The sequence below is a fragment of the Micromonospora sp. NPDC047738 genome (assembly GCF_040642675.1).
GTDB lineage: Bacteria > Actinomycetota > Actinomycetes > Mycobacteriales > Micromonosporaceae > Micromonospora.
The window spans coordinates 11019-68143 of the sequence record NZ_JBEYSO010000008.1 but is presented as its reverse complement, the minus strand read 5'-3'; the positions used below and the strand labels follow the sequence as shown (position 1 = coordinate 68143).

Below are 57125 nucleotides of genomic sequence, written 5' to 3'. Positions count from 1 at the left end.
TGGGCGCGGGGTTGGGCCGGTTGCGGATCGACGAGTCGGTGCCGATCTGGAAGGAGGGCACGTACTCCAGTCGCCCGTCCGCCTTGTGCACCACCGGCACCGAGCCGGCCATGGCGTACGACATGTCGCCGTCCACCAGGAACTCCCGCGCCCCGACCTCGAAGACGAAGAAGTCGTCGTTCTCCACGATCCGACGGTCGTCGAGGCAGTAGGTGCCGAACGGCCAGTCGGGCTCGGTGGCGTGGCGGACGATGTCGCGGGCCTGCTCGTAGGTGACAGCCATGACGGGGGATCCTAACCGGGCGGCCGGACGAACTCGGTGAGCCCGCCGGGCATGGGGATGTCGTCCAGCCGGACGAACGAGGTGCCGTGTCCTTTGGTGAAGTAGTCGGCCACGTCACGCCCGGCGTTCTGGCCGTCGATGAAGCGCACCTTGCCGCCGACGTTCTCCACATTGAACACGTGGCCACCGCCGTTGTTCCAGCGGATGGCGACCACGCCGCGTGAACCGGGACCGAAGTTCTGGAACGCCTGCTCGATGTCGGCCTGGCCGCCGGAGGTGAACCTCCGTCCCCAGGTCTGCTCGATGTCGCCAAGGGGTCGGCCACCCCACGGGTGGAACTTCTGCGGCAGAGCCGTCGCTTCGACGTCGATGCCCCGCCGCCGCAACTCGTACGTCTGCACACAGTGTGTGCAGTTCGCCGAGTAGTCCGGGTGCGGCGGCTTGAACCGCGGGTTGACCCGCTTGAGTGCGTCCGCGATCTGCTTCTCGATCTTGCGGGCGGCCCGCTTCTCGCCCACCTTGCGGACCAGTTTGAGCAGCCGCTTGGCCTGTTCCAGGATGTGCTTGAGCACGGTGCGGACCTGCTGCACGATCATCCGGATCAGCCGTTGGCAGATCATCCGGGTGACTGCCACGAAGCCGGGGACGGCACCGGTGGAGGCACCGAAGGTGGCGACCGCGGCGGCGATCGCCATGGTCACCTGGACCAGCAGGATGATCAGCTGGACGATGAAGGCGATCTTCATGGCCAGCGTCATCGCCGCGAAGATCATCAGCACGGCACCGATGAGCTGTGCCGCGATGGCGTCCTCCAGCAGCCGCAGCTGCGGCCCGTCGGCCCGCGTCCACCATCCCTTGAACGCGTCGACCGTGTCGCCCGAGTTCTGCTGCCAGACCGCCGCCGCCGCGCCGTCAGCCTGCATCGCCGCGGACTGCAACGTCAGCCCAAAGGAGAACCAGTGCTGGCCGGCGGCGAAGAGCAGCTCCTCGTCCGCCTCCGGCCACTCCAGACCGATCCAACTCAGCGGCTCGGTCAGCTCGGCGGGAAGTTCGAGACCCACCCTCAGCCCCCCAGCCGCCCATGCAGGGCCGCGAAGAGCTGGTCCGCCTGCTGGTCCGTGTCGACCACCTGCTGCGCCCAGTCGGCCAGCCCCTCGGCAGCGGTGAGCAGCAGCTGCACGTGCGAGCCGTAGGCCTCCAGGGCCTGCGACAGCACCTCGGTGTACGCGGCGCCGAAGACCGAGCCGGGCTCGTCCGCGCCCCACGGGTTTTCGCTGGTGACCGTGGCCTCCAGCGCGCCGAGGCCGGTCTCCAGTTCCACCGCGACCCCGGCGATCGCCTGTGCCGCGCCGGCCAGCACCTCCGGCTCGGTGTGCATCGGCTGGGTCATCGCGTCGTCCCGTCCATCCTGCCGAGCCGGTCGGCGATCTGTTGGGCGGCGGCGGCCATGTCGTCCAGCCGGCGCTGCGCGGTGAAGCCGAGGTCGTTCAGGAGCGGCCCCAGGCCCTGGGGCAGGGTAGGCGGCTGAGCGGCCAGTCGTTCCTGGAGTTGCGCCTGCACCTGCGTCCGGGCATCGCGGAACGCCTCCCGGATCGCGGCCGACAGATCGACCGCTGGTAGCCGCATGGCGCGGGGGTCGAGGTCGAGGGCGAGCAGGTCGCCGGTCCCGTCGACCTCGACGTGCACCAGACCGCCCGCCGCATGTGCGGCACCCCGGGCGGTGGTGAAGCGACCCATCAGGCCGTCCGGTCGGTCGTGCTGGTCGGTCACGCGCCACTCCGTTCCGGTCGAGTGCGGCAAGGCGCCCGAGGCGCGCCCTCGGCGAAGCCTAGCGGCCGACGGCAAGGCCCAGGGATCGGGCGTCACCGACCACTGTGGAGGTCGAGCTGACTGGCTCGGCGGAGGCTGGCGCGCGGCACCCGGTGAGCCGCCGCACGTGTGGGACCTCACGCAGGTCGATCGCTGATCCGGCACTGCCCGGCGAGCGGCGGGAATTGGTTGGCGTGGCCCGGTGCCGGCCACCTAGCGTCGGAGTGTCATGCGTTTCTCACCGGCCGGCGATCCCGGCACCCCCGACGCCCGGTCCGCCACCCGTTACCTGGTCTGGCTGGCCGGTCGACACCCGCTGATCTTCAGTGCCGGCCTGACGCTCGGCGTCGTCTGGATGGTGGCGCAGGCGCTGATGCCGGCCGCGGTCGGGCAGGCCGTCGACGCCGGCCTCACCCACCGCGACCCGGACGCCCTGCTGCGCTGGGGGCTCGTGCTGCTGGGGCTGGGCCTCCTCCAGGCCACCGCCGGCATCCTCCGGCACCGCTGCGCGGTGCACAACTGGCTCGGCGCCGCGTACCGGACCGTGCAGGTCGCCGTGGACGCCACCAACCGGCTCGGTGCCGCGCTGCCCCGCCGGGTCGCCGCCGGCGAGGTGGTCAGCATCGGTACGGCCGACATCGAGCACATCGGCAGCGCCATCGACATCACCGCCCGGGGCGCCGGGTCGGTGGTGGCGATTGTCACCGTGGCGATGATCCTGCTCACCGCGTCCGTGCCGCTCGGGCTGGTCGTGGTGCTCGGCGTGCCGCTGCTCATGGGGCTGGTGGCGCTGCTGATCCGGCCGCTGCACCGGCAGCAGGCGGCCTACCGGGACTCGACCGGCCGGCTCACCGCCCGCGCCGCCGACATCGTCTCCGGGCTGCGGGTGCTGCGCGGCGTGGGCGGGGAACCGGTGCTCGGCGCCCGCTACCGGGAGCAGTCCCAGGCGCTGCGCGCCGACGGCCTGCGGGTGGCCCGGGTGGAGTCACTGCTCCAGGCGGCGCAGATTCTGCTGCCCGGCGTCTTCCTGGTGCTGGTGACCTGGCTGGGGGCCCGGTTCGCGCTGGCCGGCGAGATCAGCGCCGGTCAGCTCGTCGCGTTCTACGGCTACACCGCCTTCCTGGTCAGCCCGCTGCGCAACCTCACCGAGGCCGCGGACAAGCTGACCCGGGGGCACGTGGCCGCCCGCCGGGTGGTCCGGTTGCTCCGCCTCGCCCCGGAGTTCACCGACCCGGCCCGCCCCCGGCCGCTGCCCGACGGGCCCGGCGAGCTGGTGGACGTCGGGTCGGGGCTGGTGCTGCGACCGGGTCGGCTCACCGCGCTGGTGGCCAGCGTCCCCGAGGACGCGGCCGAGATCGCCGACCGGCTCGGCCGGTACGTCGACGCGGACGTGACGCTGCACGGCGTACCGCTGCGGGACGTGGCGCTGGCCACGGTGCGCGAGCGGATCCTGGTGGTCGACAATGACGCGCAGCTCTTCACCGGCCCGCTGTGGGTGGAGCTGGACCCGCACGACCGGGGCGACCGGGCCGCGGTCGAGGCGGCGCTGGGCGTGGCCGGCGCGACCGACATCGTCGACGCGCTGCCCGGCGGGCTGGACAGCCAGGTGGCCGAACGCGGCCGGGAGTTCTCCGGCGGGCAGCGACAGCGGCTGCGGCTGGCGCGGGCCCTGGTCGCGGACCCGGAGACGCTGATCCTGGTCGAGCCGACCAGCGCGGTGGACGCGCACACCGAGGCGCGGATCGCCGACCGGCTGTGCGCCGCGCGCCCCGGCCGGACCACCCTCGTCTGCACCACCAGTCCCCTGGTGCTGGGCCGTGCCGAGCACGTGGTGTTCGTGGAGGACGGCAAGGTGGTCGCGGAGGGCCGCCACGACGAACTGCTCGCCGCCGAGCCGCGCTACGCGGCCACGGTGAGCCGGGAGGAGGACCGGTGAGCGCCGCCCTGCCCGTCGCCGACGCCGGCCAGGTCCGCCGGTACGCGCGTACCCTGGTCCGCCGCCATCCGCGCGGGCTGGCCGCCGCGCTCGGCCTGCACGCGCTCGCCGCGGCCGCCGGCCTGGTCGCGCCCCGGCTCCTCGGCGACCTGGTGGAGGGGATCTCGCGGGGCGTCGGCAGCGTCACCGTCGACCGGATCGCGCTGGCCATCGCCGGTTTCATCGTCGCCCAGTCGGTGCTGGTCCGCTTCGCCCACCTGGCCTCGGCCCGGCTCGGCGAGCGGGTCCTCGCCGAGCTGCGCGAGGAGTTCGTCGAGCGGGTGCTCGCCCTGCCGCTGGCCACGGTGGAGCGCGCCGGCACCGGCGACCTGCTCACCCGCACCTCCCGGGACGTCGCCGCGCTCTCCCGGACGGTGCGGTTCGCCGTGCCGGAGACGCTGATCTCGGCGGTCACCGTGCTGCTGATCCTCGGCGCGTTGCTGCTGACCGGCCCGCTGCTGGTGCTGCCCGCGCTGCTCGCGGTCCCGGTGCTGGTCGCCGGCACCCGGTGGTACCTGCGCCGCGCGCCGGAGGGCTACCTGCGGGAGAACGCGGCGTACTCGGACATCACCGACGGGATCAACGAGGTGGTGGAGGGCTCCCGGACCACCGAGGCGCTGCGGCAGCAGGCCCGCCGCCGGGCCCGCACCGACGCGGACATCCGCCGGTCGTACGCGGCCGAGAAGTACACCCTCTACCTGCGCACGGTCTTCTGGCCGGTGGCCGAGTTCGGGTACGTCGTACCGGTGGTGGCCACCCTGCTCATCGGCGGCTGGTTCTATCTCAAGGGCTGGGTGAGCCTCGGGCAGGTCACCGCCGCCACCCTCTACGCCCAGCAACTGGTGGATCCGGTCGACCGGCTCCTCGCCTGGCTGGACGAGCTGCAGGTCGGCGGCGCCTCACTGGCCCGGCTGCTCGGGGTGGCGGCCGACCCCACCGCCGAGCCGGCCGACGCGCCAGCGGCGCCCACCGGTCGCGGGCCGGGGCGGGGTGCCGGTCGGGTGGCCGCCCACGACGTCCGGTACGCCTACCGGACGGGACACGACGTGCTGCACGGCGTGACCCTGGTGCCCCGGCCGGGGGAGAAGCTGGCCATGGTGGGCCCGTCCGGCGCGGGGAAGTCCACGTTGGGGCGGCTGCTGGCCGGGGTGCACCCACCCCGCTCCGGCTCGGTCACCGTGGACGGCCGTCCGCTCACCGGCCTGCCCCTGGCCGAGCTGCGCAGCCACGTCGCACTGGTCAGCCAGGAGCACCACGTCTTCATCGGCACCCTGGCCGAGAACGTGGCGATGGTCCGGCCGGACGCGGAGCCCGCCCAGGTACGCGCCGCACTGGCCGCCGTCGACGCGCTGGGCTGGGCGGAGGCGTTGCCGGACGGGCTGGACACCCTGGTCGGGGCGGGCGGGCACCAGCTCTCGCCCGCCCAGGCGCAGCAGCTCGCGCTGGCCCGGCTGGTGCTCGCCGACCCGCACACGCTGGTGCTGGACGAGGCCACCTCGCTGATCGATCCGCGCGCCGCCCGGGCGCTGGAGCGCTCCCTGGCTGCCGTGCTGGCGGGGCGGACGGTCATCGCCATCGCGCACCGGCTCTTCTCCGCGCACGACGCCGACCGGGTGGCGGTGGTGGAGGACGGCCGGATCACCGAGCTGGGCTCGCACGACGAACTGGTCGCCGCCGGCGGCTCGTACGCCGCGCTCTGGCGCTCCTGGCACGGCTGAGGGCTGCCGGAGGGCCCCTCCTGGCACGCGGAAGTTCACCCGCCGGGGTGATCGGATCGGTCAGCCGACGTCGAGGGGGTCGGCGAGGAGGCGGTCGAAGGCCAGTTCGGCGGCCCCGATCAGCGCCGCGTCCGCGCCGAGCTTGGGCGTACGCAGCCGCACGTGCTCCAGGCAGGCGGGCAGCCCGTTGGAGTTGAGCCGGCTGCGGACCTGGGCGGCGGCGGCCAGGTAGAGGTCGCGCATGGTGCCGCCGAAGATGACCATCTCCGGGTTGAAGATGTTGACCAGGTTGGCCACGCCGAAGCCGAGCCAGTCACCGGCCTGCCGGACGGCGGCCTGGGCGCGGGCGTCACCCCGGTCGGCCGCGTCGAAGACGGCCAGCATCGCGTCCCGGCCCCGGGCGTCGGAGCGGCCGGCGGTCCGGAGCAGCCCGTGCTCGCCGATCTCGGTCTCCCAGCAGCCCCGGCGGCCGCACTCGCAGCGGGCCCCGTCGCGGACCACCACCATGTGGCCGACCTCGCCGCTGTAGCCGCCGTGCCCGGTGAGCCGCCGGCCGCCGGCGATGATGCCGGCCCCGACGCCGACGTCCCCGTACAGGTAGATGACGTTGTCGCAGCCGGCCGCGACGCCTCGGGCGTGCTCGGCGAAGGCGGCCACGTCCGCCACGTTGCCGACGGCGATCGGTACGTCGGTGCCCAGTTCGGCGGCGAGTGCCGCGCCGATCGGCTCGTCCACCCAGCCGGTGGTCGGGCTCAGCCGGACCAGCCCGTCCTCCCGGCGGACCATGCCGCAGACGGCGACACCGGCCCCGATGCAGATGGAGCCCGCCGGCACCGACTGGTGCATCTCCTTGACCGCGCCGGCCAGCAGCGGCGCGGCCTCGCCGGCGACCAGGTTGCGGGGCCGGTCCAGCTCCCGGCGGTCGAGCACCACACCGCCGAGACCGATCCGCGCGGCCCGCAGCCGGTCCACCTCCACGCTGTACGCGTACGCGTAGACCCGGGCCGACTCGGGCCGGACGACCAGCGAGGGTCGCCCGGCCCGGCCGGTCTCCTTCGGCGCCCCCTCGCTGACGAGACCGGCGCCGGCCAGGTCGGCGGTCAGCGCGCCGATGGTGCTGCGGTTCAACCCGAGGGCGGTGGTCAGCTCGGCGCGGGTGGTGGCGCCGTGCACGTGTACGTAACGCAGCAGTGCGCCCAGGTTCTGCCGACGGATCTCGTCCTGGCTGGGACCTGTGCGCATTGCTACGACCATTCCGGAGTAGTTCAGCGGGTGCCGGTGGCGGCGGAGCGCCGCCGCGACAGCGCGTCGACGCCGGCGGCGAGCAGCAGCACCAGGCCGGTGAAGATGTACTTCAGGCCGGAGCTCAGGTCCAGCAGTCCCATGCCGTTGATGATGACAGCCACCACCGCGCCGCCCAGCACCGCGTTGATCATCCGGCCCTTGCCACCGAAGAGGCTGGTGCCGCCGATCACCGCCGCGCCGACCGCGTACAGCAGCACGTTGCTGCCGCCGGTGTTCGGGTCGACGGACCGGTCCTTGCTCGCCGCGATGATGCCGCCGATCGCCGCCATGCCGGAGCAGATCACGAAGGCGGAGATCTTGATGCGGTCCACGTTGATGCCGGCCCGGCGGGCGGCTTCCTGATTGCCGCCGACGGCGTAGAGGTGCCGGCCGTACGCGGTGCGGTTGAGCACGAAGGTCCAGAAGACCAGCAGCACCCCGATGATCGGCACGACCACCGGCATGCCCTTGTTCGAGGTGATCAGCGGGTTGATGCTGCGCTCCTGGTTGAGCACGAGGACGGCGAGGCCGATCAGCACGGCGAGCCCGGCGATCCGGGCGAGCACCACCGCGATCGGGTCGGTGACCAGGCCGCGGGCGGCCCGGTTCCGGTGCCGCAGCAGCTGCGCGGCGGCGTACCCGAGGACCGCGACGGCGGCCAGCACCCAGCCGATGGCGGGCGGGATCCGGTCGTTCTCGATGCCGACGATGACCCCGTCGCTGATCGAGATGTTGGTGCCCTCCTTCATGAGCAGCAGCACCACGCCCTGGAAGGCGAGGAAGCCGGCCAGGGTGACCACGAAGGAGGGGATGCCCACCTTGGCCACCAGGAAGCCCAGGGTCAGGCCGATCACCACGCCGGTGGCCAGCGCGGCGAGCACCGCCACGTACCAGGGGTAGCCCAGGACGCTGACCACGTTGGCCAGGATCGCCGCGCAGACGCCGCTGGCGAAGCCGGCGGAGAGGTCGATCTCGCCGAGCAGCAGCACGAAGATCAGGCCCATTGCGATCACGGTGACCGCGGCGCCCTGGGTGAACAGGTTCGCGAAGTTCGCCGCGGAGAAGAAGACCGGGCGGACGATCGCGAAGACCACGCAGAGCACGACGAGGCCGATGACCGCGGGCAGGGAACCGAGGTCGCCGCCGCGTACCCGGGCGAGGTAGCTGCGGACGTGGTCGCCGACGGTGGGCGCCGGCGTGACGGCCGCGGGCCCTTCCTGCTGGACGACGGTGGTGGTCATCGGAGGGCTCCTGGGGTCGCGTCGGCGGGCTCGTGGCCGTTGCCCGACTCGGTGGCGAGGCCGAGGTTGCCGGAGCGGCCGGCGGTGATCAGCTCGACCACCTGCGAGTGGGTGATTTCGGTGGTCTTCACCTGGGCGACCATCTGGCCGAGGTAGAGCGCGGCGATCCGATCGGAGACGGCGAAGACGTCGTTCATGTTGTGCGAGATGAGCACCACGGCCAGGCCCTTGTCCGCCAGCCGGCGGACCAGCTCCAGCACCTGTGCGGTCTGCGCGACGCCGAGCGCGGCGGTCGGCTCGTCGAGGATGACCAGCTTGCTGTTCCAGAGCACCGCCTTGGCGATCGCCACGGTCTGGCGCTGACCGCCGGAGAGGCTGGAGACGTGCTGGCGCAGCGACTTGACGGTGCGGACGCTCAGCCCGGCCAGCGTCTCGGCGGCCAGCTGCTCCATGGTCGGCTCGTCGAGCACGATCCCGCTGCGCTTCTCCCGGCCGAGGAACATGTTCTGCACGATGTCGAGGTTGTCGCAGAGCGCGAGGTCCTGGTAGACGACCTCGATGCCGAGCCCGGCGGCGTCCCGGGGGTTGTTGATGTGCACCGGCTTGCCCTGGAAGAGGAACTCACCCGCATCGGTGGGGTAGATGCCGCTGATGCACTTGACCAGCGTGGACTTGCCGGCGCCGTTGTCGCCGACCAGCGCGGTCACTTCGCCGGGATGGGCGGAGAAGGCGACGTCGCGCAGGACCTGGACGGGACCGAAGCTCTTGTCGATCCCGCGTAGCTCCAGCAGGGGGGTTGCGGACACGGGGGTCTCCTTTGCGCGGAGGGGAGATCTCGGAACCCGTCCGGTGGCGCGCCCGCCCGGCACGGTGGGCACCGTGCCGGGCGGCGTCGCCGGAGCGGGATGGTGCGCGTACGGGTCAGCTGATGCCGGCGTCGGTGCAGAGCTTCGCGTACGCCCCGGTGCAGAGCTCTTCCTTGGTCACGAAGCCGTCGGCCACGACGTCCTTGACGTTGTCCTTGTAGATGGCCTTCGGCTCGAGCAGCACGGCGGCGACGTCCCGACCGCTCTCCGGGTCCTTCACCGACTGGCCGGTGTCCTTCCGCTGGCCCTTGGCGAGCGAGATGGCGAGATCGGCGGCCGCGTCCGCCTCCTTCTTGATCGCCTTGTAGACCGTCATGCACTGGTCACCGGCGAGGATGTTCTGCAGGCCCTGCGGCGTGGCGTCCTGGCCGGTCACCGGGACCTTGCCGTTGAGCTGGTTCTTCTTGAGCACCGAGATGGCCGCGTTGCCGAGACCGTCGTTGGCCGCGAGCACGCCGTCGATCTTGCCCTTGGTCTGGGTGAGCATCTGCTCGAAGATCACGCCGGCCTGCGCGTTGTCCCAGTCCGGAACGGACTGGTCCGGGCCCTTCACGTACTCCTTGGCGTCGAACTTCGGCTTGAGCACCGAGTCGTACCCGTTCTTGAACAGGGTGGCGTTGTTGTCGGTCGGGGAGCCGTTCAGGTAGGCGATGACCGGGCTCTTGGCGCCCTTGTCGGTCAGGCACTTGCTCAGGCCCTCACCCTGGAGCTTGCCGACTGCCTCGTTGTCGAAGCTGACGTAGTACAGGGCGGAGCCGCCCAGGGTCAGCCGGTCGTAGTCGATGGTGGCGACGCCCTGCGACTTCGCCTTCTCGAGCACCGCCTTGCCGGTGCCGGAGTCCAGGTTGACGATCATCAGGGCGGTCACGCCGCTGGTGAGCATGCCGTCCGCGATGGTGGAGAAGGCGGACTTGTCGCCCTGGGCGTTCTGGATCGTGTAGTCGACGCCGGCGGCCTTGAACGCCTCCTCCAGGAACTTGCGGTCCGCGCCTTCCCACCGCGCGGAGGACTTGCTGTCCGGGAGGATGACGCCGATCTTCGGCTTCTTGGCGCTGCCGGCCTGGTCGGAACCGCCGTTGTCACCACAGGCGGCCATGCTGCCGGTGGCCAGCAGGCCGACGGCGGCGAAGGTGAGGAAGCCCTTGCGCATGTGCACGGGTCCTTTCCGGGGGTGGGGGAGTGGTCGGTGGTTTGTTGTGTCCGGCAACGTATTCCCGTGCGTGTGACGAGCGCAAGACTGCCGAGGTCGGTAGTTTGTTGGCGGCGGTAACAATTCAGCAACGCCGCTGTCACCAGGCTGAGAGCGCTCCCCGCGCGAGGTGCGGGAAGGCCCGCGGAGCGACTCCCGGGTGGATCAGGCGGCGGCGATCGGCGCGGTGACGGCGTCGGTCAGCGCGACCAGATCAGCCGGGGCGAGCTGCAGTTGCAGGCCGCGGCGACCCGCCGAGACGTAGACCGTCGGGTGGTCCAGGGCGGACGCGTCGACCACCGTGGGCAGCCGATTGCGCTGGCCCAGCGGGCTGATCCCGCCGCGCACGTAGCCGGTGGCCCGCTCGGCCACGGCCCGGTCCGCCATGGTCGCCCGCTTGCCGCCCACCGCGGCGGCCAGGGCCTTGAGGTCCAGCTCCCCGGTGACCGGCACGACCGCCACGGTCAGCCCGCCGTCGACCTCGGTGACCAGGGACTTGAACACCCGCTCCGGCGGCACCCCGAGGGCCGCCGCGACCAGCGCGCCGTAGTTCGGCGCGTCCGGGGAGACCTGGTACGGGTGGGTGCTGTGGCTGATCTTGCGCTTCGTCAGCAGCGCTGTCGCCGGAGTGCCCTGTCCCGCCATGCCCGACAAGCTAACCCCGCCCGGCTCGGCGGGGCGAGTCGAAATCCGGGCTCAGCCCGGCACCGGCTGGCAGATCAGCACGGTCGGCGCGCCGCCCACCCGGGTGAGCATCAGGCTGGCCGCCGCCTTGCCGGCGAGCTTCAGGTCCCGGCGCAGCTGCTCCGGCTCCAGCGCCGAGCCACGCTTGAGGATCTCGACCCGGCCCACCCGGCGCTCGCGCAGCAGGGCGCGCAGCCGCTTCAGGGAGAACGGCAGCACGTCGGTGACCGTCAGGCAGCGGGCGTACGGGGTGGCCACCGGCGCGTCGGCGTACAGGTAGGCGATGCTCGGGTCGGCGAGGGTCGCGGACAGCTCCGCGGCCAGCTCGGCGACCAGGTGCGCGCGGACCACCGCCGGGTCGGGGTCGTACACGTACCGCCGGACCGCGCCCACCGGCGCCTCGGCGTCGCCGGAGCCGGTGAGCTGATGGCAGGGGGCCGTTCCGCTGCCGGCGCCGTTGTGCGGGGGCCCTTCCTCCAGCACGGTCGCGCGGCGGGGCACCTCGGCCAGCTCGCCGCACCAGAGGGCGGCCTCGACCAGGTCGCCGGCCACGCTGACCCACTCCGCCTCGGCGCCCGCCGGGATCAGCGCGTGGTCCAGCCCCGGGGCAACCTTCACCACGGTCCGCGGCACCCGTTCGGCCAGCCCGGTGACGAAATCCCAGGGCGGCGAGTAGGCGTTCGGGTCGAAGATCCGCCGCCCGGTGCCGGTCGCCCGTCGCGCCGGGTCGCAGAAGACCGCGTCCACCCGGGTCACGTCGAACGCCGTCGCGTCCCCGCATTCCACGGTGAACAGGTCGGCCAGCCCGGCCACCTCGGCGTTCGCGGCGGCCATCGCGGCGGTCACCGGATCGGCCTCCACCCCGTACACCCGGATGCCGGCGCGGGCGGCGGCGAGTGCGTCGGCGCCGAGACCGCACCCCAGGTCGGCGAGGGTGCGCACGCCGGCGGCGCGCAGCCGCGCGGCCCGCCGGTCGGCGACCACCCGGCGGGTGGCCTGCTCCAGCCCGGGGCGGGTGAGGAACATGCCGGCGGCCCCGGGCCCGAACTTGCCGACCGCTCGGCGGCGCAGCTCGGCCTGGGTGAGCGCGGCGGCGGCCAGCCCGGCCGGGAACCCCGCCGAGCGGAGCCGGGCCGCCGCGGCCAGCGGGTCGCCGCCGGCCACCTCGGCGGCCGCCGCGAGGGCGGCCGACCCCTCGGGGGTACGCAGCGCGGCGAGCTGGTCGAGATCCATCCGCCCATTCTCCCGGCCCTGGTCGGCGCCCGGTCGCCGACCTGGCGGGGGCCGGCGGGGCGGGATCCCGCGACGTCGCCGACGTGGCGGGTTTGGTGGGCCGGGACCCCGCCACCTCGCCGAGCCGGCGAGGGCGGCGTGCCGGGCCACCCGGAGGGCGGCGGTGGCGGCGACGAAGGGTTGCCAGCTCGCCGGGGGCGAAGGTGTGGGCGACACGGGGGCCATTGCGTTGGCACTCTCCTTGACGGAGTGCTAGCCGAGGAATAACCTGCGATTAGCACTCTCACCCTGAGGGTGCCAACGCCCGGGCCCTGGTGTCCGGGGGTTGAACGCCAGGCGGACCGGCACCCGCGACGACGGCCCCGCCCGGTGGCATGTGGCAGATTGACGCCGGTCGGCGTGCCGACCGGCAACGAAACCAGTACCCCAGGAGGGTATGCCCGTGACTACCGCGACCAAGGTTGCGATCAAGCCGCTCGAGGACCGGATCGTGGTCCAGGCGAACGAGGCTGAGACCACCACGGCGTCGGGCATCGTGATCCCCGACACCGCCAAGGAGAAGCCGCAGGAGGGCACCGTCCTCGCTGTCGGCCCGGGCCGGATCGACGACAAGGGCAACCGCGTTCCGATCGACGTGAAGGTCGGCGACACCGTCCTGTACTCGAAGTACGGCGGCACCGAGGTCAAGTACGCCGGCGAGGAGTACCTGGTGCTCTCCGCCCGCGACGTCCTCGCGGTCATCGAGAAGTAAGCAACCGATCAGTGTCGTTGCCCCGGTCCGGCTCGCCGGGCCGGGGCAGCGTCGCTTCGAAGGGATACCGATGGCGAAGATCCTCAGCTTCTCGGACGACGCCCGGCACCTGCTCGAGCACGGTGTCAACGCTCTCGCGGACGCGGTCAAGGTCACCCTCGGCCCGCGCGGGCGCAACGTCGTCCTGGACAAGAAGTTCGGTGCACCGACGATCACCAACGACGGCGTGACCATCGCCAAGGAGATCGAGCTCACCAACCCGTACGAGAACCTCGGCGCGCAGCTGGTCAAGGAGGTGGCGACCAAGACCAACGACGTCGCCGGCGACGGGACCACCACCGCGACCGTGCTGGCCCAGGCGATGGTCCGCGAGGGCCTGCGCAACGTCGCGGCCGGCGCCAACCCGGCCGGCCTCAAGCGGGGCATCGACGCGGCGGCGAACAAGGTCTCCGAGGCCCTGCTCGGCCGGGCCGTCGAGGTGGCCGACAAGGAGTCGATCGCGCACGTCGCGACGATCTCCGCACAGGACGCCACCATCGGCGAGCTGATCGCCGAGGCGATGGAGAAGGTCGGCCGCGACGGTGTCATCACCGTCGAGGAGGGCTCCGCGCTCACCACGGAGCTGGAGGTGACCGAGGGCCTCCAGTTCGACAAGGGCTTCATCTCGCCCAACTTCGTCACCGACGTGGAGGGGCAGGAGTCGGTCCTGGAGGACCCGTACATCCTGATCACCACCCAGAAGATCTCGGCGATCGAGGAGCTGCTGCCGCTGCTGGAGAAGGTCCTCCAGCAGAACAAGCCGCTGCTGATCATCGCCGAGGACGTCGAGGGCCAGGCGCTGTCCACCCTGGTGGTCAACGCGATCCGCAAGACCCTCAAGGTCTGCGCGGTGAAGGCTCCCGGCTTCGGCGACCGCCGCAAGGCGATGCTGCAGGACATGGCGATCCTGACCGGTGCCGAGCTGGTCGCCCCGGAGCTGGGCTACAAGCTCGACCAGGTCGGCGTGGAGGTGCTCGGCACCGCCCGCCGCGTGGTGGTCGACAAGGAGACCACCACCGTCGTCGACGGTGGTGGTCGGGCCTCCGAGGTCGCCGACCGGGTCGCCCAGATCCGCAAGGAGATCGAGGCCTCGGACTCCGAGTGGGACCGGGAGAAGCTGGCCGAGCGGCTGGCGAAGCTCTCCGGTGGCGTCGCGGTCATCAAGGCGGGCGCGGCCACCGAGGTCGAGATGAAGGAGCGCAAGCACCGCATCGAGGACGCCATCGCGGCGACCAAGGCCGCGGTGGAGGAGGGTACGGTTCCGGGCGGCGGCGCCGCCCTGGCCCAGATCCTGCCGGCGCTCGACGACGACCTCGGCTTCACCGGTGACGAGAAGGTCGGCGTCTCGATCGTGCGCAAGGCGCTGGTCGAGCCGCTGCGCTGGATCGCCCAGAACGCCGGCCACGACGGCTACGTGGTGGTGCAGAAGGTCGCCGGCAAGGAGTGGGGCCACGGCCTCGACGCCGCCAAGGGCGAGTACGTGGACCTGGTCAAGTCCGGCATCATCGACCCGGTGAAGGTGACCCGCAACGCGGTCACCAACGCCGCCTCGATCGCCGGCCTGCTGCTCACCACCGAGAGCCTGGTGGTGGAGAAGCCGGAGAAGGCCGAGCCGGCCGCCGGCGGTGGCCACGGCCACGGCCACGGTCACGGCCACCAGCACGGCCCGGGCTTCTGATCCCCGTACGGCCTGAGTCAGGGCACACCGCCCACGCGGTGTGCCCTGATCCGTATCTGCTTACGGAACGCTGACGTGGCTGGCGGTCGGCCGCTGGGCGCGCCCACACTGGTCGGCGTGAGCAGCATGTCCCGCCGCCGGGCGGCGCTGGCCGGGGTCACCGCCGCGGCCGTGGCGATCGGCTCCGCCGAGCCGGTGGCCGTCCTCACCGGGCCCCGCTCGGCGCCGCTGATCGCGGTCGGCGGCCTGGTGGTCGACCTGGTGCCCGAGCCGCTCAAGCAGTTCGCCATCGCGCTCTTCGGCCGGTACGACAAGATCGCCCTGCTGGTCGGGACGGCGGTGCTGCTGGCCGCGTTCGCCGCGCTGCTCGGCGTGCTCGCGGCCCGGCGACGCTGGGCCGGCCCGGCCGGCATCGCCGGGTTCGCCGCCCTCGGGGTGGCCGCCGCGCTGACCCGGGCCGGCGCGGACGCCGCCGACGCGCTGCCCTCGCTGGTCGGCGGCGGGCTGGGGGCGCTGACGCTCTGGGCCTTCGTCGCCGGCCCGCTGCGGGTGGATCCGGGGCCGGCGGGCCCGGCCACACCACACCGGGCCACCTCACCCGGGCCCACCCCACCCCCGGCCGTCGCCGCGCTCGCGCGGGAGGAGCCCGTCGCGGGGTGGGAGCCGCTGGAGAGCGGGGATCCGGGGCCGCGGCGGCGGTTCCTGCGCGACGTCGGCCTGCTGGCCGGGACGGCGGCGGTGGCGGGGCTCGGCGGGCACTGGCTGGCCGGCCGGCGGGGCGTCTCGGCGGCCCGGCAGGCGGTGGCCCTGCCCGCCCCGGTGGCGCCCGCCCCGCCGGTGCCGGCCGGCGCGGACCTGTCGGTGAGCCGGCTTGCCCCCTACGTGACCCCGAACCAGGAGTTCTACCGGATCGACACCGCCCTGGTGGTGCCGCAGGTGGACCCGGCGACCTGGCGGCTGCGCATCCACGGCCGGGTACGCAAGCCGATCGAGTTGAGCTTCGCCGACCTGCTCGCCCGGCCGATGGTCGAGCGCTACGTGACGCTGGCCTGCGTCTCGAACGAGGTGGGCGGGGACCTGATCGGCAATGCCCGGTGGCTCGGCGTACCGATCAAGGAGTTGCTGGACGAGGCCGAGCCGGAGGAGGGCGCGGACCAGGTGGTCGGGCGCTCGGTCGACGGCTGGACCTGCGGCACCCCGACGGCGGTGCTGCGGGACGGTCGCGACGCGCTGCTCGCGGTCGGCATGAACGGCGAGCCGCTGCCGGTCGAGCACGGCTTCCCGGTGCGCATGGTGGTGCCCGGGCTCTACGGGTACGTCTCGGCGTGCAAGTGGGTGACCGAGCTGGAGCTGACCCGCTTCGCCGACTTCGACGCGTACTGGGTGCCGCGCGGGTGGTCGGCGCAGGCGCCGATCAAGACCCAGTCGCGGATCGACACGCCGCGCCCGCGCAACCGGCTCACCGCCGGCCCGGTCACGGTCGCCGGGGTGGCCTGGGCTCAGCACCGGGGCATCCGGACCGTCGAGGTACGCGTCGACGGCGGCCCCTGGCAGCAGGCGACGCTCGCCCCGACGGTCTCGGTGGACACCTGGGTGCAGTGGTCGTGGCGCTGGGCCGCCACCCCGGGCGAGCACACCCTCCGGGTACGCGCCACCGACGCCGACGGCGAGACCCAGCCGGGGGAGCGGCGGCCGGTCGCGCCGGACGGGGCCACCGGCTGGCACACGGTGCGGGTGACCGTCGGCTGAACCGGCCGGCGGACGCCGGGTCGATCTCCACGACGGGCACGTGCGCGGCGAGGGTGGCCGCCGCGGGTGGCTGGCGGCGCGGGGCCGGAGAGGCCCTGCTCGCTCGCTGTGGAGCTGATGTCGTGAACGACTCATGCGCGTGCCGAGTCGTTCGTGATGTCAGCTCGAAAGGGAGCGAGAACCTGTCTCCCCGCGCGGAGCCGGCGTCGCCTGGCGGGTCCGGCCCGACGGCGCACACACGACGCCGCGCCCCGGAGTTCGGGACGCGGCGTCGGGATGGCCGGTGTCGGCCGGTCAGGCGACCTTGCGCTGTTCCGGCACGGTGGACCTGTGCGGCTGGCCGAGCCGGGCCTCCAGCCGGGCCACGTCGACCCGGGTGTGCCGGCGGTCGGCGAGGTCCTCCCAGCCGAGGGCGAGCAGCCGGAGCCGCTCCGCCTCGCTGAACCCGCCCCACACGCCGTACGGCTCGCGGACCGACAGGGCGTGGGCGGCGCACTCGGCCCGTACCGGGCAGGCCCGGCAGACGGCCTTGGCGCCGGACTCGCGGCGCAGCCGCGAGGAGCCGCGCTCGCCGTCGGGGTGGAAGAACTGAGCGCTGTCCCTCCCCCGGCAGGCACCGAGCCGCTGCCAGTCCCACAGGTCGACAATGGGTCCAGGCAGTCTGCGTACGTTCGACATCAGCACCCCTCCTCCCGCGCGGCACCGCGGAGAATCCTTCGTGGCCAGCTACCGGTCGGCGGTCCGCGCGGGACACCCGTTTCCGGCCTGACCCCTCGTACCCGGGCTGTCCAGCGCTCACACATCTTTGATCGAAAACCTCGGACGGTTGGTGGCATATGCCCCATCTGTCGGAAAAGTTCTGATGATTGCCCGGAACCTCCTCCTGACCCGGCCCCGCCGTGGTCTGCTCTGAGTCGGAGAGGAGACGACTGTGCGTAGCGTTCTCGTATGCGTTCGGACACCAATCGCGGCCCAGCACCTGGCCTCCGCGGCGGCGCGGCTCGGGCTGTCCGGCGTCGTCCGGACGGCGGTCTCCGATCCCGAGGTGATGTTGCGGCTCGCCGAACGCCCCGTCGACGTGGTGCTCGCCGACACCGCCCTCACCCGGCCGGACAGCGCGGGCTTCGTCCGGCGGGTGCTCGCCCGGGCGCCCCAGGCCGCGGTGCTGCTGCTCGGAACCGAGGAGTCGGAGGCGGCGGCGGCCACCATCAGCGCCGGAGCGCGTGGGCTCATCCAGGGTGCCGACCATGATCTGACCAGCGCGGTGGCGAAGGCCCTGCTGCTGCTCGCCGCTCCCGGACGGGCGGCCAAGCACCGGGTGACCGACCCGGCCCGGGACACCGCGGCGGTCGGCGGGACGGCCCGCTCGGCCGCGCCGGGGCGTACCCCCGCCGGACCGGCGCCGGCCTGGTCGGCGGGCCCGCCGGAGGTGCCGGGCGGCGCGCCCACGGTGGTGCCGGTGCAGCGGGGCGAGGACGCCCCCGATCCGGCCGATGCCGAGCCGGCGCCGGCGGGCGGTCCGCAGCGTGCCACGCCCAACGCCCGCAGCGCCATCGGGCTGACCGAGCGGGAGCTTCAGGTGCTGCTCGGCATGGCCGAGGGGAAGAGCAACGCGGAGATCGGGCGGGAGTTGTTCGTCTCGGAGGACACCGTCAAGACGCACGCCCGCCGGCTGTTCCGCAAGCTGGGCGCCCGGGACCGGGCGCACGCCGTGGCCGCGGGCTTCCGCGCCGGCCTGGTCGCCTGAGCGGCACCGGCCGGGCGGTCAGTCCTCGGCGGACGGGTCGTCCTCGGTGCCCTCGGTCAGGGTGTCGTGCACGCCGTCCGCGTAGCCCCGGGCGTAGTCCCAGCTGACGTAGTGGTCCGGGTCCGGGTCGTAGGCCGGCTCGTGCACCCGCGGGCGCCCGGAGTTGAGCAGGTGGCGCAGGTTGCCCCGGAGCAGGTCCCAGTCGAAGTAGTGCGGCTCGCGGCAGTCCTCGCACTCGATGACCAGGCCACGCACCCCGATCGGCTGGAGCAGGGCCTGGTAGATCTCCAGGTCGGCGAGGTCCTCCAGGACATCCTGCCGCTCGACCTCGGTCAGCGGGTCGAGCGGGTCGTCCGCGCGCGGGTCGTGCAGGCTGGCAGCCGGATCGGCCGGGTCGCCGTTGAACGGGTCGATGGGCTCGTCGTGCACCCCCTCACCGTAGTCCCCGCCACACCGAAAAGTCCGCCCCCGGGACTCCCTGTGGCGCCGCCTACCCTGGCCCGCCGCTGCCGGGACCCGCGCTGGTTGGTGGGTACGATGAAGCGACGCGCCGTCATCTCGGCGTGCGCCGGTCCAGGCGCGCGCCGCCTCGCTGAAGCCCGTCCGAAACAGCTCAGGGGAGCAATCGTGGAGAATTCGCCCAGCACCGACCTTACTGCCGGCGTCGACGGCGGCGAGCTGGGCGGTCACCTGCCCGAACTGCCGGCCGGCTCGGCGCGGGTGGTGCCGCTCGGGCTGACCTTCGACGACGTGCTGCTCCAGCCCGGCGAGTCGGACGTCGTCCCGAGCCGGGTGAACACCCGCACCAAGCTCACCCGCACCGTCGAGCTCAACATCCCGCTGCTGTCCAGCGCGATGGACACCGTCACCGAGGCGCGGATGGCGATCGCCATGGCCCGCCAGGGCGGCATCGGTGTGCTGCACCGCAACCTCTCCGTCGAGGACCAGGCGCTCCAGGTCGACCTGGTGAAGCGCTCCGAGTCCGGCATGATCACCAACCCGGTGACCGCCAGCCCGGACGACACCCTCCGCGAGGTCGACTCGCTCTGTGGCCGCTACCGCATCTCCGGCGTGCCGGTGGTCGACGGGCAGGGCGAGCTCGTCGGCATCGTCACCAACCGCGACATGCGCTTCGTCTCCGACCCGTCCACCCCGGTCCGCGAGATCATGACCCGCACCCCGCTGGTCACCGCCCCGGTCGGGGTGAGCAAGGACGAGGCGCTGGCGCTGCTCCGGCAGCACAAGGTGGAGAAGCTGCCGATCGTCGACGACTCGGGCAAGCTGCGTGGCCTGATCACGGTCAAGGACTTCACCAAGAGCGAGCAGTACCCGAACGCCACCAAGGACTCCGCCGGCCGGCTCCGGGTCGCCGCCGCGATCGGCGTGGGCGAGGACGCGTACAAGCGGGCCCGCACCCTGGTCGACGCGGGCGTCGACGTGCTGATCGTGGACACCGCGCACGGCCACCAGCGCGCCGTGCTGGAGATGGTCGCCCGGCTCAAGAAGGACGTCGCCATCGACATCGTCGGCGGCAACGTGGCCACGTACGCCGGTGCGAAGGCGCTGGTCGACGCGGGCGCGGACGGCGTCAAGGTGGGCGTCGGCCCCGGCGCCATCTGCACCACCCGGATCGTGGCCGGGGTGGGCGTACCGCAGATCACCGCGATCATGGAGGCCGCCCGGGCGGCCCGCCCGGCCGGCGTGCCGGTGATCGGCGACGGCGGCATCCAATACTCGGGCGACATCGCCAAGGCCCTGGTGGCCGGCGCCGACACGGTGATGCTCGGCGGCCTGCTGGCAGGCAGCGAGGAGAGCCCGGGCGAGCTGCTCTTCATCAACGGCAAGCAGTACAAGGCGTACCGGGGGATGGGCTCGCTCGGCGCGATGCAGTCCCGCGGCCAGGCCAAGTCGTACTCCAAGGACCGCTACTTCCAGCAGGACGTGACCAGCGACGAGAAGCTGGTCCCGGAGGGCGTCGAGGGCCAGGTGCCCTACCGGGGCCCGCTCGCCCAGGTCGCCCACCAGCTCGTCGGCGGGCTGCGGCTGGCGATGGGGTACGCCGGTGCCGAGAGCATCCCGGAGTTGCACGAGCGTGGCCAGCTCATCCGGATCACCGCGGCCGGGCTCAAGGAGAGCCACCCGCACGACATCCAGATGACGGTCGAGGCGCCCAACTACCACACCCGCTGACCATCACCCCCAACCACCTGGAGTCCCCATGCGTGACGTGGTCGAGATCGGGCTGGGCAAGACCGCGCAGCGCGGCTACCACCTGGACGAAATCGCCATCGTGCCGAGCCGCCGCACCCGGGACGTCGACGACGTCTCCACGGCCTGGCAGCTCGACGCCTACCAGTTCGGCATCCCCTGCGTCGGGCACCCGTCCGACGCGACCATGAGCCCCTCCTCGGCAGTGCAGCTCGGCCAGCTCGGCGGCCTGGGCGTGCTCAACGTCGAGGGCCTGTGGACCCGGTACGAGAACCCGACCAAGGTGCTGGAGGAGCTGGCCGGCCTGGACGAGGAGGCGCGGGCGACCAAGCGGCTCCAGGAGGTGTACGCCGAGCCGATCCGTCCGGACCTGATCGCCGAGCGGGTCCGCGAGCTGCGGGCCGGGGGCGGCACGGTGGCCGTCCGGGTGTCCCCGCAGCACACCCTCGCGCTCGCCCCGGTGATCCTGGACGCCGGCGTGGACATCCTGGTCATCCAGGGCACGATCGTCTCCGCCGAGCACGTCTCCACCACCGACGAGCCGCTGAACCTCAAGGAGTTCATCGCCGACCTCGACCTGCCGGTCATCGTCGGCGGCTGCACCGACTACAAGACCGCGCTGCACCTGATGCGTACCGGCGCGGCCGGCGTGATCGTCGGCATCGGCGGCGACGACTGGTCGACCACGGAGTCGGTGCTCGGCATCCGGGTGCCGATGGCCACCGCCATCGCCGACGCCGCCGCGGCCCGCCGGGACTACCTGGACGAGACCGGCGGCCGGTACGTGCACCTGATCGCCGACGGCGACATCCAGACCTCCGGCGACATCGCCAAGGCGCTCGGCTGCGGCGCGGACGCGGTGATGCTGGGCGAGCCGCTCTCCCGCTGCGCGGAGGCCCCGGCCGGCGGTGCCTGGTGGCACTCGGCGGCCAGCCACCCGTCGCTGCCGCGCGGTGCGTTCGAGGTGGCCGGCGAGCCGCTGGGCGCGATGGAGAAGCTGCTCTTCGGCCCGGCCGACGAGCCGGACGGCCAGCTCAACCTCTTCGGCGGCCTGCGCCGGGCGATGGCCAAGTGCGGCTACCGCGACCTCAAGGAGTTCCAGAAGGTCGGCCTGGTCCTCGACCGCTGACTCGACCGGCGACGGCGCGGGTGTGGATTCGGTCTCACCCGCGCCGTCGCGCGTCTAGGCTCGGCGGATGACACGGGGGCGGCGCTGGTCGGCGGCGGTGCTGGCGGTCGCGCTGCTGGCGGGCGGGTGCACCGACGAGGACGCAAACGCGCGGTTCAGACCAGGGGCGGCCGACCTCGGCGACCCGTACGTGCCGGGGGCCGGCAACGGCGGCTACGACGTCGCCCACTACGCGCTGCAGGTCCGCTACGACCCGGCCAGCGACCGGCTCACCGGCCAGGCCACCGTCACCGCCACCGCGACCGCCGGGCTGTCCCGGTTCCAGTTCGACCTCGCCGGCCTCACCGTCGACCGGGTACGCGTCGACGGCGCCCCGGCCACCCACCGGCGGGACGGCAACGAGCTGGTGGTCACCCCGGCGCACGGGCTGCCGGCCGGGAAGCGGTTCACCGTCGAGGTGGCGTACGGCGGGGTGCCGCAGCCGCTGCCCAGCGGCGAGCTGGGCGACGGCGGCTTCCACGCCACCGGCGACGGGGCGATCGCGCTCGGCCAGCCGGAGTCGGCGAGCACCTGGTTTCCGGTCAACGACCACCCCTCCGACAAGGCCACCTACGACCTCGAGGTGACCGTCCCGGACGGGCTCGCCGCGCTGAGCAACGGGGTGCCCAAGGGACAGTCCAGCAAGGACGGCTGGACCACCTGGCGCTGGTCCGAGGGGTCGCCGATGGCCAGCTACCTGACCACCCTGGTGATCGGGAACTACCGGGTGTCGACCGGCACGCACGCCGGGAAGCCGCTGGTCACCGCGGTCGCCGCCGGGTTGCCGGCGGACGGGCCGGCTGCCCGGGCGCTGGCCCGGACCGGCGAGGTCGCCGACTTCCTGGCCGGGCGGTTCGGGCCGTACCCGTTCGACGCGTACGGCGGCATCGCGGTTGCCGACGAGCGCATCCGGTACGCGCTGGAGACCCAGACCCGGCCGGTCTACGGGCCGGGCTTCTTCCGGGGCGGCCGGCCGAACACCGAGGTGGTGGCGCACGAGCTGGCCCACCAGTGGTTCGGCGACAGTGTCTCGCTGTCGCGGTGGAGCGACATCTGGCTCAACGAGGGCTTCGCCACGTACGCCGAGTGGCTCTGGAACGAGCACGACGGCGTCCGCACCGTGGCGCAGGCCGTCGCCGACCGGTACGCGGTGACCGACTGGACGAAACCGACGGTGGACCCGGGCCGGGCGGCGATGTTCGGCGACGCGGTCTACCAGCGCGGCGCGCTGGCCGTGCACGCGCTGCGCCGCGCGGTCGGCGACGAGACCTTCTTCCGCATGCTGCGCGGCTGGTTGGCCGAGCGGCGGAACGGCACCGCCACCACCGCCGACTTCATCGGCTACGCGGAGCGCGTCGCCGGCCGGTCGCTGCGCCCGCTCTTCGACGCCTGGCTGGTCGGTGCCACCGCGCCGGCCCTGCCGTGACGCGGGCGTGATCATCGATCGGTAGGCTGCCGCGGGCGGAGCGGCCCGGGCAGGCGAAGACGGGCCGAGGAGGGATCGAGGGCGATGACGCGGGCACGGCGGAGCGGACGACGACGCCTCGGGCTGCTGGCCTGCGGCACGCTGCTGCTCGCCGGCTGTGGCTCGGCCGACCCGGCCGCGACGCCGACCGTCGGGCCGCCCAGCGCGACGGCCGCGCGGACCTCCGGGCCGGGTGCGGCCGGGGCTGGCGACGCCTACTTCCCGAGCTACGGCAACGGCGGCTACGACGTCACCCACTACACCGTGCGGGTGCGCTACGACCCGGCCAAGGACCAGCTCACCGGCACCACCGAGGTGCGGGCCACCGCGACGGCGAACCTATCCGCGTTCAACCTGGACCTGGCCGGGCTGACCGTGCGGTCGGTGACCGTGGACGGGGCGCAGGCCGCCCACGCCCGCACCGACGACGAGCTGGTGGTCACCCCGGCCACCGGCCTGACCTCCGGCAACGGCTTCGTCGTCCAGATCAGGTACGACGGCGAGCCGGCCGCCCTGCCCAACGACGCGCTCGGCGAGGGCGGCTGGCTGCACACCGCCGACGGGGCGATCGCGCTCGGCCAGCCGGAGTCGGCGAGCACCTGGTTCCCGGTCAACGACCACCCCTCCGACAAGGCCACCTACGACTTCGAGATCACCGTGCCGAAGGGGCTCACCGCGGTCAGCAACGGTGTCCCGAAGGGACGGACCACCCGGGGCGACTGGACCACCTGGCGCTGGTCGGAGGGGTCGCCGATGGCCAGCTATCTGGCCACGGTGGCGATCGGGAAGTTCCGGGTGACCACCGGGGAGCACCGGGGACGGCCGGTGTACAGCGCGGTCACCACGAAGGTGGCCGAGGGCGCGCCGGACCGGTCGATCGCCCGGACCACCGAGGTCGCCGACTACCTGGAGAGCGTCTTCGGGCCGTACCCGTTCGACGCGTACGGCGGGGTGGTGGTCGCCGACGACCGGATCCGGTACGCGCTGGAGACGCAGAGCCGCCCGGTCTACTCGGCCAGCTTCTTCCGGCAGGGCGACAACACCGGGGTGGTCGCGCACGAGCTGGCCCACCAGTGGTTCGGCAACAGCGTGGCGCTGCAGAAGTGGCAGGACATCTGGCTCAACGAGGGCCTGGCCACGTACGCCGAATGGCTCTGGGCCGAGCACACCGGCCAGTCCACCGTCCAGCGCACCTTCGACCAGAAGTACGCGGGTGCCTCGGGGCAGGTCTGGCGCACGCCGCCGGGCAAGCCGGGGGTGGCGAACCTGTTCAGCCAGTCGGTGTACGAGCGGGGCGGCATGACCGTGCACGCGCTGCGGGTGGCCGTCGGCGACGCCGCCTTCTTCTCCATCCTGCGGACCTGGGCGGAGGAGAAGAAGAACGGCAACGCCACCACGCAGGACTTCGTGGCCCTGGCCGAGCGGATCTCGCACAAGAAGCTCGGCAAGCTCTTCGACGCCTGGCTCTACGACACCGAGCGGCCGGCCGCACCGAAGCGGCTGTGAGGAAGGGCCGCGGTCAACGCCGGCACCGCGGGCCGTTCCGGCCGACCGTGGTCAGGTCTTGATGCGTAGCGCCGGGTGCGCGGTCAGGAACGCGTCCGCGGTGCCGCCGCGCAGCGCCGCCAGGAACTGCCGGCCCACGGGCTGGAGCTGCTCGCCGCGGTAGGACCCACCCTTGCCCACCGCGTCGCCAGGAAGTCCGACCAGGACGAAACCGTCGGCGGGCAGCCCGCCCAGGGCGTACGCGAACTCCACCAGCCGGCGCCCGCCGCCGGCGTACACCAGGGTGTCGCCGAGGGCGGCGGCCACCTGGTCGACCCGCGCCGGGTCCCGGGCCAGCCCCTGGTCGAGGATCTTCCGGGCCAGCGCCCGGATGAGCTGCTGCTGGTGGCGCTGCCGGGTGTAGTCGCCGCCGGCGGTGTAGCGCTGCCGGGCGTAGTCCAGCGCCTGCCAGCCGGTCAGGTGGCGGTCGCCCTTCTCGTAGACCATCTGCGGGCCGGTGTAGGTGCTGCCGGCCCGGTCCCGGTAGCGCCCGTCGGGCCGGCGGTGGATCGAGGCGACCCGCTGGTCCACATAGAGGTCCACGCCGCCGAGGATGTCGACCAGCTTGTCGAATCCGCCGAAGTTGATCACCGCGCCCGCGTCGATGCGCAGGCCGGTGTACCGGCTGACCGTGGTGCGCAGCAGTTCGTACCCCTGGGCGGTGCTGGGGTGGGCCTTGTCGCCGGGAACCCGGCTGCCGTAGCTCATCGCGTGGGTCAGCTTGGTCCGGCCGCCCGGGTAGCCGGACTTCGGGAAGGCCGGGATGTCCACCACCAGGTCGCGGGGGAGGGAGAAGAGGTACGCCCGGTCCAGCCCGGCCGGCACGTGCAGGACCAGCACGGCGTCGCCGTGCGGTTCCCAGCCGGGCACGGTGACCCGGGTGTCCACCCCGACCAGCAGCAGGTTGAGCGGGCCGGTGAGGTCGGCGCCCGGCGGCGGGGTGGGGCTGGCCGGGGTCGGGCTCGGGGTGCCGGCGGACGCCGTGGGCGTGGCCGCGCCGGCGGCGGGGCCGGGCGAGGCGCCGGGGGACGGGCGGGAGACCAGCCGGGCGGCCACCACCGCCCCGGCGGCGACCAGCAGTACGGCCGTCAGCGCGGCCAACCCCAGTGGCCAGCGTCGTCTCGGTGTCGCGCCCGGCATGGTGGACCCCTTCCCCGATGTCCACTCGACGCGTCAGGGGGCGCCGCTGGTTGCATGGCCCGGCTCCCGGCCCGTCGAGCGCTCTGCATGATCTCCGAAAACTGGCCCTGGCGCGATGGCTACTCGTCGGTAATGATGCGTTCATGCGGTACGACGTGGTGGTCGTCGGGTCCGGATTCGGGGGCAGCGTCACCGCGCTCCGCCTGGCCGAGAAGGGCTATCACGTCGGCGTCCTGGAGGCCGGCCGGCGGTTCGCGGACGAGGAGTTCCCGGAGACCTCCTGGCGGGTCCGGCGCTTCCTGTGGGCGCCGAAGCTCGGCTGCTACGGCCTCCAGCGGATCGACCTGCTGCGCTCGGCCGACCGGCAGGCCGGTGGCGGGGTCCTGGTGCTCTCCGGAGCCGGGGTGGGTGGCGGCTCCCTGGTCTACGCGAACACCCTCTACGAACCCCTCGACGCGTTCTACGCCGACCCGCAGTGGCGGGACATCACCGACTGGCGGGACGAGCTGGCCCGGCATTACGACCAGGCGAAGCGGATGCTCGGCGCCACCACGTACCCGGTCCGCACCGGCGCGGACAAGGCGATGCGGGCGGTGGCCGAGCGGATGGGGGTGGGGCGCTCCTTCCACGCCACCCCGGTGGGCGTGCACCTCGGCCGGCCCGGCGAGCGGGTGCCCGACCCGTACTTCGGTGGGGCCGGGCCGGACCGGACGGGCTGCCGCCACTGCGGCGAATGCATGACCGGCTGCCGGCACGGCGCGAAGAACACGCTGGTCAAGAACTACCTGTGGCTCGCCGAGCGGCTCGGCGTCCAGGTCCATCCGCTGACCACGGTGACCGCGGTCCGGCCGGCCACCGGCGGCGGGTACGACGTCCACGCCGTGCGCACCGGCGCCTGGGTGCGCCGGCGCCGCCAGGTGATCCACGCCGACCAGGTGGTCTTCGCGGCGGGCGCGCTGGGCACCCAGCGGCTCTTGCACGAGATGCGGGCCACTGGTGCGCTCCCCGGGCTCTCACCCCGCCTCGGCGAGCTGACCCGGACCAACTCGGAGGCGATCCTGGGCGCCTCGGTCGCCCCACGGCAGGCCCGGCAGCGCGGGCTCGACTTCACCGAGGGGGTGGCGATCACCAGTTCGTTCCACCCGGACCCACAGACCCACATCGAGCCGGTCCGCTACGGCCGGGGCTCGAACGCGATGGGCCTGCTCCAGTCGCTGCTGGTCGACGGCGGCCCGCACCGGGTCCGGCGCTGGCTGGGCAGCATCGTCCGGCAGCCCCGGCTGGCGGCCCGGCTGCTCTCGGTGCGCGGCTGGTCCGAGCGGACCGTGATCGCCCTGGTCATGCAGTCGGTCGACAACTCGCTCACCACCCGGGTCCGGCGCGGGTGGTTCGGTCGGCGGCTGGTCTCCGGCCCCGGGCACGGGGCACCCAACCCGACCTGGATCCCGGCCGGCAACCAGGCGGTGCGGCTGCTCGCCGAGGAGATCGACGGCACGCCCGGCGGGGCGATCACCGAGCCGTTCAACATTCCGATGACCGCGCACATCCTCGGCGGGGCGGTGATCGGGGCCACCCCGGAGCGTGGGGTGATCGACCCGTACCACCGGGTCTACGGCCACCCTGGGCTGCACGTGGTGGACGGCGCGGCGGTGTCGGCGAACCTGGGGGTCAACCCGTCGCTGACCATCACCGCCCAGGCCGAGCGGGCCATGTCGTGCTGGCCGAACAAGGGCGAGGCGGACCCCCGGCCGCCGCTCGGGTCGGCGTACCGGCGGCTCGACCCGGTCGCCCCGCACCGGCCCGCCGTCCCCGGGCACGCCCCCGCCGCGCTGCGCTGAGGGGGTCGCCCGGAGGGCTGTCATCGACCTCACGGCGGGACGCGGCCGGGCCGCGCCCGGTCCGGCGGTGACTGTCGGTAGGCTTGCTGCACATGAGCACGCCTCGCCCCGTCCTCGTGGTGGACTTCGGAGCCCAGTACGCCCAGCTCATCGCGCGCCGCGTACGCGAGGCGAAGGTCTACTCGGAGATCGTCCCGCACTCCATGCCGGTCGCCGACATGCTGGCGAAGAACCCGGCCGCGATCATCCTGTCCGGCGGCCCGGCCAGCGTCTACGCGCCGGGCGCCCCCCAGGTCGACGCCGACATGTTCCAGTCCGGGGTCCCGGTCTTCGGCATCTGTTACGGCTTCCAGGCGATGGCCCAGGCGCTGGGCGGCACCGTCGCGCGGACCGGCAACCGGGAGTACGGCGGCACCCCGCTGCACGCCCGCCCGGAGGCCGGTGTGCTGCTCCGCGATCTCCCGGACGACCTGCCGGTCTGGATGAGCCACGGTGACTGCGTCACCGAGGCGCCGACCGGTTTCACGGTCACCGCCGAGTCCGCCGGCGCGCCGGTCGCCGCGTTCGAGGACCTGGTCGGCCGGCGGGCCGGCGTGCAGTTCCACCCGGAGGTCGGGCACACCGCCCACGGCCAGGAGATGCTCACCCGCTTCCTCTACGACATCGCCGGGATCGAGCCGACCTGGACGCCCGAGAACATCATCGACGACCAGGTGGCCCGGATCCGGGAGCAGGTTGGCGACAAGGAGGTCCTCTGCGCCCTGAGCGGTGGCGTCGACTCCGCGGTCGCCGCGGCGCTGGTGCACAAGGCCATCGGCGATCAGCTCACCTGCGTCTTCGTCGACCACGGCCTGCTCCGGGCCGGTGAGGCCGAGCAGGTGGAGAAGGACTACGTCGCGGCCACCGGCATCAAGCTCAAGGTGGTCGACGCCCGGGAGCGGTTCCTGGGCGCACTGGCCGGGGTGACCGACCCCGAGCAGAAGCGCAAGATCATCGGCCGCGAGTTCATCCGGGTCTTCGAGGCCGCCGCCCGGGAGATCGCCGCGCACGGCGACGTCGAGTTCCTGGTGCAGGGCACGCTCTACCCGGACGTGGTGGAGTCTGGCGGTGGCACCGGCACCGCCAACATCAAGAGCCACCACAACGTGGGCGGCCTGCCGGAGGATCTGAGGTTCGCGCTGGTCGAGCCGCTGCGCACGCTGTTCAAGGACGAGGTCCGGGCGCTCGGCCTGGAGCTGGGGCTGCCCGAGGCGATGGTGTGGCGGCACCCGTTCCCCGGCCCGGGCCTGGCCATCCGGATCATCGGCGCGGTCGACGAGGAGCGGCTTGCCCTGCTCCGCAAGGCCGACCTGATCGCCCGGCAGGAGCTGTCCGCCGCCGGGCTGGACCGGGGCGTCTGGCAGTTCCCGGTGGTGCTGCTGGCCGACGTGCGCAGCGTCGGTGTGCAGGGTGACGGGCGCACGTACGGGCATCCCGTGGTGCTGCGCCCGGTCTCCAGCGAGGACGCGATGACCGCGGACTGGTCCCGGCTGCCCTACGAGGTGATCGCCCGGATCTCCACCCGGATCACCAACGAGGTCGCCGAGGTGAACCGGGTGGTCCTGGACGTGACCAGCAAGCCGCCGGGCACCATCGAGTGGGAGTGATTCGGGCTCAGGCCGCCGGCGGCTGAGGAGCGGTCCCGGGCGCCGGCTCCGGCGTGGGTCCGGCCGGCGGGGTCGGCCCGGCCTGCGGCGCGGGCGGGGCGGGCGCGGTCTGCGGCGTCGTCCCCGCGTGGGTGGGGGCGGCGGTCGCCTGCGGGACCGGCGGCCAGCCCGGCGCGGTGCCCGCCGGGTGCGGCCAGGCGGGGGCGCTCGCCGGCTCCTCCGGCATCAGGAACCACATGATCGGGTACGCCAGCGCGGCGAGCCCGCCGGTGAGCAGGGTGGCGACGGCGAAGACCACCCGGACCAGGGTGGGATCGACGGCGAAGTAGCGGCCGAGGCCGCTCGCGACGCCGGCGACCATCCGGTCGGTGGTGGGACGACGGAGCTGCTTGTACGGGGCGTGAGGGGTGCTCTGGTAGGTCATGCGTCCACGGTCCCGCGCGGTGTGCCGGACGACCTCGGTGACCGCCCGGACTCCTACCCTGACCGATCCCTGAGGCGCCAGCAAAGAGTCAGGAATCTGACTCTTTTCGATGGACGTAACGGTAGCGGGGGAGAATTTTGTCCCGTGACCACCTCGCTGGAGCCGCTCCGCAGGATCGCGGCATACGCAGTTTGTGCTGATTCAGACGACCGAGTGTTGCTGGTCCGCGCATCGGACCGCTCCGGCACCCCCGGCACCTGGTCCCTGCCCGGCGGGGCGGTCGATCATGGTGAGGACCCCAACCACACGGTCGTCCGGGAGACCGCGGCCGAGACCGGGCTCTCGGTCGCCGTCGCCGGCCTCCGGGACGTGATCGCCGACATGCGGGCGCTGCCCGAGCGGGGCATCACCATCCACACCGACCGGCTGCTCTACACCGTCTCGGTGCGCGGCGGGACGCTGACCGCACGGGAGGGCCGGCCGACCGACCTGGCCCGCTGGTTCACCCTCGACGAGGCCAGGGAGCTGCCGCTGCGGTCGTTCACCGCGCGGGCCCTGGGCCTGCCCTCCGCCACCGGGGACATCGTCCCGGAGGAGGTCCCCGAGTTCCCCTCGTTCTACGCGGTCCCCGGGCCGGACGGGCTGCACCGGGCGCAGCGCTTCGCCGCGTACGCCGTGGTGACCGACCCGGAGGAGCGGGTGCTGCTCACCCGGGTCTCCGACGGGTACCCGGGCGCCGGCTGCTGGCACCTGCCCGGCGGCGGCACCGACTACGGGGAGCAGCCGGGCGCCGCGCTGATCCGCGAGCTCGTCGAGGAGACCGGGCAGACCGGCCGGCTGGTCGAGCTCCTCGGCGTCGCCAGCCACCGGGACGCGGCCTCGCTCGGCCCGGAGGGCTACCCGATCGACTGGCACGGCGTACGCGCCTTCTACCGGGTGGTCGTCGACCAACCGGCCCCGCCCACCGTGGCCGACATCGGCGGCTCCACCTGCGAGGCCCGCTGGTTCCGCCGCGAGGAGTTGGGTGCCCTCCCCACCGACCGCCTCACCGAGGTCACCGCCGAGGCCGTCCAGGCCGCCCAACTCATCTGATCGTCCCCCCCCCGCCGGCCCGTCAGCCCCCGGTGATCATGAGGTTGACGGTGCGGTACGTCCATCGCCAGGCCGCTAACCTCATGATCGACGCAGGTGGCGGCGACGGGAGTGGTGCGGGGTGGAGGAACGGCGGCGGATCGGGGCGTACGGGGTGTTGCGGGACGCCGACGGGCGGGTGCTGCTCGTGCGGGGGTCCGCGGCCTGTCCGTACCCCGGGGTGTGGCAGCTGCCCGGGGGTGGGCTGGAGCACGCCGAGCACCCCGCCGACGCGGTGTTGCGGGAGTTCGCCGAGGAGACCGGCCTGGCCGTCGACGTGACCGGGGTGCGGGCCGCGGTCGCAGACGTCGCCACCTTCCGGGACGCCGGTGTCACCGTGCACACCGACCGGCTGGTCTTCGACGTCGAGGCGCGGAGCGGGACGCTTCGCCCGGAGCCCTCCGGGGGCAGCGACGAGCTGGGCTGGTACACGTCCGCGGGGGCGGCGGCCCTGCCGCTCATGCCGTTCACCGCCGAGCTGCTCGGGCTGCCGGTCACGCCGCTGCCGTCGGAGTTACCCCGGGCCCTGCCGCTCGGGCAGGCCGCCCCGGCACCCGCCGACCGCCGGCAGCGCTTCGCCGCGTACGGGCTGGTCACCGACCCGGCCGGGCGGGTGCTGCTCACGATGATCGCCGACGGGTATCCGGGGGCCGGGAAGTGGCACCTGCCCGGCGGTGGCACCGACCACGGCGAGCAGCCGGCGGCCGGGCTGCTCCGCGAGCTGGTGGAGGAGGCCGGCCAGCTCGGCCGGGTGGTCGACCTGCTGGCGGTGGACAGCCTGCACAACCCCGCCGCGCTCGGCCCGGAGGGACGGCCGATGGACTGGCACAGCGTCCGGGTGATCTACCGGGTACGCGTCGACGCCCCGACCGAGGCGGTCGTCACAGAACTGGCCGGCGGGTCCACCGCGCGCGCCGCCTGGTTCGGTCCGGACCGGGTGGGCGGCCTGCGGATGACGGACGTGGCGGCCCGGGCAACCGGACATCGGCGCAGGTGACACCCGCTCGTCGGCTCGGGGTGGGCGGCCTCCGGTACAGTCGGGGGTACTTGGCGAACGAAAACGGGCGATGACGCCCGAGATGGGAAGATCTGAGCGATCCGCGCGGTTAAGGGAGTTATAAGTACCGCCGGCAGCTATCGCCAAGCCCCACTTGCCTGTGCAATGGTGTACTCCGCAAACGGGCTGCCGGACCAGAATGGGTCCGGCACGAGACAGCCGGACACCCGCCCCCACGGCGGTTCAGCCGATCCGGTGATGGAGGAAACGTGCCGAGAGCCCCATGGCGCCGGCGTCGTACGAGTGACAGTCCGCGCCCCGCAGGGCGTCGCTGGGCGGGCCGGTTGCGCCGCAGCAGCACGTTCGCCCGCCAGGTGCTGCTGGTCCGGGTGGGCCGCCGGGACGGCGCCGCCGCAAGCGCGGCCGACCTGGTCACCCCCGACCACCGCTGGACCGACCGCCAGCGCCGCCGCTACGGCCGGTTCGACCCGGAGGTCGAGGCGGTGCGGCCGGTAAGCCCCGCACTCGCCCCCGCCGCGCCGGTCGACGACTCGCCGGGGATGTCGATCCCGCTCCTGCCGGGTGACCGCACCACCGCCCGCCGTGCCAAGTTCGCCCTGGTCAACGCCTGCACGCTGAGCAGCCTGATGCTCGGCATGCTGGCGATCTTCCTGGCCATGCGGGGCGAGGTCCGGGTGGCGGCGCTCTGCCTGATCGCCTGCGTCGCGTTCGACGGCCTGGACGGCGCGCTGGCCCGCAAGCTCGGCGTGGCCAGCCCGTTCGGCGCCCAGATGGACTCGCTGGCCGACATGTGCTCGTTCGGCCTCGCCGCCCCGGTGGTCGTCTACGCCTCGCTGGCCGGCTCGGTCCCGGCCGCGGCCGCCGCGGTCGCCTGCGCCCTGGTCGCGGGGTGCGCCGCGATCCGGCTCGCCCGGTTCAACGTCTCGCCGAAGGACGGCCGGTTCTTCTGCGGCGTACCGACCACCATGGCGGCGGCCGTGCTGGCCCTGACCGTGGCGATCGGGGTGCCGGTCTCCGGCCTGGTGATGGTCGGCGGGGTGGCCCTGCTCGCCTTCGCCATGGTCTCCAGCTTCCCGTACGCGAAGCTCGCCCGGCTGGTGAAGCTGCCGCCGTGGCTCTGGCTGGCCCCGGTGATCGGCGCGCTGGTCGACATCCGGCTCACCTTCGGCCTCGTGGTGGTGGGCTACCTGGTCAGCGGTCCGGTGCTCTGGCTGCACCAGCGCCGCGCCGCCTGACCCGTACCGACGCGAAAAGGGGCGCCGCGACGAGCGGCGCCCCTTTTCTTCGTATCCGGGATCAGCGCCAGCGGGCGATCACGGTGGCGCCGCCGACCACCTTGTCGCCCGGGCCGACCAGCGGCTCGGCCGCGTCCGCCGGCAGGTAGACGTCGGTCCGCGAGCCGAACCGGATCAGGCCGAAGCGCTCGCCCTTCGCCAGCAGCGCGCCGACCGGTGCCCGCTGCACGATCCGCCGGGCGATCAGGCCGGTACGCTGCGCCACCACCACGGTGCCGTGCTCGGTGTCCAGCACCGTGTACGCGGCCACGTTGTGCTCGGCGTCCGGCTTCATCGCGTTGACGAACCCGCCGTCCGCGACGAAGTAGTCGATCACCTTGCCGGCCACCGGCGACCGGTTGACGTGCACGTCCAGCACGGACAGGAAGACCGCGACGCGCAGCCACTCGCCGTCACCGAATCGCTCGTCGTGCAGCCGCTGCACCGAGAGCACCTGGCCGTCCGCCGCGGCGACCACGGCCGACGGGTCCTCCGGAACGTCCCGCTCCGGGTCCCGGAAGAACGCGGCCACCGGGGCGGCGGCCAGCGCCGGCAGCAGCCAGAGCTTCGACTTCGGCCGGGCCACCCGGGCCAGCGCGGCCAGGCCGAGGCTGATACCGGCCGCCGCCACGCCGTTGGAGTCGATGTGCATGGTCCGGGTCAGCGGCACGCTCGACGGCCGGTACGCCGGCGACAGCTTGGCGGCCAGCGCGGCGGTCGCCGGGGTGAAGCGGAGGTGGTGCACGCGTACCGGCGGGGAGTTGCGCAGCACCAGGTCGACGCGGACCCCGTGCAGCACACCCTGCCGGTCGAGCTCGGCCCCGGCGCCCTCGGTACGGAAGACCGGCGCGGCCACGCTCAGCACCCCGCCCTCGGTCAGGTACTTCGACAGCCCGTCGACGGCCACCCGGGTCTCGTCGGCGCTGCCGGTGAACGGTTCGGCGGCGATGACCACCTCGGCGGCGTCCGCCTCGGCGAGGGTGTCGGCCACCCGTACCCGGTCGGCGACCCAGCGGCCCTGGGCCGTCACGTGCTCGCGGAGCGCGGCGGCGGAGAAGTCATCCGCCGGCACCACGGTGAGCCGGTCGCCGGGGAGCAGCGCCTCGATCGCCGCCGCCAGCACCGCGGACTCCGGGGTCGCGCCGACCAGCAGGCCGGCCTTCGGGTCGTTGCGCCGGGCGAGTTCGCTGACGAGGGTACGGGCGGCACGCTCGCCGATGCCGACCGCACCGAACGGACCGGGGGTGCGCACGGCGGGGGACTGGGTCATGTCGGACGGGCTCCTGACGAGGTAGCGACGGACGGCGGCGGGACCACCACGGTGACCTGGCCGGTCGGGACGGGCCCCGACGACCGGAGGCACCGGCCGCGGCCGGGACGGTCACGCGGTGGGCCGGCCGGCGGAGGCGAGATCTCCACCAGCCAGCATAGGCGGCAGCGTCGCCGCCCTGCACCGTCGTGGTCAGCTCGGCGGCCGCTCCGACCGGTCGGCCGTAGCCCCGTCGGCGCCCGGACCGGCCGAGGCACCGCGCCCGCCTGGCTGCTCCGGACCGTCCACCGCGGGCAGTTCGCGGGTCACCGGCGCGCTCTCGCCGGGACCTCCCCCGGCCGCCGGCTCGACGGCGGGCAGCTCGCGGGTGGCGAGGTCGCCGGGGTCGCCCGGGGGGGTGGTGGGCGACCAGTGCGGCTCGCCGCCGCCGGGCCGGTCCTCCCGCGCCTGGACCGGCCAGTCGGCCACCGCGTCGGTGGCCCACTCGTCGGCCTCGGGGGCGGTGGGCGCTCCGCCGGTCGGGGCGGTCTCCAGATAGGACGAGGCGGCCGTCGCTTCGGGTCGCTGGTGGACCGGTCCGCTGTCGGCGTGCCGCCCGGAGCGCAGCGCGCCGACCAGGCCGAGCAGCCCGATCAGGATGAGCCCGCCTGCCAGGAACCAGCCCACCGGGGGCAGGGTCAGCCCGAGGATCCGGGCGAGCAGCCACCAGACGGAAAGGCCGAGGAAGACCAGCCCGAAGGCGAACGACACGACGTCGGTGCGGTGGGCCTTCACCGGGTCACCTCCAGGTCTCCGGCGTTCACGTGGACGAGCAGGCGCAGGGTGCCCCCGCCGCGGCCGTCCGGCCCGAGGTCGGTGGTCTCCCACTGGCGGCCGTTGACCCCGCCGGTCTGCCGACCGAAGACGGTGGCGTTACCGGCGTTCACGTCGGCCACCGTGGTGACGTCCACGTTCGGCGGTACGACCACCGTCGCCTTGCCGAAGTTGACCTCCACGGTGACCTGGGTGTCCTTCTTGTCGAAGTCCACCGCCCGCAGGTCGAGCACCGCGTCGCCGAAGTTGTTCTCGTAGCGGTCCGCCAGGTCGCGGTAGCTGGGCGGGGCCCAGGTGACGTTGCCGTCGATGCCGCGGATCCGGTCGTAGGAGTCGGCGACGGTGGCGATGCCGAGCGCCGCCGCGGTCACCAGGCCGAGCGCGATCAGCCAGCGGGCCCGCCCGAACCAGGTGCCCACCAGCAGCCCGATCCCGATGGTGGCCAGCGCCGCGGCGAAGTAGCCGGCCGCACCGACGGTGAAGACGTCGAGCAGGTCGAGCACGGTCACCACGCCCAGCGCCAGGAAGATCAGTGAGAAGGTGACCGCGCCGAGCGCGGAGCGCTCCTTCGGCCGCTTCGGTGGCCGCGCCGGCTGTGCGGGGGCCGGCGGCGCCGGCGGGTACGCCTGGGCGTACGGGCCGTGCGGCGCGAACGGCGGCCGGTAGCCGCCCGGCGGCAGCGGCGCGCCCACCGGCGCCGGCACGGAGACCGGCTGCCCGAGCGGGGCACCCGTCGTCGGCGCGCCCGGCCAGGCCGGCTGCGCGGCGGTGCGCTCGGGGTCGGACCAGGCCGGGGCCTCCGGGGCGGACCCGGCGTCGGGAGCCGGCGGGGTGCCGCCGACCGGCTCGTCACCGGTCCGGGTGGGTGCGGCCGCCGGCCAGGCCGGCGACGCCGTGGTGGCCGCCCAGCCACCCGGGTTCGCCGGGGCGCTCGCCGGCCAGCCGGGCGCGCCGGTCGTCGGCGCCGCGGCCGGGCCGGCGGTGGCGGAGCCGGACCAGGCCGGGGCGGGCGTACCGGCCGGCGGGGTGGCGCCGGGCGCGGGCCAGGCCGGCGGGCCCGGTGGCGTGCCGGGCGCGGCGGTGGCCGGCTGCCGGCCCAGCGGGTTGCGCTGGTCCCGGTTGAGCAGCAGCGCACCGCCGATGAGGATCACCGCGCCGAGGAGGATCGCCCGGAACGCGTTGGTGACGACGTAGCCGAAGCCGACCGCGACCGCGATGCTGAGCACGATCACGGTGATCGGGGACATGCTCGACCGGCCCCGGCCGAGCATCGACTCGACCGGCGAGGCGGTGTCTCCCTCGCCGGGGATGATCAGCCACGCGGTGACGTAGACCAGGATGCCGATGCCGCCGAAGAAGCCCAGCACGGCGAGCAGCACCCGCCACAGCACCGGGTCGGTGTTGGTGGCCCGGCCGATGGCGGCGCAGACGCCGGCCAGGTAGCGGCCGTCCCGCGGGCGGACCAGCCCGTACCGGGAGGTGAAGCCGGCGGTGCCGGGCGGTGGGGCGTACCCCGGGGGTGGCGCGTCAGCGAACGGCGCGGAACCCGCGCCCGGCGGCGGGCCGGCGGATCCGGCCGGCGGCGGTGTCGGGGCATCGGCAGGGGTGGCCGCCGGCCCCGGCGGCGGGGGTGGCGGTGGCCCGTCCGATGGTGCCGCCCCGGGCCGGGGCGGACGGGCAGGGTCGTCGGTCATGCCTTCGATCCTGCTGCCCTGGTCGCCCGAGCGTCCTCCGGACCCGACCCTGACCCCACCCTGAGATCCTCGGCCCCCGAATGTCGGGGGCGTCCCCGTGGTCGGGGGCCGGCCAGCCGTGTGACGATCGGACCGGCACCGCCTCCGTCCCCGACCTGGGAGCCTCCGATCAGCACCACCACGACCCCGCCCCCACCGCGGCTCTACCGGGCCACCGAGCACCGGTTGGCCGCGGGGGTGGCCGCCGGCATCGCCGAGCACCTCGGCGTCTCCGTGCTCCGCGTCCGGATCGCCTTCATGGTGCTGCTCGGGCTGAACGGCCTCGGACTGCTCCTCTACGCCGCCTTCTGGGCGGTGGTGCCACCGCGCCCCGGCGACACCGCCGTCCCGCCCCGCCGCGACCTCGCCCAGCTCCTGCCGTTCGTGGCGATCGGGCTCGGCGTGCTGATGGTCCAGATGATGGCCTTCCACTCCGTCGGCGCGGCCGGCACCGCCGGCTGGCTGGTCGCGATCATCGCGGTGGGCGCCGGCGTGATCTGGCACCAGTCCGCCCCGGAGCGCCGCCGGCAGGGGGGCGGGTCGATGCCCGTGCCCTGGCTGGGCGCGGTGGTGGAGGAGAGCGACCGGCGGGCGTTCGTGCTCCGCTTCGTCGGCGGCGGGGTGCTCGTCGCGGTCGGCATCATCGGCGTGGCGGCGGTCTACTCGCCGGTGCAGAACTTCGACGCCGTGCTCAACGGCGTGATCTTCGCGCTGGTCGGGCTGGCCGGCGTGGGCGTGGTGGCCGGCCCGGTGCTCTGGCGTACCTGGAACCAGCTCCGCTCCGAGCGGGAGGGGCGCATCCGGGAGCAGGAACGGGCCGAGCTGGCCGCGATGGTGCACGACCAGGTGCTGCACACCCTGGCCCTCATCCAGCGCAACGCCAGCGACGTCAAGACCGTGCAGCGGCTGGCCCGGGGCCAGGAGCGGTCGTTGCGGAACTGGCTCTACAAGCCGACCGCCTCGCCGACCGAGCGCTTCGCCGCCGCCCTGGAGCAGGCCGCCGCCGAGGTGGAGGACACCTTCGCCATCACGGTCGAGGTCGTGGTGGTGGGCGACCGGGAGACCGACGAGCGGGTGGGCGCGCTGGTCGCCGCCACCCGGGAGGCGCTGGTCAACGCGGCCCGGCACGCCGAGGTACGCACGGTGTCGCTCTACGCCGAGGTGGAGCCGGACCAGGTCAGCGCCTTCGTCCGGGACCGGGGCAAGGGCTTCGACCCGGATACGGTGGAGGATCACCGGCACGGCGTCCGGGGTTCGATCATCGGGCGGATGAAGCGGCACGGGGGCCGGGCGGAGATCCGCTCCGCGCCCGGGGAAGGCACCGAGGTCCGGCTGATCCTGCCGATCAGCGGCTCGCACGGCACGACGGAAAGGGACAGGTGACCATGGCCGAGCACGAACCGGTCGAGGAGGCGCAGCCCCGCGACGGGCGGCTGCGGGTGTTCCTCGTCGACGACCACGCCATGTTCCGGGCTGGCGTACGCGCCGAGCTCGGCGCGCGCGTCGAGGTGGTGGGTGAGGCCAGCACGGTGGCCGAGGCGGTCAGCCGGATCGCCGCCACCCAGCCCGACGTGGTGCTGCTCGACGTGCACATGCCCGACGGTGGCGGCCGGGCGGTGCTGGACGCGATGCGGCGTACCCACCCGCAGGTGCGGTTCCTGGCGTTGAGTGTGTCCGATGCGGCGGAGGACGTGATCGGGCTGATCCGGGCGGGCGCCCGGGGCTACGTCACCAAGACCATTTCGCCGGAGGAGCTGACCGACGCGATCCGCCGGGTGGCCGACGGCGACGCCGTGTTCAGCCCGCGGCTGGCCGGGTTCGTGCTGGACGCGTTCGCGGCCCGGCCGGACGCGCCGGTCGCCGACCCGGAGCTGGACCAGCTCACCAACCGCGAACGTGAGGTGCTCCGGCTGCTGGCCCGGGGGTACGCGTACAAGGAGATCGCCCGGGAGCTGTACATCTCGATAAAGACGGTCGAGACGCACGTCTCCAACGTGCTGCGCAAGCTGCAGATGTCCAACCGGTACGAGCTGTCCCGCTGGGCGGCCGACCGCCGCCTGGTCTGAATCGCCCCGACCGGCCGGCCCCGGTGCCCTCGTGGCGCCGGGGCCGCGGGCTGTCCGGGCTGCCGGTGACCGGTTCAGATCACTCGGTGCGCAGCACGGTGAACGCCTCGGCCAGCCGGCCGGCGGGCAGTCCGGCGTCGCCGGCGATCCTGCCGAGCAGGTCGTGCACCCAGGCCACCACGTCCAGGTGCGCGGTCTGCGAGTGGTGCGCCCGCATCGCGGCGATCTTCCGGTCCACCCGGTCGGTGACGTCGACGGCGTGGTCCGGTGCCGGCCCGCCCGCGTACCAGATCTCCCGGACCACCCACGGCTCCAGGCCCGCGTCGATCAGCTCGGGAAAGGCGAAGCGGTTGCGGGCGTCGGGGTAGACGGCGCAGGTGGTGGCCTCGCCGACGGCCAGGTGGTCGGGGTGGCTCGGGCCGGTGAGGTGCTCCCAGCGGCGCAGCGGGGAGCTGGTCAGCACCCGGTCCGGGCGGAACCGGCGGATCCCGGCGGCGATGTCGCGGCGTAGCTCCGGGCTGGGGGAGAGGATGCCGTCGGGGTGGCCGTCGAGGAAGTCGACCCGGTGTACGCCGACGGCAGCGGCCGCCGCCCGCTGCTCCGCCTCACGTCGGGCGGGCAGTTCCGCGCGCGGGGTGTCGTCGAAGCCGCCGGAGTCCCCCCGGGTGACGATGAGGTACGCCACTTCGATACCCTCATCCACCCAGCCGGCGATGGTGGCCGCACAGCCGAAGTCGACATCATCCGGATGGGCAAAAACTGCCAGCGCCCGGCGTACGTCGGGAAGTACCGAAGCGGAGGCAGGAAGGCTCACAGTCGTCGAGACTACGCGTCGCCCTTCGACCGTTGTGGCCGGATTTTGCCTGTTCAGACCGGTACGGCACGTCGATTTCATGATCTTTTCTCAAGTATCGGCAACGTGGCGGCCAACTAACGTCTTGATAACGGCACCTTCACGGAAGCGGCCGGTGGGTGTCACAGTTGCAGCACCTCACCCCCGGGTGTGAGGCAACTCGTCGGGCCCGCCGACCACGTGACGCCGCCGCTGCGCGGCGGCATGTGGCCGTCGGCCCTGCGCGGTGTCCTCGGGGGGTGCGGTGCCCGGCGGATCGGTACCCCTGGGGTGTCCCGATTTCCTCTGCGGTAAGCCGGCGGCCTGTGGTTCGGGTCGGCGGTTGGTGTCACCCCCCAAGACGTGCGTGAAACCCACGACGGAACCAGGTTAGAAAGAGGAGGCCCCTCGGAATGAGAGTCTCGAAGCGGGCGAGCGGCGCGCTCGCGGTGGGCGCGGCTTTCGCGCTCGTCGCGTCCGGCTGCTCGAGCGGGAACGACAACGGTGGCGACGCCAGCGCCAGCAAGGACGGCGCCATCGTCATCGACGGCACCCAGCCGGAGAACCCCCTGGTTCCGGCGAACACCACCGAGACCGGCGGCGGCGCGATCATCGACTGGATGTGGACCGGTCTGGTCGAGTACCCCAACAACGGTGGGGCGCCGCAGAACGCGGTCGCCGAGTCGATCGAGACGAGCGACTCCAAGGTCTTCAAGATCAAGATCAAGCAGAACACCAAGTTCCACGACGGCACCACCGTCAAGGCCGAGAGCTTCGTCAAGGCCTGGAACTGGGCGGCGTACGCCCCGAACGGCGCGCAGAACGCCAGCTTCTTCGCCGACATCCAGGGCTACTCGGACCTGAACCCGGAGGACCCGGACGGCGACGGCCCGAAGAAGGCCCCGACCCCGACGGTCAAGGAGATGTCCGGCCTCAAGGTCGTCGACGACTGGAACTTCGAGGTCACGCTCTCCGCGCCGACCGCGGTGTTCCCGACCAAGCTGGGCTACAGCGCCTTCATGCCGCTGCCGGACGCCTTCTTCAACCAGAAGGCGGAGGAGTTCGGCAAGAAGCCGATCGGTAACGGCCCGGTCAAGTTCGTCTCGTGGCAGGACGACGTCGACATCAAGCTCACCCGCTTCGACGACTACAGCCTGAGCGACAAGATGAAGATCAAGGACGTCACCGTCAAGATCTACCAGGACGACACGGCGGCGTACGCCGACCTGGTCTCGGGTAACCTGGACTTCCAGCAGCAGGTCCCGGTCTCGTCGCTGGCCGGTGACAAGTGGAAGACCGACCTGGGCGACCGGGCCATCGCTTCCACCACCCCGTCGACGGGCATCATCGCCTTCCCGATCTACGACGCGCGGTTCAAGAACCCGAAGCTGCGCAAGGCGATCTCGCTGTCGATCAACCGGCAGGAGATCACCGACAAGATCTTCTTCGGTAACCGCAAGCCGGCCGACAGCTGGGCCAACCCGCTGACCCCGGGCGCCGAGCCGGGCAACTGCACCGCCTGCAAGTTCGACCCGACGCAGGCCAAGCAGCTCCTCACCGAGGCCGGTGGCTTCACCGGGCAGCTGAAGATGTACTACAACGCCGACGCCAGCCACAAGGAGTGGATGGAGGCCGTCGCCCAGCAGGTCAAGACCAACCTGGGTATCGACGCCGTCGCCGTCGGTGTGCCGACCTTCGCGGTCTTCCGGGCGAACATCAACGCCCACAAGATGGACGGCGCCTACCGGGCCGGTTGGCAGCAGGACTACCCGGACGTGGAGAACTGGATCAACCCGCTCTACGTGAAGGGTGGCTCCTCGAACGACGGTCTGTACAGCAACGACCAGGTGAACGCCCTCGCCAAGGAGGCCTCCGCGGCCCCCAGCCTCGAGGAGTCGCACAAGAAGTTCGCTGAGGCCGTCAAGCTCATCGACGAGGACGTCCCGTCCATGCCGATCTACTTCGGTGGCCAGCAGTCCGGCCACTCGGAGAAGATCAAGAAGATGGAGCTGACCAACGTCGGCGAGCTCGACATCACCTCGGTCGAGCTCTGATCCGAACGGTCTGACCCCGGGTCGGGCTCGCCTACCGGTGAGCCCGACCCGGGGCCGTTCCGCGAGGGGGTGTACAACAAACCCCTCGCACGTTGTCGCCACCCGTGTCGGCCGATCCGACGCGCCCCTTGTCTGGAGGACCACCCCATGGGCCGTTATCTCTTGAGACGGCTGCTGCAACTCGTGCCGGTGTTCATCGGCACGACATTCCTGATCTACTGGCTCGTCTGGTCGGTGCCCGGCGACCCGTTCGCCGGCAAGTGCGGCGACCGGGGCTGCCCGGAGAACTTCCGAGCGGTCATGACCGCGAAGTACCACCTCGACGACTCGATCTGGTTGCAGTACGCCAGCTACATGAAGAACCTGTTCCAGGGTGACTTCGGCATCACCTTCGGCGGCCGGGAAATCAGCGACATCATCCTGACGTCGTACCCCAACACGCTGAAGCTGGCGGTGGTGGCGCTGGCCATCGAGGCCGTCATCGGCCTCGGCGCGGGCGTGCTGACCGGTCTCCGGCGCAACGGGTTCCTGGACAACCTGGTCCTGGTCTCCACCCTCTTCCTGATCGCCCTGCCGGTCTTCGTCATCGGCTTCGTGCTCCAGTGGCTCCTGGGCGTCAACTGGCACATCGTCCACCCCACCGTCTCCAGCGAGATGCGGATCACCGAGTTGCTCCTGCCCGGCTTCGTCCTGGGCAGCGCCTCGACGGCGTACGTCGCCCGGGTGGCGCGCACCAGCATCGCCGAGAACCGGCGTGCCGACTACGTCCGTACCGCCATCGCCAAGGGCCTGCCCATGCGCCGGGTGGTCGGCGTGCACCTGCTGCGCAACTCGCTCATCCCGGTCGTCACCCTGCTCGGCACCGACCTCGGCGCGTTGATGGGTGGCGCCATCATCACGGAGGGCATCTTCGGCATCAACGGCATCGGCCGTCAGGTGCTGCGCGCCATCGTCACCAAGGAGAGCGCTACCGTTGTCGGCATCGTGGTGGTGCTGGTCGTCGTGTATCTGGTGATGAACCTGCTGGTGGACCTGCTCTACGCCGCCCTGGACCCGAGGATTCGCTATGAGTGACCCGAGCGCCGCATCGCTTGTCAGCACCCCCCGCCCCGAGCAGCCGTCCGAGGCCAGCGCCCCGGCCAACGCCGGGCTCCCGGAGAGCGCGCAGAAGCAGCAGAAGCCACGCGGTCTGCTCGGTGACGCCTGGATCGACCTGCGCCGCAAGCCGTTGTTCTGGATCTCCGCCACGCTCATCGTGATCTTCGTGCTGATGGCGGCCTTCCCGTCGCTGTTCACCTCCGGCGACGCGGTGAACGGCGCGCTGGCCCGCAGCCAGGTGAAGCCCTCGGCCGACGCCTGGTTCGGCTACGACGTGCAGGGCCGGGACGTCTTCGCCCGGACCATCTACGGCGCCCGCGCCTCGATCATGGTGGCGCTGCTCTCCGTGATCGGCACGCTGCTGATCGGCGGCACCATGGGCATCATCGCCGGCTACCGCGGCGGCTGGGTGGACGCGTTGCTCTCCCGGATCGCGGACATCTTCTTCGGCCTGCCGTTCGTGCTCGGCTCGATCGTCATCCTGACCACCTTCAACGGCTCGGGCTCGGACAACAACGAGTGGACGATCATGGGTCTGGTCATCATGTCGCTGACCGTGCTGAGCTGGCCGGTCGTGATGCGGCTGATGCGCTCCTCGGTGCTGGCCACCAAGGAGGCCGACTACATCGTCGCGGCCCGGGCGCTGGGCGCCGGCACCGGCCGGATCATCCTCAAGCACCTGCTGCCGAACTGCCTCGCCCCGCTGCTGGTGTACGGGACGATCATGGTCGGCTCTTTCATCGGCGCCGAGGCCACCCTGTCCTTCCTGGGCATCGGCCTGAAGACGCCCGTCGTGTCCTGGGGCATCATGATCAGCGAGGCGCAGAACTACATCCGGGTCTCGCCCTACCTGCTGTTCTTCCCCGCCGCGTTCCTCGTCACCGCCGTGCTGAGCTTCGTCATGCTCGGCGAGGCGGTCCGCGAGGCCCTCGACCCGAAGCTCCGATAGGGGATTCAGTTGTCCGACATTCTCGTGTCCGAGCAGTCCGCGCCGGGCGCCGACGGATCCGGCCGCCCCTCGGGCCGCCTGCTCGAGGTTGACGACCTGCGGGTCGAGTTCCGCACGCGGGACGGCGTCGCCAAGGTCATCAACGGGGTGACGTACCACGTCGACGCGGGGGAGACCCTCGCCGTGCTCGGCGAGTCCGGCTCCGGCAAGAGCGTCACCGCGCAGACCATCATGGGCATCCTCGACACTCCGCCCGGCTTCGTCACCGGTGGCCAGGTCCGTTTCCACGGCAAGGACATGCTCAAGATGTCCGCCGAGCAGCGGCGAAGGATCCGGGGCGAGGGCATTGCGATGATCTTCCAGGACTCGCTCTCCGCCCTCAACCCGGTTTTCACCGTCGGGTTCCAGATCGCCGAGCAGTTCCGCGTCCGGCGCGGCATGAGCCGCTCGGACGCCAAGAAGCGCGCGATCGAGATGCTCGACCAGGTGAAGATCCCGAACGCCAAGGGCCGGTTCAGCAACTACCCGCACCAGTTCTCCGGCGGCATGCGGCAGCGCGCCATGATCGCGATGTCGCTGGCGCTGGACCCGGAGGTGCTGATCGCCGACGAGCCGACCACCGCGCTGGACGTGACCGTGCAGGCCCAGATCATGGACCTGCTCGGCGAGCTCCAGCGGGAGCGGCAGATGGGCATGATCCTGATCACCCACGACCTCGGCGTGGTCGCCGACGTCGCGGACCGGATCGCGGTGATGTACGCCGGCCGGATCGTCGAGGAAGCCAACGTGTACGACCTGTACGCCAAGCCGGCGCACCCGTACACCCTCGGCCTGCTCAACTCGATCCCCCGGCTGGACGAGAAGGGGCAGGAGCTCCGCACCATCAAGGGCCTCCCGCCGAACCTGATGAACATCCCGTCGGGCTGCCCGTTCAACCCGCGCTGCCCCATGGCGCAGCCGGTGTGCCGGGAGAAGTTGCCCCCGCTGCTGCAGATCGGCAGCGGCCGGGCCAGCGCCTGCCACTTCGCCGAGGAGCTCGTGAACCGTGACTGAGAACATCATCGAGGTCCGTGACCTGGTCAAGCACTACCCCGTGACCCGGGGCATCGTGTTCAAGAAGACCATCGGTCAGGTCAAGGCGGTCGACGGCGTCTCCTTCGACCTGAAGGCCGGCGAGACCCTGGGCGTGGTGGGCGAGTCCGGCTGCGGCAAGTCGACGCTCGCCCGGGTCCTGATGAACCTGGAGCGGCCGACCAGCGGCCAGGTGCTCTACAAGGGGCAGGACATCTCCAAGCTGTCCGGTGGCGCACTGCGGCGCCTGCGCCGGCAGATCCAGCTGGTGATGCAGGACCCGTACACCTCGCTGAACCCGCGGATGACGGTCGGTGACCTGATCGGCGAGCCGTTCGAGATCCACCCCGAGGTGGCCCCGCGCGGCAGCCGCCGGACCAAGGTCAAGGAGCTGCTCGACCTGGTCGGCCTGAACCCGGAGCACATCAACCGGTACCCGCACCAGTTCTCCGGCGGTCAGCGGCAGCGCATCGGCATCGCCCGGGCGCTCGCCCTGCGGCCCGAGGTCATCGTCTGCGACGAGCCGGTGTCGGCCCTGGACGTGTCGATCCAGGCGCAGGTGATGAACCTGCTGGAGAAGCTCCAGGCCGAGTTCGGTCTGTCGTACGTCTTCATCGCCCACGACCTGTCGGTCGTGCGTCACCTCTCCGACCGGGTCGCCGTGATGTACCTGGGCAAGATGGTGGAGATCGGCACCGAGGACGAGATCTACGAGCGGCCGACCCACCCGTACACCCAGGCGCTGCTGTCGGCGGTGCCGGTGCCGGACCCGACGCTGCGGGACAACAAGGCGATCATCCGGCTCACCGGTGACGTCCCCTCGCCGATCAGCCCGCCCTCGGGCTGCCGGTTCCGCACCCGGTGCTGGAAGGCGCAGGACCTCTGCGCCCAGGAGGTGCCGCTGCTCCAGATCCGCCCCGGCTCGGATCACCCGAGCGCCTGCCACTTCGCCGAGCGGCGGGAGATCGTGCCCGCCCACGAGGTGGCCTGATCGATCCGGACCGCCTGCCGGCGTCAGCTCGACGCCGGCAGGCGGTTCGTGATGTCCGGCGACTCCAGCTCGGCTGGCGGCCATAATTCGGCCTCCGCGCCGCTGGGCGGCGCTTCGGACCGAATGAAGGCCGGTCTTTCGCCGCGCCACGACCTGAAGCCGCCGTCCGAGCTCCTCACAGCGGGCCACGGCCGGCGCGGAGCAGCAGCAGCGCGAGTTGGGTGCCGTCCGCGCCGAGCGCCTCCCGGAACCGCTCCAGGATCTCCCGCTCCCGGGACAGCACGAGGCGGGTGCCGCCGGAGGCCATCCGGGTGGCCCCGACCTCCTGCGACAGCGCGGCCCGCTCCTGCCAGAGGGCGATGATCGTGCGGTCGATCTCGTCGATCCGTTCGCGGATGGCCACGATCCGCTCGGCGGCCGCCGAGTCGTCGGTGCCGGTCCGCGCCGCAGCGGCCCCGGTCGGGTCGGTGTCGCCGGTCCGGTCGTGTCGCGCCGGGCTGCCGCTGGACTCCACCACGTCAGTCATCATCGTCGTACCCTTCGGGTCTCGGGCCCGGTGCCCGGATCCCGGGACGAAAAAGCCCCGGGCTCCAGGAGCCCGGGGCTTTCGCAGGTCTGTGATCAGGCGCGACCTACGGCTGCCGGACTCCCGGTGCCGTAGTAAAAGTAGAAGCGCTGACCGAACACGTCGTCGAGTATGCCGACCGGCGGGCCCGGCGCGCAAGGAAACCCGCCAACAGATGGGACGGGGCACTGGCGGCTTCGTCTCGTCCGGGCCGGCGTGGGCGGGAAGTGTCCGCCGGGCGGCATAGACTCGCCGTGCGATGCATCCTCTCTTCGACATTCCCGCGCCCCCGCCCGCGCCGGAGTCCCGCCCGGCCCCGTCGCGCCGGCCCGGGGCCGTCCGGCCGGACCCGCAGGCACTCCTCGACGGGTTGAACGGTCCCCAACGGGACGCGGTCACCCACGCCGGTTCCCCACTGCTGATCGTGGCCGGCGCCGGCTCCGGCAAGACCCGGGTGCTGACGAACCGGATCGCGTACCTGCTCGCCGCGCGGGACGTGCACCCGGGCGAGATCATCGCGATCACCTTCACCAACAAGGCCGCCGGCGAGATGAAGGAGCGGGTGGCCGCCCTGGTCGGCCCACGCGCCCGGTTGATGTGGGTGTCGACCTTCCACTCGGCCTGCGTCCGGATCCTGCGCGCCGAGCACGAGCACGCCGGGCTCAAGTCCACCTTCTCGATCTACGACGCGGACGACTCGCGCCGGTTGATGCAGCTCGTCGCCCGCGAGCTGGACCTGGACCCGAAGCGCTACCCGGCGCGCGGCCTGGCGGCCCAGGTCTCCAACCTGAAGAACGAGCTGGTCGACCCGGAGGCGTTCGCCGCCCGGGCCAAGGGGCCCAATGAGCGGGCCCTGGCCGAGGCTTACACGCTCTACCAGCGGCGGTTGCGCGAGGCGCACGCGCTGGACTTCGACGACCTGATCATGACCACGGTGCACCTGCTCCAGTCGCACCCGCACGTCGCGGAGAGCTACCGGCGCCGGTTCCGGCACGTGCTGGTGGACGAGTACCAGGACACCAACCACGCCCAGTACGTGCTGATCAAGGAGCTGGTCTCCGGCACCGAGGGGATCCCGCCGGCCGAGCTGTGCGTGGTGGGTGACGCCGACCAGTCGATCTACGCGTTCCGGGGCGCGACCATCCGCAACATCCTCGAGTTCGAGCGCGACTTCACCGACGCCCGGACGATCCTGCTGGAGCAGAACTACCGCTCCACCCAGACCATCCTCAACGCCGCCAACGCGGTGATCGACCGGAACACCTCCCGCAAGCCGAAGCGGCTGTGGAGCGACGCCGGCGCTGGCGAGCAGATCGTCGGCTACGTGGCCGACACCGAGCACGCCGAGGCCGACTGGGTGGCGCGGGAGATCGACCGGCTGGTCGACCAGGGTGACACCCGCCCCGGCGACGTGGCGGTCTTCTACCGCACCAACGCCATGTCCCGGGTTTTCGAGGAGGTGTTCATCCGGGTCGGCCTGCCGTACAAGGTGGTCGGTGGCGTGCGCTTCTACGAGCGCAAGGAGGTCCGCGACGCACTGGCCTACCTGCGCGCGGTGGTTAACGACGACGACACGGTCAGCCTGCGGCGGATCCTCAACACCCCGCGCCGGGGCATCGGCGAGCGGGCCGAGGCGTGCGTGGAGGCCCTGGCCAGCCGGGACCGGATCTCTTTCGGTGCGGCGCTGCGCCGGGCCAAGGACGCACCCGGGATCTCCACCCGGGCCGCCAACGGCATCGCCGAGTTCGTCGCGCTCCTCGACTCGGCGCGCGAGCTGGCCGCGACCGGCACCCCCGAGGACGTGCTGGAGGCCCTGCTGACCCGCTCGGGCTACCTCAGCGAGCTGGAGGAGAGCCTGGATCCGCAGGACGCCGGCCGGGTGGACAACCTTCAGGAGTTGGTCAGCGTCGCCCGCGAATACACCGAGCGGATCGAGGCGCTGGGCGAGGAGGAGGAGCGGGCCACGGTGGCCGGGTTCCTGGAGCAGGTGGCGCTGGTCGCCGACGCCGACCAGGTCCCCGCCGACGACCCCGAGCACCAGGGTGTGGTCACCCTGATGACGCTGCACACGGCGAAGGGCCTGGAATTCCCGGTCGTCTTCCTCAGCGGCCTGGAGGACGGCGTCTTCCCGCACCTGCGCTCGCTCGGCGACAACCGGGAGCTGGAGGAGGAGCGGCGACTGGCGTACGTGGGCATCACCCGGGCCCGGCAGCGCCTCTACCTGTCGCGGGCGGTCACCCGGTCGGCCTGGGGGGCACCGGCGTACAACCCGGCGTCGCGCTTCCTCGAGGAGCTGCCGCCGGAGCTGGTCCGCTGGGAGCGCCTCGAGGCCTCGTACACCTCGTGGGCCGGCGGTGGCGGCGGCGTCGGCGGCCGCGCGGACCGCGCGCCCGGCGGCCGGGGCGGCTTCACCGGGGGTACGCCGAAGGCGACCCAGCTCGCGAAGCGGCTCGGGGTGGATGCCAGCCGGCTGTCCACGGCCAGCGAGCTGCGGCAGGCGCCGAAGGTGTCGGTGGGGGACCGGGTCAACCACCAGCGCTACGGGCTGGGCCGGGTGCTGGCCGTCGAGGGGCACGGCCCGGGCGCCCGGGCGCAGATCGACTTCGGCGACCAGACCATGTGGCTGGTGCTCCGGCACGCCCCGATCGACAAGCTCTGACGGCGGGGCCCGGCCCGGCGGGTGCCGGACCGGGCCCCTCCTCGTGCCGTGGCCGTCAGCAGGCCACGTCGATGCCCCGGGCGCGCAGGAAAGGCGCCGGGTCGATCTGGTTCCACATGGCGCCCTGGTGCACCTCGAAGTGCAGGTGCGGGCCGGTGGCGTCGCCGGTGGCGCCCTCGTAGCCGATGACCTGGCCGGCGCTCACCTTGTCGCCGACGCTGACGATCAGCCGGCTCTGGTGCCCGTAGTGGGTCAGGTAGCCGTTGCGGTGGTCGATGAAGACCGAGTTGCCGTACCCGTCGCCGGCGTCGCCGGCCTTGACCACGGTGCCGGCCGCAGCCGCGTGGATCGGGGTGCCCGCGGGCATCGCGAAGTCGATCCCGGCGTGCAGGGTGCCCCACCGCGGCCCGTAGCAGGAGGTGACCGTGGCACCCTTCATCGGGATGACCCAGGCGGGCTTCGGCGGGACCGTCTTCTTCGGCTTCGGCTTGGCGGTGGCCGTCCTCGTCGGCGTGGGGCTGGCCGCAGTCGGGCTCGGCGAGGGGCTGGCCGGGGTGGCCGACGGGGTGACCGGGGCGGTCGACTCGCGGACGGAGCGGTCGGCGCGGGCGGCGTCCTCGGCGCGGGCCTGGGCGTCGAAGTCGACGGCGGCCGGTGCCGGGGTGCCATGGTCGGTGGTGGCGACGGAGACGCCGCCGAAGCCGAGGCCGACCAGGGCGACCGCGCCGAGGACCAGGTAGGTGGCACGGCGACCCGTGCTCGCGCGCCGCCGATGCCGGGCGGGGGCGTCCGGGGTTTTCTCGTTCTGGCTGGAGCTGGCTTCCTGCACGGGGACCTTCATCAGTCGAGGGGCACGTGACCTCGAAATACTGGTGTCGGCTCCGGTCGTGGCGGGTACTGGGTCCGGGAGGCCGGGTCGGACTGGTGATCGATCGTGTCCGGGTTCAGCCCGTTCCAGTGCGATTTGCTGGAAAAAAGGATCATGCGTGGTCGTGGCGCTGCTCACACTTCTCGCTGTGACCCAGCCAACTTCTGCGCCAACGAAAAAACCGCCCAGATCCTGCGATCCGGGCGGTCAATGCACGATGCGCAGCGTCAGGACGCGGCTGGCTCGGCGTAGATTGTCTCGATTTCCATCTGGATGTCCACTCCGCGCTTCATGAGCCACGGCACCGGGTCCTGCGGCTGGCCGTTGACATGGATCTCCAGGTGCAGGTGGGAGCCGTAGGAGTGGCCGGTGTTGCCGACCAGGCCGAGCTGGTCGCCGGCCTTGACCTGCTGGCCCTCCTTGACGCTGACCTCGGAGGAGTGACCGTAGATGGCTTCGCTGCCGTCCGGGTGCTGGACGATCACCGCGTAGCCGTAGCCGCCGAACCAGCCCGCCTTGGTGACCGTGCCGCTGTGGATCGCGGTGTACGGCGTGCCCTCCGGGGCGACCAGGTCGATGCCGGTGTGCAACTTGCCCCAGCGCACGCCGTAGGGCGCGTTGAAGTCGTATCCGTGCAGGGGCAGCAGCCAGGTGTCCTGCTCGGTCGCGGCCTTGCTCTGCCCGCGGTCGGCGCGGGTCGGCACGTCAGCACTGTCGGCGCGGCTCGCTACGTCCTCGCTGGTGATCGAGGCCCGCTTGAGCTCGTCGATGGCCGACGGGCTGACACTCTTGGCGTCCGGGAGGGCGTTCGCGCCGAGGGCGACGATGCCGGCTCCCACGAAAGCGGTCGTCACGACCGCGGCGTAGCGGCTCCGCGGGGGGGTGGGTACGCGGCGTCGACCGCGATATCTATCGGGCTCAGACGACAGGCGCTGGCGCACGCACACCCTCCGTTGTCGGGGATCCGATGCGACCTCCAGCCGTTCGATGAAGCTCCGTCGAACGTCCGGTGGCCGCGTCGTCACCCGTCCGTGGACCTGATGACAACCGTGGACACGTTAGCCAACAGCCACACTGGTCACAAGCCAAAGCGCCGAAATAGTGTTTCTTTCTGTCCCTTTACATCCGCTCTTGTCATGTCTCGTGCCGCCGGTTGGAGGGCCCGATCACTGTCCGTTCGTCGCGGACAGTGACCGTTCGGCGGAGGCGTCCGGCTTTGGGCGTACGGGGGCGCGCGGTAGTGGGCGCGGTGCTCCAGGTGACTGCCGCCCGGGTTCCGCACGTCGGATCCGCCTGATGCGGGCGCGGTCGTATGAGACAGGCCCCAACGCTGCCGGCCCGGGTTCCCGGCACCCGACCGGGCGGGTTACCGTTCGTTCAGGTGACAGTGCCGTAGCCGGTGAAAGGTGTGCCCTGATGAGCTCTCGTATCCGGGTCGTCGTCGCGAAGCCCGGCCTGGACGGCCACGACCGGGGCGCGAAGGTCGTCGCGCGTGCCCTGCGGGACGCCGGCATGGAGGTCATCTACACCGGGCTGCACCAGACCCCGGAGCAGATCGTGGAGACCGCCATCCAGGAGGACGCCGACGCGGTCGGCCTCTCCGTGCTCTCCGGCGCGCACATGACGCTCTTCAAGCGGGTGCTGGAGTTGCTCGCCGAGCGCGAAGCGGCCGACATCGTGGTCTTCGGCGGCGGCATCATCCCGGACGCCGACATCCCCGAGCTGGAGCGGCTCGGCGTCGCCAAGATCTTCACCCCCGGCGCCACCACCCAGTCGATCGTCGAGTGGGTCCGGGAGAACGTCGCCCAGCCGGTCGCCTGACCCGGGTCGCGCCCGGTCCTCGATCGACGTCCGCGCGAGCGGCGGTAAAGAAGAATGCCGGGCGGACGCGACCGGGGAACTCCGGACAGGGGGGAGGGGCCGGACGCACCCCTCACACGCCCGGCCCCTCTATGCACGATGCCCCGCCGCCACCCCTCGACCGACAGGGCATCGGCCGCTCCCGTCGCCGCGCTGTACCAGCGCTCCGACATCAGACTCAACGACGCCCCCACCGGGCGGTTACGCCTCTTCCGTAAATCCCCCGGATGGCTGACCCGCCCTCCGGAATGAGTCCGCCCGACCAGATCGCCGTCGTTGGTGGAGCGGCCCCGGTACGGCCTCCATGCGGTAGGGGAGAGGCCTGGGTCTACCGATCGCGGCGCGGACATCTCTTCGCTGGGCCGCCTGGGCGTACCGGGGAACGGTGGCTGTGCATTACGGCACACCGCGCACCCGCTCGGTTGCCCCCGGTTCCCATCTCGTTAGGCTGCGGCAAATGGCCTGTCTCATCTGATGACAGGCGTCAAACTTATTTTCCAACGCTGGTGGCGGCGCGAGGGCGCGCCGCGGAGACGGGACGGGACGCGCAATCGTGGACCTGTACGAGTACCAGGGGCGGGACCTGTTCGAGCGGCACGGCTTGCCCGTGCTCGCCGGCGGCGTCGCCACTACCCCGGAGGAGGCCCGCGCGATCGCCGAACGCCTCGGCGGCCGGGTGGTCGTCAAGGCGCAGGTGAAGGTCGGCGGCCGCGGCAAGGCCGGCGGGGTCAAGCTGGCCGAGGGCGCGGAGGAGACGGTGGCCCGGGCCACCGACATCCTCGGCATGGACATCAAGGGTCACACGGTCCACAAGGTCATGATCACGGTGACCGCGGACGTGGCCGAGGAGTACTACTTCTCCTACCTGCTCGACCGGGCGAACCGTACCTTCCTCTGCATCGCCAGCGTGGCCGGCGGCATGGACATCGAGCAGGTCGCGGCCGAGACCCCGGAGAAGGTGGTCAAGGCTCCGATCGACGCCAACGTCGGCGTGGACGAGGCGAAGGCACGCGAGATCGTCACCGCAGCCGGCTTCCCCGCCGAGGTGGCCGACCAGGTCGTCGAGGTCGCGGTGAAGCTGTGGCAGGCGTTCGTCGCCGAGGACGCCACGCTGGTCGAGGTGAACCCGCTGGCCAAGACCAAGGACGGCAAGCTGCTGCTGCTGGACGCCAAGATCAGCCTGGACGAGAACGCCGCGTTCCGGCACCCGGATCACGAGGCCCTGGTCGACCAGGCCGCGGTGGACCCGCTGGAGCAGGCCGCCAAGGAGAAGGACCTCAACTACGTCAAGCTCGACGGCGAGGTCGGCATCATCGGTAACGGCGCGGGCCTGGTCATGTCCACCCTCGACGTGGTGGCGTACGCGGGCGAGCGGCACGGCGGCGTCAAGCCGGCCAACTTCCTCGACATCGGCGGTGGCGCGAGCGCCGCGGTGATGGCGAACGGCCTGGAGATCGTGCTCTCCGACCCCTCGGTCAAGAGCGTCTTTGTCAACGTCTTCGGCGGTATCACCGCCTGCGACGCGGTCGCCAACGGCATCGTGCAGGCGCTGGCGCTGCTCGAGCAGCGCGGCGAGCAGGTCACCAAGCCGCTCGTCGTCCGCCTCGACGGCAACAACGCGGAGGCCGGCCGGGCGATCCTCGACGGCGCGAACAACCCGCTGATCGAGCGGGTCGACACCATGGACGGCGCGGCCGAGCGGGCCGCCGAGCTGGCGGCTGCGGGGGTCTGATCATGGCTATCTGGCTGACCAAGGACTCGAAGGTCATCGTGCAGGGGATGACCGGTTCCGAGGGTTCCAAGCACACCCGGCGGATGCTCGCCGCCGGCACCAACGTGGTCGGTGGCGTCAACCCGCGCAAGGCGGGCCAGACCGTCGACTTCGACGGCACCGAGCTGCCGGTGTTCGCCACCGTCGCCGACGCCATGAAGGAGACCGGGGCGGACGTCACGGTCATCTTCGTGCCGCCGCAGTTCACCAAGGCCGCGGCCATCGAGGCGATCGACGCCGGCATCGAGCTGGCCGTGGTGATCACCGAGGGTGTGCCGGTGCACGACACCGCCGCGCTCTGGGCGTACAACGTGGCGAAGGGCGAGCGGACCCGGATCATCGGCCCGAACTGCCCGGGCATCGCCTCGCCGGGCGCCTCCAACGCCGGCATCATCCCGGCCGACATCACCGGCAGCGGCCGGATCGGCCTGGTCAGCAAGAGCGGCACGCTGACCTACCAGATGATGTACGAGCTGCGCGACATCGGCTTCTCGACCTGCGTCGGCATCGGCGGTGACCCGATCATCGGCACCACCCACATCGACGCGCTGGCCGCGTTCGAGGCGGACCCGGAGACCGACGCCATCGTGATGATCGGTGAGATCGGCGGTGACGCCGAGGAGCGGGCGGCCGAGTTCATCAAGGCCAACGTCACCAAGCCGGTGGTCGGCTACATCGCCGGCTTCACCGCCCCGCCCGGCAAGACCATGGGCCACGCCGGCGCGATCATCTCCGGCTCGGCGGGCACCGCCGACGCGAAGAAGGCGGCGCTGGAGGCGGTCGGCGTGAAGGTCGGCAAGACGCCGACCGAGACCGCCAAGCTGATGCGGGAGATCATGTCCGGCCGCTGAGCTGCCGGGTCACGTACCGCGGGGGTCGACCGGGTCCGGTCGGCCCCCGCGGGCTTGTTGCGCGGCGCTTGGGCGGGCGAGTCCGGTGCGGCCGGCCCGGCGGGTCAGCGGTACCAGTAGGGGTAGTGGGCGCCCCGAGCCCGGACGATCGCGCTGGCGATGAGGTTGATGACGCCCAGCGCGACGGCCAGCCAGCCGAGCAGTTGCGAACGCCCGAAACGCCGCGCGTCCCGGATCGACAGGTAGCCGAAGACGATGCCCAGGATGCCGCAACAGAGCACGCCGAGGACGATCCCCAGGACGCCCCAGAGAATGGTGCGGTCCCGGCCGGGGGCCGGCGGTGGTGGTGGCGGCGGGTATGGAGCGTTCACGGCTTCCTCCGGACGGACGGGCCGGCGACGAACGGTCACGTCCTGGGCCGAGGCTAACCGGATCGGGGGCAGAGAGCCGGTGGATCAGGGAACTCGCCGCTCTGCCGGAGCGGTATCGGACTGCCGCCGCCCGCGTGACATGCCAGAGTAGAACGCGATGCCACCCGTCACCCCTGACCAGCCACGCCGTCCCGCCGCCGGTGCCCGGCCGACCGGCCGCGCCCGACCGGCGCCGCGGGTGCCCGCGCCCCGGTCCGGGGAGGGCTCGCGCGGCCGGGCCCCGCTGCCCGTCGCCGCCGGGGTGGCGGCCGGGTGGGCGGCCGTGACGTCCTGGCTGCCGGTCACCCTGGTGCTCGGCCTGGCCCAGCTCAGCGCGGACGCCGGCTCGCTGCCCGGTGCGCTGCGTGTCGGCGCCGCCGGCTGGCTGCTCGGCCACGGGGTGCCGCTGGGGACCTCCGCCGGGCCGCTCGGCCTGGCGCCGCTCGCCCTCACCGTGCTCGCCGTCTGGCGGCTCACCCGGGCCGGCGTGCACGTGAGCCGGGCCATCGGCGCGCGCGGCGGTCGCTCGCCCCGGCAGGCGCTCACCGCCGGGGTCGCCGTCGGCGTCGGGTACGCGCTGCTCGGCGCCGTCGCCGCGATCGCGGTCAGTGCCGGTGGCCCGCAGGTGTCCCCGGTCCGGGCCGCGGTGACCTTCTGGATCTTCGGTACGGTGTGCGCACTGGTCGGCGCGGCGCGCACCACGGCCGTTTCGGTGCTGCTGGCCCGGCGCTCCCCGCCGCCGCTGCGGGACGGGGTGCGGACCGGGCTGGTCGCCGGGCTGCTGCTGCTCGCGGCGGGTGCCGGGGCGGCCGGCCTGTCGGTGGCCACCGGGGGCGGCGACGCGGCCGACATGATCGGCGCGTACCGGACCGGGGTGGCCGGTCAGGCGGGGATCACCCTGGTCAGCCTCGCGTACGCCCCGAACGCCACCGTCTGGTCGGCCAGTTATCTGCTCGGCCCCGGGTTCGCCGTCGGCAGCGGCACCGCCGTCCAGGTCAGAGAGGTCTCGCTCGGCGCGCTGCCGGCCGTACCGCTGCTGGCCGGGCTGCCGCGCGGCCCGATGGACGGGGCCGGCGCGGGACTGCTCGCGGTGCCGGTGCTGGCCGGGATGGCGGCCGGCTGGCTGCTGGCCCGGCGGCTGTTGCGGGCCGCGACCGACGGGCGGGCGACGGTGGGCTGGCCCGCGCTGCTCGTCCCGGCGGCGCTCGCCGGCCCGGTCGCCGGGGCGCTGCTCGGCCTGGCCGCCGCGCTCTCCGGCGGTCCGCTCGGCGGCGGCCGGCTCGCCGAGATCGGCCCGGTCTGGTGGCAGGTGGCCGGGGTGGCGACCCTGGTGGTCGCCGCCGGCGCGCTGCTCGGCGCCGCCGCCACCAAGACCCTCGCCCGCACCACCACCCCCACCCCCTCCCGCGCCACTCCCACCCGCCCCGCCGCCCCGCGCCCACCCGCCCCGCCGCGTTGATCAAGAAGTTTGCGTCGGGACGACCGCCGAGCCGGACGCAAACTTCTTGATCGACCCGGTGGGGTGTGGGCTGGGCAAGGAGCTGGGAAAGGAGAAGGGGGCGGCCGGCGGTGCCGGACGCCCCCTTCTGTTGGGGTCAGGAGCCGAGGTTGCTCAGGTTGATCGCGGCGCCCGCGATGGCGTTGATGATGCCGATGACCACGCCGATTCCGCCGCAGATGAGGCCGGCCTTGGCCTGGCCCGCGTTGGTCGCCAGGCCCTGCTGGGCCTTCTTCTGGCCCATCACGCCGAGCACCACGCCGGCGATGCCGGCCGGAATGCCGAGCAGCGGGCAGCAGAGGCCCAGCACGATCGAGGCGATACCGGCGATCATGCCGATCAGGCCGAGGTTGTTGTTCTGCCCCTGCCCCTGCGGCTGCGGGTAGCCCGCGGCCGGGTACGTCGGCGCGGCGCCGTACGGCTGCTGCTGCGCGTACGGGTCCTGGTAGGGCTGCCCGGAGGTCGGCTGGCCGTACGGCTGGCCCGAGGTGGGCTGCTGCCCGTACTGCGGTGCCTGCGGCGGCTGGGCGTACGGGTCGGGCTGCTGGCCGTATGGCTGGCCGGAGGTGGGCTGCTGCCCGTACTGCGGCGCCTGCGGCGGCTGGGCGTACGGGTCGGGCTGCTGGCCGTATGGCTGGCCGGAGGTGGGCTGCTGCCCGGTAC

The 57125-nt window shown here is 72.7% G+C and carries 49 protein-coding genes and 1 pseudogene (1 of these 50 only partly in view); 27 read left to right on the top strand and 23 right to left on the bottom strand.

All coding sequences use genetic code 11. The annotated features are described in order from the left end of the window. The 4 genes in view from ABZ783_RS15265 to ABZ783_RS15250 are tightly spaced (at most 11 nt apart) and all read right to left on the bottom strand, a layout consistent with a single transcriptional unit that may run on beyond the window. A protein-coding gene (locus ABZ783_RS15265) for a hypothetical protein (protein WP_357438071.1) crosses the window boundary here: on the bottom strand, positions 1 to 283 show its 5' portion. The gene continues 14 nt to the left of window position 1, outside the view; 283 of the gene's 297 nt are visible here — the first part of the coding sequence; the start codon lies at positions 281 to 283; its stop codon lies off the left edge, out of view. 11 nt (positions 284 to 294) lie between these two features. After that, positions 295 to 1344: a toxin glutamine deamidase domain-containing protein gene (locus ABZ783_RS15260; protein ID WP_357438068.1), complete on the bottom strand. Its 1050-nt coding sequence runs from the start codon at positions 1342 to 1344 to the stop codon at positions 295 to 297. 2 nt (positions 1345 to 1346) lie between these two features. Next, complete coding sequence (locus ABZ783_RS15255; protein ID WP_357438065.1) at positions 1347 to 1673, bottom strand: hypothetical protein; 327 nt, start codon at positions 1671 to 1673, stop codon at positions 1347 to 1349. Beyond that, complete coding sequence (locus tag ABZ783_RS15250) at positions 1670 to 2053, bottom strand: YbaB/EbfC family nucleoid-associated protein (protein ID WP_357438063.1); 384 nt, start codon at positions 2051 to 2053, stop codon at positions 1670 to 1672. The genes ABZ783_RS15255 and ABZ783_RS15250 overlap by 4 nt, the downstream gene beginning before the upstream one ends. Positions 2054 to 2321: 268 nt before the next feature. Between ABZ783_RS15250 and ABZ783_RS15245 the strand changes: the two genes are divergently transcribed. Then, on the top strand, positions 2322 to 4028 hold the full coding sequence (locus tag ABZ783_RS15245; protein ID WP_357438060.1) for an ABC transporter ATP-binding protein: 1707 nt from the start codon (positions 2322 to 2324) through the stop codon (positions 4026 to 4028). After that, entirely contained in the window at positions 4025 to 5785 is a 1761-nt protein-coding gene (locus ABZ783_RS15240; RefSeq protein WP_357438057.1) for an ABC transporter ATP-binding protein, read from the top strand. Before ABZ783_RS15245 ends, ABZ783_RS15240 begins: the two co-directional genes overlap by 4 nt. A gap of 60 nt (positions 5786 to 5845) precedes the next feature. Here the strand turns inward: ABZ783_RS15240 and ABZ783_RS15235 are convergent, their stop codons facing one another. From ABZ783_RS15235 to ABZ783_RS15210, 6 genes are all read right to left on the bottom strand, one after another. Then, positions 5846 to 7027 (bottom strand): ROK family transcriptional regulator, encoded by a 1182-nt coding sequence (locus tag ABZ783_RS15235; protein ID WP_357438055.1) that lies wholly within the window; start codon positions 7025 to 7027, stop codon positions 5846 to 5848. A 23-nt stretch (positions 7028 to 7050) separates the two neighbouring features. Continuing rightward, complete coding sequence (locus ABZ783_RS15230; protein ID WP_073834866.1) at positions 7051 to 8310, bottom strand: ABC transporter permease; 1260 nt, start codon at positions 8308 to 8310, stop codon at positions 7051 to 7053. After that, the gene (locus ABZ783_RS15225) at positions 8307 to 9116 is read right to left on the bottom strand and encodes an ATP-binding cassette domain-containing protein (protein ID WP_357438051.1); all 810 of its coding nucleotides are present in this window, start codon (positions 9114 to 9116) and stop codon (positions 8307 to 8309) included. The genes ABZ783_RS15230 and ABZ783_RS15225 overlap by 4 nt, the downstream gene beginning before the upstream one ends. Positions 9117 to 9231: 115 nt before the next feature. Then, entirely contained in the window at positions 9232 to 10326 is a 1095-nt protein-coding gene (locus tag ABZ783_RS15220; protein ID WP_357438049.1) for a substrate-binding domain-containing protein, read from the bottom strand. A gap of 204 nt (positions 10327 to 10530) precedes the next feature. Further along, positions 10531 to 11010, bottom strand: coding sequence for a Cys-tRNA(Pro) deacylase (gene ybaK / locus ABZ783_RS15215; RefSeq protein WP_357438047.1), 480 nt, complete (start codon positions 11008 to 11010; stop codon positions 10531 to 10533). A 51-nt stretch (positions 11011 to 11061) separates the two neighbouring features. Beyond that, complete coding sequence (locus ABZ783_RS15210; RefSeq protein WP_357438045.1) at positions 11062 to 12282, bottom strand: methyltransferase domain-containing protein; 1221 nt, start codon at positions 12280 to 12282, stop codon at positions 11062 to 11064. Between the two features lie 436 nt (positions 12283 to 12718). Here ABZ783_RS15210 and groES point away from each other — a divergent pair, with 436 nt between their 5' ends. From groES to ABZ783_RS15195, 3 genes are all read left to right on the top strand, one after another. After that, a complete protein-coding gene (gene groES / locus ABZ783_RS15205; RefSeq protein WP_018222648.1) occupies positions 12719 to 13033 on the top strand; it encodes a co-chaperone GroES in 315 nt (104 codons plus the stop codon). A gap of 70 nt (positions 13034 to 13103) precedes the next feature. Next, positions 13104 to 14750, top strand: coding sequence for a chaperonin GroEL (gene groL, locus ABZ783_RS15200; RefSeq protein WP_357438043.1), 1647 nt, complete (start codon positions 13104 to 13106; stop codon positions 14748 to 14750). Positions 14751 to 14867: 117 nt separating this feature from the next. Continuing rightward, positions 14868 to 16499: a molybdopterin-dependent oxidoreductase gene (locus ABZ783_RS15195; RefSeq protein WP_357438040.1), complete on the top strand. Its 1632-nt coding sequence runs from the start codon at positions 14868 to 14870 to the stop codon at positions 16497 to 16499. 294 nt (positions 16500 to 16793) lie between these two features. On the opposite strand, the gene ABZ783_RS15190 is transcribed toward ABZ783_RS15195, so the two are convergent. Continuing rightward, positions 16794 to 17177: a WhiB family transcriptional regulator gene (locus ABZ783_RS15190; RefSeq protein ID WP_357438037.1), complete on the bottom strand. Its 384-nt coding sequence runs from the start codon at positions 17175 to 17177 to the stop codon at positions 16794 to 16796. 253 nt (positions 17178 to 17430) lie between these two features. Between ABZ783_RS15190 and ABZ783_RS15185 the strand changes: the two genes are divergently transcribed. Further along, positions 17431 to 18246, top strand: a complete 816-nt coding sequence (locus ABZ783_RS15185; RefSeq protein ID WP_357438034.1) for a LuxR C-terminal-related transcriptional regulator — start codon at positions 17431 to 17433, stop codon at positions 18244 to 18246. A gap of 18 nt (positions 18247 to 18264) precedes the next feature. On the opposite strand, the gene ABZ783_RS15180 is transcribed toward ABZ783_RS15185, so the two are convergent. Beyond that, entirely contained in the window at positions 18265 to 18675 is a 411-nt protein-coding gene (locus ABZ783_RS15180; protein WP_357438031.1) for a DUF5319 domain-containing protein, read from the bottom strand. Positions 18676 to 18873: 198 nt separating this feature from the next. Between ABZ783_RS15180 and guaB the strand changes: the two genes are divergently transcribed. The 4 genes from guaB to ABZ783_RS15160 all read left to right on the top strand — a co-directional run bounded on the left by guaB (position 18874) and on the right by ABZ783_RS15160 (position 24593). Continuing rightward, positions 18874 to 20436 (top strand): IMP dehydrogenase, encoded by a 1563-nt coding sequence (gene guaB, locus ABZ783_RS15175; RefSeq protein WP_357438028.1) that lies wholly within the window; start codon positions 18874 to 18876, stop codon positions 20434 to 20436. A 28-nt stretch (positions 20437 to 20464) separates the two neighbouring features. Further along, positions 20465 to 21583 (top strand): GuaB3 family IMP dehydrogenase-related protein, encoded by a 1119-nt coding sequence (locus ABZ783_RS15170; protein ID WP_357438025.1) that lies wholly within the window; start codon positions 20465 to 20467, stop codon positions 21581 to 21583. A 67-nt stretch (positions 21584 to 21650) separates the two neighbouring features. Beyond that, a complete protein-coding gene (locus ABZ783_RS15165; protein WP_357438022.1) occupies positions 21651 to 23048 on the top strand; it encodes a M1 family metallopeptidase in 1398 nt (465 codons plus the stop codon). 84 nt (positions 23049 to 23132) lie between these two features. After that, positions 23133 to 24593 (top strand): M1 family metallopeptidase, encoded by a 1461-nt coding sequence (locus tag ABZ783_RS15160; protein ID WP_357438019.1) that lies wholly within the window; start codon positions 23133 to 23135, stop codon positions 24591 to 24593. A 51-nt stretch (positions 24594 to 24644) separates the two neighbouring features. On the opposite strand, the gene ABZ783_RS15155 is transcribed toward ABZ783_RS15160, so the two are convergent. Beyond that, entirely contained in the window at positions 24645 to 25772 is a 1128-nt protein-coding gene (locus ABZ783_RS15155) for an LCP family protein (protein WP_357438016.1), read from the bottom strand. Positions 25773 to 25915: 143 nt separating this feature from the next. On the opposite strand from ABZ783_RS15155, the gene ABZ783_RS15150 reads away from it, so the two are divergent. Continuing rightward, positions 25916 to 27610 carry a GMC family oxidoreductase gene (locus ABZ783_RS15150; RefSeq protein WP_357438014.1) on the top strand — a complete coding sequence of 565 codons (1695 nt, stop codon included), beginning with the start codon at positions 25916 to 25918 and terminating at the stop codon, positions 27608 to 27610. A gap of 92 nt (positions 27611 to 27702) precedes the next feature. Next, positions 27703 to 29256, top strand: coding sequence for a glutamine-hydrolyzing GMP synthase (guaA, locus tag ABZ783_RS15145; protein ID WP_357438011.1), 1554 nt, complete (start codon positions 27703 to 27705; stop codon positions 29254 to 29256). Positions 29257 to 29263: 7 nt separating this feature from the next. Here guaA and ABZ783_RS15140 read toward each other — a convergent pair whose 3' ends face one another. Beyond that, on the bottom strand, positions 29264 to 29680 hold the full coding sequence (locus ABZ783_RS15140; RefSeq protein WP_357438009.1) for a PspC domain-containing protein: 417 nt from the start codon (positions 29678 to 29680) through the stop codon (positions 29264 to 29266). Positions 29681 to 29824: 144 nt separating this feature from the next. Between ABZ783_RS15140 and ABZ783_RS15135 the strand changes: the two genes are divergently transcribed. The 3 genes from ABZ783_RS15135 to ABZ783_RS15125 all read left to right on the top strand — a co-directional run bounded on the left by ABZ783_RS15135 (position 29825) and on the right by ABZ783_RS15125 (position 33064). Continuing rightward, positions 29825 to 30772 (top strand): NUDIX domain-containing protein, encoded by a 948-nt coding sequence (locus tag ABZ783_RS15135; RefSeq protein WP_357438006.1) that lies wholly within the window; start codon positions 29825 to 29827, stop codon positions 30770 to 30772. 121 nt (positions 30773 to 30893) lie between these two features. Next, complete coding sequence (locus ABZ783_RS15130) at positions 30894 to 31808, top strand: NUDIX hydrolase (protein WP_357438003.1); 915 nt, start codon at positions 30894 to 30896, stop codon at positions 31806 to 31808. A gap of 344 nt (positions 31809 to 32152) precedes the next feature. Further along, on the top strand, positions 32153 to 33064 hold the full coding sequence (locus ABZ783_RS15125; protein ID WP_357438000.1) for a CDP-alcohol phosphatidyltransferase family protein: 912 nt from the start codon (positions 32153 to 32155) through the stop codon (positions 33062 to 33064). A gap of 61 nt (positions 33065 to 33125) precedes the next feature. Here ABZ783_RS15125 and ABZ783_RS15120 read toward each other — a convergent pair whose 3' ends face one another. From ABZ783_RS15120 to ABZ783_RS15110, 3 genes and pseudogenes are all read right to left on the bottom strand, one after another. Continuing rightward, entirely contained in the window at positions 33126 to 34373 is a 1248-nt protein-coding gene (locus ABZ783_RS15120; protein ID WP_357437997.1) for a phosphatidylserine decarboxylase, read from the bottom strand. Between the two features lie 591 nt (positions 34374 to 34964). Beyond that, positions 34965 to 35147 (bottom strand): annotated as a pseudogene (locus tag ABZ783_RS15115) (hypothetical protein); the annotation flags it as partial. Then, the gene (locus ABZ783_RS15110) at positions 35144 to 36880 is read right to left on the bottom strand and encodes a PspC domain-containing protein (RefSeq protein ID WP_357437995.1); all 1737 of its coding nucleotides are present in this window, start codon (positions 36878 to 36880) and stop codon (positions 35144 to 35146) included. The pseudogene ABZ783_RS15115 and the gene ABZ783_RS15110, both read right to left, overlap by 4 nt. A 168-nt stretch (positions 36881 to 37048) precedes the next feature. On the opposite strand from ABZ783_RS15110, the gene ABZ783_RS15105 reads away from it, so the two are divergent. Next, positions 37049 to 38302, top strand: coding sequence for a PspC domain-containing protein (locus ABZ783_RS15105; protein ID WP_357438518.1), 1254 nt, complete (start codon positions 37049 to 37051; stop codon positions 38300 to 38302). A gap of 2 nt (positions 38303 to 38304) precedes the next feature. Further along, on the top strand, positions 38305 to 38985 hold the full coding sequence (locus ABZ783_RS15100) for a response regulator transcription factor (RefSeq protein ID WP_073834844.1): 681 nt from the start codon (positions 38305 to 38307) through the stop codon (positions 38983 to 38985). Between the two features lie 79 nt (positions 38986 to 39064). Here the strand turns inward: ABZ783_RS15100 and ABZ783_RS15095 are convergent, their stop codons facing one another. Beyond that, positions 39065 to 39799, bottom strand: a complete 735-nt coding sequence (locus ABZ783_RS15095; RefSeq protein ID WP_357437991.1) for a PIG-L deacetylase family protein — start codon at positions 39797 to 39799, stop codon at positions 39065 to 39067. 431 nt (positions 39800 to 40230) lie between these two features. On the opposite strand from ABZ783_RS15095, the gene ABZ783_RS15090 reads away from it, so the two are divergent. From ABZ783_RS15090 to ABZ783_RS15070, 5 genes are all read left to right on the top strand, one after another. Further along, on the top strand, positions 40231 to 41871 hold the full coding sequence (locus ABZ783_RS15090; RefSeq protein WP_357437988.1) for an ABC transporter substrate-binding protein: 1641 nt from the start codon (positions 40231 to 40233) through the stop codon (positions 41869 to 41871). 147 nt (positions 41872 to 42018) lie between these two features. Continuing rightward, positions 42019 to 42945, top strand: a complete 927-nt coding sequence (locus tag ABZ783_RS15085) for an ABC transporter permease (RefSeq protein ID WP_357437986.1) — start codon at positions 42019 to 42021, stop codon at positions 42943 to 42945. Further along, positions 42938 to 43918, top strand: a complete 981-nt coding sequence (locus tag ABZ783_RS15080; RefSeq protein ID WP_357437983.1) for an ABC transporter permease — start codon at positions 42938 to 42940, stop codon at positions 43916 to 43918. The genes ABZ783_RS15085 and ABZ783_RS15080 overlap by 8 nt, the downstream gene beginning before the upstream one ends. Before the next feature lie 24 nt (positions 43919 to 43942). Continuing rightward, the gene (locus tag ABZ783_RS15075) at positions 43943 to 44971 is read left to right on the top strand and encodes an ABC transporter ATP-binding protein (RefSeq protein WP_073834959.1); all 1029 of its coding nucleotides are present in this window, start codon (positions 43943 to 43945) and stop codon (positions 44969 to 44971) included. Next, a complete protein-coding gene (locus ABZ783_RS15070) occupies positions 44964 to 45980 on the top strand; it encodes a dipeptide ABC transporter ATP-binding protein (protein WP_357437980.1) in 1017 nt (338 codons plus the stop codon). The genes ABZ783_RS15075 and ABZ783_RS15070 overlap by 8 nt, the downstream gene beginning before the upstream one ends. 175 nt (positions 45981 to 46155) lie before the next feature. Here ABZ783_RS15070 and ABZ783_RS15065 read toward each other — a convergent pair whose 3' ends face one another. Next, positions 46156 to 46509, bottom strand: a complete 354-nt coding sequence (locus ABZ783_RS15065; protein ID WP_357437978.1) for a chorismate mutase — start codon at positions 46507 to 46509, stop codon at positions 46156 to 46158. A gap of 295 nt (positions 46510 to 46804) precedes the next feature. On the opposite strand from ABZ783_RS15065, the gene pcrA reads away from it, so the two are divergent. Then, positions 46805 to 49204, top strand: a complete 2400-nt coding sequence (pcrA, locus tag ABZ783_RS15060; protein ID WP_073834837.1) for a DNA helicase PcrA — start codon at positions 46805 to 46807, stop codon at positions 49202 to 49204. A 55-nt stretch (positions 49205 to 49259) separates the two neighbouring features. Here pcrA and ABZ783_RS15055 read toward each other — a convergent pair whose 3' ends face one another. Next, positions 49260 to 50045, bottom strand: coding sequence for a M23 family metallopeptidase (locus ABZ783_RS15055; RefSeq protein WP_357437976.1), 786 nt, complete (start codon positions 50043 to 50045; stop codon positions 49260 to 49262). Positions 50046 to 50299: 254 nt separating this feature from the next. Further along, on the bottom strand, positions 50300 to 51013 hold the full coding sequence (locus tag ABZ783_RS15050; RefSeq protein WP_357437973.1) for a M23 family metallopeptidase: 714 nt from the start codon (positions 51011 to 51013) through the stop codon (positions 50300 to 50302). Between the two features lie 475 nt (positions 51014 to 51488). Here ABZ783_RS15050 and ABZ783_RS15045 point away from each other — a divergent pair, with 475 nt between their 5' ends. From ABZ783_RS15045 to sucD, 3 genes are all read left to right on the top strand, one after another. Further along, entirely contained in the window at positions 51489 to 51893 is a 405-nt protein-coding gene (locus ABZ783_RS15045; protein WP_357437971.1) for a cobalamin B12-binding domain-containing protein, read from the top strand. A 592-nt stretch (positions 51894 to 52485) separates the two neighbouring features. Further along, positions 52486 to 53664 carry an ADP-forming succinate--CoA ligase subunit beta gene (sucC, locus tag ABZ783_RS15040; protein ID WP_357437969.1) on the top strand — a complete coding sequence of 393 codons (1179 nt, stop codon included), beginning with the start codon at positions 52486 to 52488 and terminating at the stop codon, positions 53662 to 53664. 2 nt (positions 53665 to 53666) lie between these two features. Next, on the top strand, positions 53667 to 54554 hold the full coding sequence (gene sucD / locus ABZ783_RS15035; RefSeq protein WP_357437967.1) for a succinate--CoA ligase subunit alpha: 888 nt from the start codon (positions 53667 to 53669) through the stop codon (positions 54552 to 54554). 104 nt (positions 54555 to 54658) lie between these two features. On the opposite strand, the gene ABZ783_RS15030 is transcribed toward sucD, so the two are convergent. Beyond that, positions 54659 to 54925 (bottom strand): DUF4190 domain-containing protein, encoded by a 267-nt coding sequence (locus ABZ783_RS15030; RefSeq protein WP_357437964.1) that lies wholly within the window; start codon positions 54923 to 54925, stop codon positions 54659 to 54661. A 157-nt stretch (positions 54926 to 55082) separates the two neighbouring features. On the opposite strand from ABZ783_RS15030, the gene ABZ783_RS15025 reads away from it, so the two are divergent. Then, positions 55083 to 56423 (top strand): DUF6350 family protein, encoded by a 1341-nt coding sequence (locus ABZ783_RS15025; RefSeq protein WP_357437962.1) that lies wholly within the window; start codon positions 55083 to 55085, stop codon positions 56421 to 56423. 136 nt (positions 56424 to 56559) lie between these two features. On the opposite strand, the gene ABZ783_RS15020 is transcribed toward ABZ783_RS15025, so the two are convergent. Then, on the bottom strand, positions 56560 to 57125 hold a 566-nt coding region (locus ABZ783_RS15020; protein WP_357437959.1), incomplete at its 5' end, for a DUF4190 domain-containing protein.

Excerpts from the sequence above, each read along its gene's own strand:
- ABZ783_RS15080 (WP_357437983.1), top strand. The coding sequence starts at position 42,938 with ATGAGTGACCCGAGCGCCGCATCGCTTGTCAGCACCCCCCGCCCCGAG.
- ABZ783_RS15230 (WP_073834866.1), bottom strand. The coding sequence starts at position 8,310 with ATGACCACCACCGTCGTCCAGCAGGAAGGGCCCGCGGCCGTCACGCCG.
- ABZ783_RS15155 (WP_357438016.1), bottom strand. The coding sequence starts at position 25,772 with ATGCCGGGCGCGACACCGAGACGACGCTGGCCACTGGGGTTGGCCGCG.
- ABZ783_RS15140 (WP_357438009.1), bottom strand. The coding sequence starts at position 29,680 with ATGACCTACCAGAGCACCCCTCACGCCCCGTACAAGCAGCTCCGTCGT.
- ABZ783_RS15165 (WP_357438022.1), top strand. The coding sequence starts at position 21,651 with ATGACACGGGGGCGGCGCTGGTCGGCGGCGGTGCTGGCGGTCGCGCTG.
- groL (WP_357438043.1), top strand. The coding sequence starts at position 13,104 with ATGGCGAAGATCCTCAGCTTCTCGGACGACGCCCGGCACCTGCTCGAG.
- ABZ783_RS15150 (WP_357438014.1), top strand. The coding sequence starts at position 25,916 with ATGCGGTACGACGTGGTGGTCGTCGGGTCCGGATTCGGGGGCAGCGTC.
- ABZ783_RS15045 (WP_357437971.1), top strand. The coding sequence starts at position 51,489 with ATGAGCTCTCGTATCCGGGTCGTCGTCGCGAAGCCCGGCCTGGACGGC.
- ABZ783_RS15235 (WP_357438055.1), bottom strand. The coding sequence starts at position 7,027 with ATGCGCACAGGTCCCAGCCAGGACGAGATCCGTCGGCAGAACCTGGGC.
- ABZ783_RS15065 (WP_357437978.1), bottom strand. The coding sequence starts at position 46,509 with ATGATGACTGACGTGGTGGAGTCCAGCGGCAGCCCGGCGCGACACGAC.
- ABZ783_RS15090 (WP_357437988.1), top strand. The coding sequence starts at position 40,231 with ATGAGAGTCTCGAAGCGGGCGAGCGGCGCGCTCGCGGTGGGCGCGGCT.
- ABZ783_RS15210 (WP_357438045.1), bottom strand. The coding sequence starts at position 12,282 with ATGGATCTCGACCAGCTCGCCGCGCTGCGTACCCCCGAGGGGTCGGCC.
- ABZ783_RS15085 (WP_357437986.1), top strand. The coding sequence starts at position 42,019 with ATGGGCCGTTATCTCTTGAGACGGCTGCTGCAACTCGTGCCGGTGTTC.
- ABZ783_RS15255 (WP_357438065.1), bottom strand. The coding sequence starts at position 1,673 with ATGACCCAGCCGATGCACACCGAGCCGGAGGTGCTGGCCGGCGCGGCA.
- ABZ783_RS15190 (WP_357438037.1), bottom strand. The coding sequence starts at position 17,177 with ATGTCGAACGTACGCAGACTGCCTGGACCCATTGTCGACCTGTGGGAC.
- ABZ783_RS15100 (WP_073834844.1), top strand. The coding sequence starts at position 38,305 with ATGGCCGAGCACGAACCGGTCGAGGAGGCGCAGCCCCGCGACGGGCGG.
- ABZ783_RS15055 (WP_357437976.1), bottom strand. The coding sequence starts at position 50,045 with ATGAAGGTCCCCGTGCAGGAAGCCAGCTCCAGCCAGAACGAGAAAACC.
- ABZ783_RS15110 (WP_357437995.1), bottom strand. The coding sequence starts at position 36,880 with ATGACCGACGACCCTGCCCGTCCGCCCCGGCCCGGGGCGGCACCATCG.
- ABZ783_RS15220 (WP_357438049.1), bottom strand. The coding sequence starts at position 10,326 with ATGCGCAAGGGCTTCCTCACCTTCGCCGCCGTCGGCCTGCTGGCCACC.
- groES (WP_018222648.1), top strand. The coding sequence starts at position 12,719 with ATGCCCGTGACTACCGCGACCAAGGTTGCGATCAAGCCGCTCGAGGAC.
- ybaK (WP_357438047.1), bottom strand. The coding sequence starts at position 11,010 with ATGGCGGGACAGGGCACTCCGGCGACAGCGCTGCTGACGAAGCGCAAG.
- guaA (WP_357438011.1), top strand. The coding sequence starts at position 27,703 with ATGAGCACGCCTCGCCCCGTCCTCGTGGTGGACTTCGGAGCCCAGTAC.
- ABZ783_RS15160 (WP_357438019.1), top strand. The coding sequence starts at position 23,133 with ATGACGCGGGCACGGCGGAGCGGACGACGACGCCTCGGGCTGCTGGCC.
- ABZ783_RS15025 (WP_357437962.1), top strand. The coding sequence starts at position 55,083 with ATGCCACCCGTCACCCCTGACCAGCCACGCCGTCCCGCCGCCGGTGCC.
- ABZ783_RS15120 (WP_357437997.1), bottom strand. The coding sequence starts at position 34,373 with ATGACCCAGTCCCCCGCCGTGCGCACCCCCGGTCCGTTCGGTGCGGTC.
- ABZ783_RS15170 (WP_357438025.1), top strand. The coding sequence starts at position 20,465 with ATGCGTGACGTGGTCGAGATCGGGCTGGGCAAGACCGCGCAGCGCGGC.
- sucD (WP_357437967.1), top strand. The coding sequence starts at position 53,667 with ATGGCTATCTGGCTGACCAAGGACTCGAAGGTCATCGTGCAGGGGATG.
- pcrA (WP_073834837.1), top strand. The coding sequence starts at position 46,805 with ATGCATCCTCTCTTCGACATTCCCGCGCCCCCGCCCGCGCCGGAGTCC.
- ABZ783_RS15245 (WP_357438060.1), top strand. The coding sequence starts at position 2,322 with ATGCGTTTCTCACCGGCCGGCGATCCCGGCACCCCCGACGCCCGGTCC.